Source organism: Thermoplasmata archaeon, from assembly GCA_038874435.1.
Lineage (GTDB): Archaea > Thermoplasmatota > Thermoplasmata > Lutacidiplasmatales > SKW197 > SKW197.
Genome location: JAVZCK010000009.1, coordinates 1 through 57,671 on the forward strand (window position 1 = coordinate 1; position 57,671 = coordinate 57,671).

Below are 57,671 nucleotides of genomic sequence, written 5' to 3' on the forward strand. Positions count from 1 at the left end.
TTCTATTATCGTCTTGCATTGCCATGCACAAAGCAAGAGTAAAAAACGCACCTTCGGTGCCATTCTTCGCTCCACCACATTCCACCTTTTGTACACCCTAAGCTCTTTTATCAACTGGATAATGGGACTCACATCACATTTCCCTATCTCTTCCATGGAGATTGCCATGCATCCCATCCTCCTTCGTTTTTATTCAGGGAATTCTTAGAAATAAATTAAGGTTTAGGAGTTGTGAATAGAACCATGCTGCTTTATATACTAGCACCCCAAATCTTTATGACCCATGGTAAGGAACGTAGCCCCACAGAAAATCTTTATATCATACCTTCGTTTGGATGTCGATGCAGGATAAGGATTTTATCGGAAAGGACATAGTGTCCATCAGGGAGCTGAGCAACGAAGAAATTGATCACATTCTTCTGACCGCAAAGAAAATGGTTGAAATTGCAAAAGGCAAAAAGGTTGTGAAACCACTTGATGGTAAAATTCTGGGTACAGCGTTCTTTGAACCAAGCACAAGAACGCGACTTTCTTTTGAATCAGCGATGCTCCGTCTCGGTGGAAAATGCCTTGGTTTTTCCGAGGCAACTACAACTTCAGTGGCTAAGGGAGAAACCCTTGCCGACACAGTGCGAATGCTTGCCAGTTACAGCGATGTAATCGTGATAAGGCACAAATATGAGGGCGCGGCACGGCTTGCAGCTGAATTCTCTGATAAGCCAGTGATTAATGCAGGCGATGGCGCAGGGCAGCATCCCACGCAGACACTCCTTGACCTTTTCACGATAAAGGAGAAACTTGGCAAGCTAGAAGGTATAAATGTGGCCCTCATTGGCGATTTGAAGTATGGAAGGACCGTGCATTCTCTCGCCCATGCCCTCGCAAAATTCAATGCTAACCTGTACTTTGTTGCACCAGAATCACTGCAGATGCCAGACCACATCATAGAACCGCTCGTGGAGATGGGTGCCAAAACCCAGAAATTTAATGCACTCGAGGATGTGATTGAAACCTGCGATGTGTTTTACATGACCAGAATTCAGAGGGAGCGTTTTCCAGACATCCAGGAATACAACAAGGTTGCGGGCATCTTTCGTCTAAACGCAAAGATGCTGGAGCGAGCAAAGAAACACGCAATTGTGATGCATCCACTGCCCAGAGTAAACGAAATTTCACCAGATGTGGATGCAACAAAGCATGCAATGTACTTTGAGCAGGCATTTAATGGTGTTCCTGTAAGAATGGCTTTGTTGTTGCTTCTGCTCGGAGGTGAGATTGATGCGTGAGCTGAAGATTACACCGATTGTAAAAGGTACGGTTATAGACCACATCCCAGCGGGTATGGGACTGAAGGTGCTGAAAGTACTTGGTCTGGATGTCCAAGAAATAAAGTACACTGTAAGCTTGGGAATTCATGTTCGCTCCAACAAGCTTGGCTGGAAAGATATTTTGAAAATTGAGGAAAGAGAGTTGAAAAAGTCAGAGGTGGATAAGATTGCGTTGATTGCCCCAGGTGCCACAATTAGCATCATTGAAAAAGGAGAAGTGAAAGAGAAGATTAAAGCGAGTTTGCCTAAGAGGGCAAAAGGCATCATTAAATGCCCAAATCCAAATTGCATAAGCAACACAGGTGAGCCAGTGGAACATGATTTCGTCCTTGTTTCTGAAAAGCCAGTAAAGTACAGATGCAAATACTGTGAGAGAATTCTAGATGATGTGCTGAAGAATATTATTTGATGGTTGCACTCCTATTTGCTTCCCTATGGGCAACAGGAATCAAATCTAGGTATTTTTCCGCAATCTTTCTTGCACTTTCAATGCTCACTCTATGGCCAGGCGAAACATAGTACTTACCGCATCTGTAGCCAACAAGCTCTCTGTTGAGAAAAATTTTCTCGCCTTGCAACTCACCACGAAGCAACGATTTTGCAGCACCTATTGTTGGAATCTCGGCCACAATTCCAGCATGTGTGGCAATTCCCATTTTTCTTGGATGCAAAATCCCATTCCCATCTATCAATAGCAAAGAAGGCCTGTAGTATTCCAGCACCTTCAAAATTAAAGGCAGTTCCCTGTAGGCAAGGTAGGTGGGAATGTAAGGGAAGTTAATTTCTGTTGTAGCCCTGAAGGTGGCAGTCGGTTTACCGCTGGCGTCAAATACAGCCATCGCACAAAAACCCTTTCTGCCTTTATATGCCACATCCAAGACGCCAAAATCCTTGAGTGTGAAATCATCATCAAGCCAGATTTTTTTCGCAAGGTGTTCTTGCTCCTCTCTCAGTTTTTTCAGAGGTTCATCGCCCACAAACTCGCAAAAAACCCTTTGCTCAAAATCCGTAACCCTACCATTTTCTATTTTAACTCCCTCACTTTCAAGCAACGAAACTTTGTCTTGTATACCACCAGCAGAAGTGAAACCGCCAATTTTTCCATCCGCATAGACCACACGATGGCAGGGCACCCGCATTTCTGCATCCACATCCCTGCGTAAAAATGAGTACGGGTTCTCACTCATCATCTGCCCCACTGCCCTTGCACAAATCTCATCTCCCAGAGCTTTTGCCACCATACCGTACGTTGATACCTTTCCAACTGGAATTTGTCGCACAAGCGAATAACATTCCTTATAAAGGTCAGGAATCTTCAGCATAATTCACTTTAGGGTTTTAAGAGCTGCATATGCCTCAATCATTTCCTTTTTCTCAAGATGGCCTCTTACAGTATCGACCTTCAACCTATTCTCAGGTGTCAGATTTTTGTTGAATTCGAGATAGGACTTCAGCTTAGCTTCTACAAATGCTAACCCTTCCTTATTGATTTCCTCAGAAAATTCAATAATCATCTCAAGTGCCTTCATCTTTTCTTCCACTGTTCTAGCACCTGGAACAAGAGATGCATAACTCTTCTCCTTCTCCTCCACATCTATTTCCATCTCTCTCGCCACTCTGAATTTTTGCTCGAGGTCAGCCCTAGCATTGATATATTGGATTTCTACGAACTTTTCAAGGGTTTTCAAAAAAAGGTTCATTTTCACAGCCGCATTCAAGTAGTCCTTGTTTATCCTGCGTTCCTCAACCTTCGCAAGCAAACCCTGTAATTCACTAACATCCCTTCTAATCCTCACAAGTTCATCCACGAAACTCTTACCATATTTGAATTTCTCATCAACAAATTCCCTGAGTTTCTTTTCATTTTCAGAAGACACTCTAGCCACAATTTCGTTTATTTTCTTAAGGCGCATGTGTGCATCTGGCAGCTTCATTCGCTCTATGTCCCTAGCACACAATTTTAGCTCATCCACATCCAACTTGGCACCTAAAATTTCGTTGAGCGCATCAAAGACTCCCATCAATCCTTGAAGCTTGGTCTCAAGGGCTGAAGAAAGAAGATCAGAAAGCACTTTTTTGGCATTGGTGAGAATCTGGTAGGCAGCTGGATAGTTATGCCAGGAGGCATGCATCTCAGCTTGAGAAATCGACTCTGAGATTGTAGTGTGGGGAATTCTATATTCTTCAGCCATCTGGATAAGGACATTGATTTCCCATATTATTGACTGAATGTAATCGTAGAGTTCTTTCCAGGCATCTGGTTCTATATTTCTGCATATCTCAATCGCCTTTGCAACCTCAATTCTAGTTATTGCCTCTGTGAGTTCATGATAGGACTTAAGCGTGTTCTTCATAGGACATCCTATGCTTATTCCCATATCTCCAATCTTTTTTACTGCAAGAATGCGATCAGCAGCAATCGACCCAAGAATCTCAAGCAGCATCTTCCTTGCATTCTCAACTTCTTGGTTTGCCTGGCCAAACTGTCCATAAGATGTTGAGTATTTTGCTCTCTCTATGTAAAAGTAGACCTCATTGGGAATAAACATTCCATTAGTCACAAATTCTTGCACGAGTTTTTCCATCTCCGAAATTTTCGTCTGGATTGCTTTCTGCATTTGGGTGATACATTCTATGTGGGCGCTATTAAGGGCATAATAGGTCTCAATATATTTTTGCTCTTCCATCAATTTTTCCGCCTTTGTAAGTTCCTCATCAACTTTTCTGGTGTCTATTCCCATTGCTACGCAATCTCTCACAAGATTTGCAACCTCTCCAAATCGCTGCTGAATGTACACCTTAATGTAATCTTCTGCTGCAACCCTTGCCTCGGTTGCCTTCTGGACTGCGGAGATAAAGTCAGAGGAATTGAAATAATAAATGCTATCATTAAGTAGTGCCCTGGCAATCTCTAGGTCTACACCACGTTCGGTAAAGTCCTCAATTAATTTTCTAGTGTATTCTATTGTTCTCCTAATCTGCTCACTAATCGCGGTTGTAAACTCAAAATTGGTTCTGTAAGCAACTTTAGTGCACTCTACATATTTTTTCTCTTTGAGGAGCACCAGAGCATGCTCAAGCTGCTTGTAGAATTTCACAAACTCATCTGGGAATATGTTGCTATAGGGTTCTAGGTTCGAAGACAGAATGTGAATTGCTTGAGTTGCTGCGGTCTCTTCCGCTTTAATTAATGCCTCTCTGGCATTATCTAAATTCCATTTCGCTGCATAAAAATTCATCGCTGCAGTTTCCGCCCTGAAGTTCTCAAGAAATCGCTGGGCTTGGGAAGTATCAATGCCTGCACCGTTGCAAAGCTCGATTTCCAACATTAAGTCGTTGTAAACCTTTTCGAACACATTTCGGTTTCTTTCTGCAAGTGCAGATTTTGCCTTTGCAATGCTCAATCTTGCCTCGCCATATCTATGCTCCTCCACCATGACTGCAGCTTCTTTAAGAAGGGTAGAGATTTTTTCGTCTTTTCCTGCCAGTTTCTCCAACTGTTCCAGTGCTTTCGTTGCCTCGTTGATTTCCCAGAGGAATCTATCCCTAAGCACGCCTCTAAGGTAAATCTGCCATTCAATTACTCTCTGAGCAATCTCCCAGAATTTATTTTGCTCAATGCTTTTTTCAAAGGTCTCAATCTCAGTATCAAGATTCTGCACAGCCATTCCCATCTCAGAGAGAATCTGGTTGCTCTCCCTTATCTCTTCAATGTAATCGTAAAATCGCTCTTTTAGTTTGCTATAAACCTCACTAAATTCGTTCAATGTTTTTATCGCTCCAAGCAGATTCCCTGCCTCAAGATAATGCGCAGTTTTTTGTAGGAGCGATGTAAAATGCTCCGCATCCATTACTTCCTTCTCTATTATCGGGAGATTCGCCTTTGCATCCTCGAGCATCTGAATAATCTGGCTTTTCACAGCATCCTGTATTCTTCTATCCAACTCTCCAATTTTCTCGTATGCCTCTCGAACAAGTCCTTGCTCCATTTTCTTTGTAGCATCACCAAGCATCTGATGCTCTGGGTCAAATCTAAAACCAAAGTTTTCATACTCTCGGATTTTTTTGCGATAGTGCTCTATCACCTCTGAAAGTGCCCTTTTGAGCAAGCTATCCAGCTCAGTTCGCAATGAAAAATAGGCAGCATACGCTTTTGCAATATCCTTCTTCGCCATTAAGTCCTGAACATCATTTAACTTGGTCTCAAGAGAGTGAGAATAAAGATTATGCTTTTTAAGGAACTCAATTTCAGGTTTCACATCTTCAAGCCGTTTTAAAATTACATCTTCTAATACCGTAAGAAGAGATGCTTTGGCTTCCAGCACAAGGGTATAACCCTCCTCAATTCTCCCTCTCTCGAGGAGTCGCACGGCATCATCTATCATCATACTCTGGCTCTCGCAGTTTATGCCTCTTTCCCTGCACACTTGAAACTGTCTTTTTATCGTGGAAATCTCGCTGGCTATTCTATCCTTCAATAGTTTCAGTATTTTCTCCCTTACAGTTGCGAGATGTTCTAGCCCGACCACCATGTCTTCTCTGAAAATGGCATCTATTTCAGAAAAATTCACATCCATTTTTTCAAGCTCTAGTTTCTTCCCGAACTCGATTAATTTGCTGACTTCCGCCTTCCGATTCTCATATGCCGTATTGCTTGCCCTTTCCAAGAACTCCCTTGCTTCCTTTATTTGCATGTGGGCATCAAATATTTTGTTTTCATTGATCAAGGACTGGATACCATGAAGCACCGTTTTGTATTCTTGCGGGACGACCTCAAATTTTATGCAGGTTTCCATATATTCCTGAAATTTCGCAAATTCTTCCTTGACCCGTGAACCTGTAAATTCGCCGAGTTTATCCTGAATGTTTGCCAGCAATTGTCTAAGCTTAATGTAATCTCTTTTTGTAAGCAGGATTTTTGCATTTTCCAAATCGACCTTGATTGCAATTGTATCAACATCTAGTTTTGAAAACTCCTTTACTACTTTGTTTGTGTACTCTAGTTCATTCGTAAACTTTTCGTGGAGGTCCTTGTTCATCTCCGCAGTTACACGACTTGCCACGAACCACGCCTCATACAATCTTCCTTTTTCTATTCTTTCATGTGCAAGATTCACCTTAGTATCATATTTCTCCGTGTTGAGACCCAGCTTTACTATTTTTTCTCGGACCTCATCCATCTTTTCGATTTCCTTAAGTGCAATTTCTGCAAGCTTCTTTTCTGCCTCTGTAATCCGTGCATTCAAATTCCCAAGGGAATTCGCAGAATCTAGATTGAACATTTTTCTTCCTAGCATTTCGCTGAGCTTGGAAATCAGGTCAATGTCAATTTCTGTCTTTACCCCCATTCTCTCTGCATTTTCAAGTAATCTCTTAGCGTTTTCTAGCTTTGCAGTCAAAATTTCATGTATTGTATCCTCACAGACACTTACAAAATTCTCAATTTTTTCTCTCGCGAGTGGGTCAGAAGGTGAAATTTCCGGCATCACAAACTTAATCCCGCTCTTCCCAAACTCTGCAATAAGGTCTGAAATTTGTTTTAAACTTTCGCTCACGGACTTTGTCGAAATCTCTCTTGTTTTAAAAATGAGTTCCTTGAGTTTTTCCCATCCTGTATAAAAATCTCCACTTTCTACTGCAGAGCTGACTTCGTCAGCTAGTGTTGCAAGTGCCGTATCACCAGTTGCCCGAATATCTTTCTGTAGAGTAGGCAAGTTTGTTGAGACAGCATCTGCAACCAGTGCTTGCACAGTAGTATTAAGTTCATGGAGGGTTTGTTCAGCATACTTAAATTGATAACTTTCAAGGAAACTCCGTGTTTTGAGAAGAAGTGCGTTTGCTCCAGAGACATTAAGACCATTCTGTTGGAGGTCTCGCAACAAATTTTCAAGAGCAATCAACTCATTCTCTATTGGTTCAATTTGGTTTTTAATTTCATTATCAACAATCTGTTTGATTTCAAATACTTGTTTCAGGGCCTCGTGAACATTTCCTGCAAGGGCCTCTTCAATCTTCTTAAGTTGCTGGAAGCTCACACTCTGAACTACCTTTGCTTTTCCAAGTTCTCTCAATGATTTCAAAATGTTTCTTACAACTTCTCCTGCACCTTTTTCCGCTGATTCTTGTGCCAGACGTGCTGTTAAAATTGCTTTTCCGTATTCTCCTCTTGATTTATAATTAACGGACTCTGTTGTCCTCTCCTCTACCTCTTTGAGCACAATTCCATGCTCGCTTAGTGTTTGTGAAATCGCCTGGATTCTGCTCATGATTCTACCGAAATCTCTTTCAAATACTGGTGTTGTCTCTTGCCTAACATTTGAGATTATTCTCAATGCAGCTTCCGTGTTTCTCTTTGCAAGTTCTTTCTCACAGTCCTCCAGGTGTGGTAAATAACCACCCAGGGTTTTTATTTCTGTTAATAGAATCTTCAGGTCCGCGACCTGGGCTTTTAAGCTGTTGATATCCACACGGGTTATGCTGCTCCATGCACTAGCAAGCGAGCCAAAGGCATTATAGTAATCCATCTTCTCAAATTCTATCTTACTTTTCTCAATAATTTCTTTCAAACCTGGAACGATGCTCTCAAGCTGTTCTACCTTTCTAACCTCTTCATTGAACTTAATAGCTAGTTTCTCATCACAGTTCTTTCTGACCTCGACAAGGGTTTCTAAACACTCTTCAACTCGCCCATGCACCAAGGATTCCTCTGCCTTTGCAAGGGATTCCCGTTCATTGGTGATGTCAATTTTGTGCGTGGCAGTATAATCTATCAACTCTTTCGTTCTTCTGACTTCCTCGATTGCTTTCTTCAGATTTACAATTTTGTTTTCCAAGCTGTCCTTTACTTCATTCCATACCTTCTTTGCCACACCCAGTTGCTCATCATTCAAAAGTTGTATAACTTTTTCGCATTCTTCGCAGGGAATGTTGTGTGCATTCAAAAAACCTAGAACTTCGTTCACCCTCTGTTTAAATTCACTTATCTCTCTTTCCTTATTTTCTCGTAATTTGTCCATTAGCATTGCAATCTTCTCGGCGGTGTCACTGTAGTTTCCTTCCTCTATCTGCTCTTCTATAGCCTCGAATTCATTCCAAATTTCATCTGGAACCTCCACCCCCATTTTTTCATGAAGTTCCATCTCCCGCCTGCATTCCTCTATCAGATCGGTAAATTTATCGCTGTCCTTCTTTTTTTTCTTACTTTTTCGGGATTTTGTCTTCCGTTCATTCAACTTATCGTCATTTTCCATTCTTGCCCTCGGTTGTAGGAATATGCAAGAGGTAATTAAAGGTAATTCTTAGCAGGGCAGAGGAGGAAACAAAAATATGCAACACATTTATAAGGAGATTGTATTTACCGCAGCATGGTATGGCCCTGGTGCGAGAATAAGCCCAGAGAGAACTTCCAAAAGGTATAAATCTAAAATCTCTATGGGTTAAAGAGGTGTAAACCATGAGCGAAATCGAAGACATAAAAATTCGAAAAATTCTGGACAGCAGAGGAAATCCGACAGTTGAGGTAGAAATCTTCACATTTGATGGTGGTTATGGTAGGAGTGCAGCTCCGAGTGGTGCTAGCACGGGGAAGCACGAGGTTTGTGCCTATCCCGCAAAAGGTGTTGATTTTGCAATCGAACAGTTCAGAAAAAAATACATTCCCAAGCTTCTGGGAATGGAGGCAACAGCTCAGGAAGAACTAGATGAAATGCTCCATGCATTGGATGGTACAGATAACTTCTCAAACATGGGAGGAAATGTGGCAACTGCAACCTCTCTGGCCAATGCATTTGCTGCCGCTTCAGAATATGGGATGCCACTCTACCGCTATTTGGGCGGCACCTTTGCCAGAACTTTGCCTTTACCATTTGGAAATGTCCTTAATGGAGGTAAACATGCAGTTGGTTCTACAGATATCCAAGAGTATCTTGTCGTCTCTCAGGGAGAGAAATTCTCTGATTCAGTGTTTGCAAACGCAATGGTGCACAAGAAAGTTAAAGAGAAAATTTCAAAGAAATATCCTGATGTTGCCCTTGGTAAGGGTGATGAATGCGGCTGGGTCGCAAAATTAGGGAATATAGAAGCACTGGAAATTTTAGTTGAAGCATGCAATGATGTGAGGGATGCTCTGAAAATTGAAGTGCATCCTGCACTTGACTTGGCAGCATCTGAATTCTATGAAAAAGGAAAGTATCACTATAAGGAGCAAACTCTAGACCAGGAAGGACAGATTGACTTTGTCGCAAAGCTTGTGGAGAAATACGAACTTTATTCTGTGGAAGACCCACTAGACGAGGAAGATTACGAGGGCTATGTAAAATTGACAGAGCGAATAGGGGACAAGTGCCTGATCATCGGTGATGACATTTATGTTACCAACTACGAGAGAATCGAAAAAGGAATAAATATGGGTGCCGCAAATGCAGTGCTAATCAAGGTAAACCAGATAGGCACTCTCACCGATGCACTGGATGCTGTCTCACTTGCCCATGACAATGGGTACTCAACTGTTATCTCGCACAGAAGCGGAGAGACCACAGATGCAGCTATTGCGCATCTGTCAGTTGCTTTTGGGTGCCTGGGTATAAAGACAGGTGTTGTAGGTGGAGAACGAATTGCAAAGCTCAATGAACTTATCAGAATAGAGGAAGAACTCTATGGGGTGTAACCATGGCTGAAGAAGTGAAGAAGAAGAATTTGCTGATTGATGAGGAAATGTATCTGACATCCGGTGTTCACATTGGGACACAGGCAAAAAGTGCAAATATGAAGCGGTTTATCTACAAAGTGAGAACTGATGGGCTATATGTGATGGATGTGCAGCACACTGACGAGAGAATTCGCATAGCCGCTAAATTTCTGGCAAATTACGAGCCAGACAAAATTCTGGCAGTTGCTGCAAGACAGTATGGACAGAAGCCAGTTAAGTTGTTTGCCGATACCATCGGAGCAAAATGCTTCCCAGGACGTTACATTCCAGGCACAATGACAAACTACAACATTCCTACATTCTTTGAGCCTGATGTTGTGCTTCTGACAGACCCTGCTGTTGATGTCCAGGCACTGAAGGAGGCCGTGAGCATTGGCGTGCCTGTGGTGGCTCTATGCGATGCAAACAATGAAACCCGCTATGTTGACATTGTAATTCCAACAAACAACAAGGGTAGAAGGGCACTTGCACTCATTTACTGGCTGCTCACTAGGGAAACCCTCAAGGCAATGAACAAAATTACCTCTGATGCAGAGTACAAATTAACCATTGAGGACTTTGAGGCACCTCTGTAGAGATGAAACAACAAACTCCATGTGGTAAACCAATCCTATATTGTGATGGGAAAAGTTGCCCAATTACAGACCTCTGGTTTGATAAAAAATGGGATTGTCCTGCCTATACTACTCCTGTTAAAAGGGTTGAAAAGGAAAGTCATGACATAGATTTATTCTGGTACCTTTAATCTCTTTTCTAGCTCCCTCTTTGCCTCTTCTTCCGTGACATGCTCCACAAATACAATCTTGCCATCAAAGAGAATTGTGGGCACATGCGTAATCCCCACTTCCTCTGCCCTTTTTCTGTTTTCCTTCACATTAATTTCAAAGTATTCTATCTCAGGATGCTCTGATAGCAGCTTCCTGAAAATTCTTTTTGCAGGGGGACAATCAGGGCAGGTGGGTGAATAAAAAAGTTCCACCTTCATAGCATCACCTCAACTCTTCCACAACTCTGCGCAGCTTCTCGACACTGAATTCTTCTTCCTCAAACGGACGCTTCCTCATTCTGTGTGGAAGTGCAAATTCTGCGGCTTTGAGAATATCTTCAAGTTCAACTTTCAGTCGCCCGTTCCAGGCCGCTAGTGCCTTTGCTGTGCGTTCAATGATTATGTCGGCTCTGTGCCCATCAACACCGAAACTGAGTGAAATTTTTGCAATCAGTTCCAGTTGTTCAATTGTTATTGAAACATCTTTCAAAATCTCTCTTGCCCTTTCAATTTTCTTTCTTAATTCTTCTTGCTGGCTCTTGTATTTCTCTCTGAATGCGGCTGGATTTGCGTTAAACTCCTCTCTTCGCTTCACAATTTCCATTCTTCCGAAAATGTCCTCAACACCCTTTACTTTCACCTGCAGTGCGATTCTATCCAAAAGTTGTGGTCTCAGCGCACCTTCCTCAGGGTTCATGCTACCCACTATTATAAACTTGCCTGGGTAGGAGACACTTACTGCCTCTCTTTCCACAGTTACCACTCCCATCGCTGCAGCATCCAGCAAAACATCAACGATGTAATCATCAAGCAAATTAATCTCATCAATATATAAAATTCCTCTGTTCGCCTCTGCAAGAATGCCTGGCTCAAATGCCTTCAAACCCTGAGTGAGAATTTTCTCGATGTCAATGGTTCCTACTACTCTGTCTTCTGTTGCATTCAATGGGAGCTCTACCACCTTTATAGGCCTTTTTGAGACTGGAATTTCAACATCGCCTTTACCATATTTCTCCTTGCATTCCCAACACCACTTCTCCTTGTCCTTTGGGTCACATGAATATAGACAACCAGAAATAACTTCTATTTCTGGGAGGAGTTCTGCAAGTCCTCGCACCGAAATTGACTTGCCTGTACCTTTCTGCCCCTGAATCAGAACACCACCTATCTCTGGGTCAATTGCATTGAGAATCAGTGCGAGCTTCATGTCCTCCTGACCAACAATAGCGGTAAATGGATAAAGTTCTCTCTGAATCTTCATTTCTTGCTTGAACGCCGCAAGTAGCGCTCTATCCACGGGCTGGGCTGCCTGCGCAGGTGCGGATTGTGCTGCCTGAGAGACTGCCGCGGTAGCCGCAGGGGTTCCAGCAGAAATAACATCCATGGGCTCTTCCCTTTCAAGGGGCGAGCCAATCTTCACGCTCTCAATCTTTATGACGGTTTCTGTAGGTACTGGCGTAGCACTTACAGCTACAGGGGCCGCAGCCACAGCCACAGGAGTTGCACCAGCAGGGAGGGTAATCTGGGGCTGTGCCATTATTTCGGCTTTGAGCTTCACCCCTTCCTTCAACATTGTTCCACAGTTGGGACATACAATATCTTTTAATGTGACTGCAGTGCCACAGTTCGTGCATCTAAATGAATCAGTAGCAAATTCTGTACCACATCTAGGACATTTTGTCTCAGAAATTCCTACAATTTCGCCACATTTGGGACAGATTGATTCATCTTCAATTAATGAGTGCCCACATGCAGGACAAAATATTGCATCACTTTCCACAATCTCTCCGCAAAAACCACATCTGCTTTCAGGTGCAAACTCTGCACCACAATGCTCACATCTTTCTGCAAAAGCGCTTACTGTCCCATAACAAACTGGACAGACCGCTTCATCACCAGCATACTTTTCTTCCCCAAGCTCCTCGTCCACAATGCTTTCAACTGCGTCAATGTTCTCAATCTGGGCTTTTTCATCGCTTATCAACGATTCCATTTCCGCCACTGCTTCATCACTCTCTGCAGGTGTCACATCTTCCTTTGGTGCTTCCCCCTCCACCAATTGCTCAAGTTCCTCCAACTCTGCAAGTCCTGTGATATCCTTCTTTTCCTCCTGCTTAAACTCTAGCCCACAAACAGGGCATTTCAAGGCATTTTCGTCTACATCACTTTCACATACAGGACATTTAAAAGTTGCCATGGTTTCACTTCTCCTTGCTCCTGTGCATCGTCTCTACAGCCCACTTCACAAGTTCACTCTCATTTCTGTGCGAGACCGGATAATAAACTCTTTTTCTGTTGATGTATCTAACAGCGATGATAATCAATCCCAGAATTAATACAACAACAAGTGTTGAGGTACCGTAAACCACTGTTGGTTGTTCCCATATTGACTGGGTTTGGGTGTAGGGTACAACATCTATGTATGAGATAGTTGCGTTGGATAGGCCATATTCTTTCTCGAAGCAAACAATCCTCACAGTGTAATTTCCGAGTTTCAGCGGGAGATTAATCAAAATGCTAAATTTTCCATTCGCATCAGTGGTCGTGTTCCAAAACTCACCAGTTTCCACAATTGTTATTTGCAAGCTTCCATTAGCAACAACTTCTGGGCCATGATTATACAACACGGTTCCAGTTACAGTAATTGTTTCGTTTATGTGTCCTGTTGTTGGTAGATTTGGTTGAATTTGTATCTCAAATGGAGGCACAATTGGATGCACAAAATGGGCTACGAGAGTTTTGCTGGTAGTGAGAGCAATGCTCAGATTAAGTGCAAGCTCGTTGTAAATTACACTAAGTCGGTAGTTGCCCACAAATATTACAGAAGAGCCAGTTATCTTACTGCTCAGCAGCGGAAATGTAACTTTTCCATCCACACCAGTCGTGCCATTTGCCACTTCTGCGAGAGCCGAGCCCTCGTATCGGTAGACCTTTACTGTAGCATTGGCTACACTTCTATTGTTCCCGTTTGTGGCATGGACTTCTAGGAAATTGTAAATTTCTAAGAGCGTGTCTGTGTAAATTCGGGTATAGGTCAGATTGTAGACAGTGAGTTGATCGTTAGAGTGAAATTCAATAGAATTAGTTGATACATTCACGAAATTGAATTTGTCTGGTTTTGCAATGGTGAACGAGGTATTTTTAACTCTCAGTACTGCATTCTCAAAACTCACACTTGCATTTTCGCTTGTAGCCACTTCTATATTATCACCTTGAACCTCAGAATTATGCGCAAGGATGTTTGTGTTCAGGGTATAAATGCTGCCATCCACTCTTGTGCCTTCCATCGTCAGATTGCCCTTCAATCCTACAATTGCCTGGATACTCGCTGTGCTTTCCTGCAAAACTACAGATGCTCTATCCTGAATGTATATCGTAGTAGAGGAAATGAGTGTTGAGTTATCTATAATAAGCATGCTGCTGTCTTTCAGAGAAATTATGCGGGAGAAGAACAAGACACTAGAATTTGTAATGTGAAGGGAAGCATTGTTTTCAAGCAATATATTCCCCTCCAGTTTGAAGCCGATTTCAGAGTTATTCTCAATTATCAACGTCTGGTTTCCTACGAGATGAAGGTCTAATGGCGACGATGAAAGAATACGGTCGCCCATAACAATCTCCTCAAAGGTTACTTCAATTGTTTTTCCAGCTCCAGAACTCATTTCGTATGGTTCAAAGCTAATTGATGCAGAAGCGTTAATGTTGCCGAACGATGCCGTTATCAGGTAGTTACCAAAGAAGTGAGAGCCCTCATATGTTGCAGCATCATATGTTTCTGTTAAAAGTGAGAGATTACAATTCCCATTCTCATCTGTTTTTCCATGGGCTACCAAGGTACTGGTGTCTCCCTCCAAATTTCTGTAGGCATCTAGATTTGCATTTGGAATCTCCTGCTTAATTTTATCTTTTACACTCACCCATAATGTGCGGTAAATCTCAGCCCTTCCATCATTAGTTACGGAAAAATTGGGAATCATGGAATCATAGAGCTTTGTAAGTCCTGATGTGACAATCGCTTCGTTGATGGTGCTATCTTCGATTAGAACAGTACTTCCCTCTAAAATCGTGAAGCTAGACAAAATCGTCGTATTTTTTATTGTGAGACCGACACCGCCAAAGGTTGCGTTCAGACCACACAAACTAGAATTCAAAATCTGAGAGTAAGTGTTCTGAGATATATGTGTGAGGTTCCCGCTGTAACTTAACTTTGATGAGTCCAATAGAAGGGTGGAATTCCCTTTCACAACTATGTTTAATCTGGCATTTGAGGAGATTGTGGAATAAAGCACAAACAATCTTCCGTTACCCTCTACTGTTACAGAATATTGGTGGTCGTGTGCTTGGAGGATTGTAAATTTCGAATAGGAAATTATAAGCACACCATTATCTTTTATGTGAATGTTGCCAGTAAGCACATAATCCGAATTTATCTGAACTGTCGTGCTATTCTCTACTATTAAGTCCAATTCTGTTTGTGGAGAGCCCGAGGAGGCAGGGATAAAAAGGACTGAAATAACTAGAACTGCTGCAGTTAGCAATGTAAAGTATCCTGCCCTGATGTTCACGCTGTATGTAATGGCTTTAATAATATATTTACCTTTCGGTCAGACCTGATGAAGGTGTAGAAAGTAATATATGCCCAACTGATTTCTGAATTCACATGGAACCAATAAGAAAAGTGCTCTGCATTTCCTCATTGGATACCTCGGGATTTTCGGGAATTGGAGCTGATATTAATTCAATTTCATCCACTGGTGTGCAGCCCTTGCCCGTAGTCGTGAACTACGCAATCGAAACCACAGAGGCAGTAGTGGATGTGATTCCTGTAGCTGCAGAGACGGTTGAAAAGGCAGTTAAGGTCGGGTTAAGTGAGCAGCCATCCTCTGTAAAACTCGGGATGCTCGGGCAAAACACTGAGATTGTAGCAAATTTACTGCCTCCAAACCTGCCTATTATTGCAGACCCTGTGTTCCTCTCTACTTCTGGCCATCTTTTTGCGACAAAACAAGAAATTGAGTGCTTTGCAAAAAAGATTGCACCGAAGGCATTGCTCATCACCCCTAATGTAGCAGAGGCAGAGCTTTTGCTGGGTGTAAAGATAAGGACTGAGGATGATGCGAGAATTGCTTGTCTTGAACTGCACAAAAAACTTGGTTCTGGGGTTTTGCTCAAAGGCGGGCATCTGAACGCAACTGACTTTCTTGCATGGAAGGGAGAACTCCATGTATTCAGGGCAGAGAAAAAAGATAAAGCACTTAGAGGCACAGGTTGTATGCTCTCTAGCTTGATTGCAGCAAATTTAGCAAAGGGCTATGATTTGGTTGACACTGTAAGAAAAAGCAAGGAAATGATGACAATGCTCATTGAACATGCAGAATTTGCAGGTAGAAAGTACTGGCTGAATCCTGCAGGGCTGTTAAGCAAAGATGCGGAGAGATGGCAGACCTATATCTCACTCTCTGAAAGACTTCCAGAGTTTCTGAGTGTGTTGAAGAACGAATACATTCCAGAGGTCGGCATAAACATTGGTTTTGCCCTGCCAGAGGCAAGGACAAAGCAGGATGTGTGTGCAATTGACGGGAGAATTGTGAAAACCACTGAGGGCCCGAGGGTTCGCAGGAGCGTGAAATTTGGTGCTGGAGACCATGTGCCCCGCATAATTCTCACCTTGATGAAGTTTGATAAAGAAAAAAGATGTGCAATGAATCTGCGGTATGCTCCTGAGACCGTTGCAAAGGCAAAACATCTTGGTTTTGTTGTGAGCAGTTTTTCCAGAAGTACTGGAGAGCCGGGACAAGGCACAATGGAATGGGGCACTGAGATGGCTGTGAAAAATGCAGGCAGAGTGCCTGACTTGATTTACGATACTGGAGATGTGGGTAAGGAGCCGATGATACGCTTGATTGCTGAGAACCCAGAAAAGTTGCTTGAAAAAGTGAGAAAACTGGTGGGCTGAATGCGAATTGCAATGTTCACAGAGACCTATCCACCCACAACAGATGGAGTTGCCACCTATGTGGCTTCGCTCAAAAAAACACTGGAAAAACTTGGAAATGAAGTAATTGTGTTCACAGCAAGTCAAGGAGGGGCTGAGAAAGGGGTGCACAGGCATCGCTCAGTGACAGTGCCCTTCTATCGCCAGTATAAAATGGCTGTTTTTCCCTACTATCATGCTTTTACTATGCTGAAAAAATTCAGGCCAGATGTTGTCCATATTCATACCCCATTTGCGGTTGGCTCTGCAGGATTTCTGGCGGCAAGGGCTCTGAGGGTGCCGACAGTGGGAAGCTTTCACACAAACATAAAGGACATGAGCAAGAGCGTGAAAAGTTTCCTTGCAAACAGGGCTTTTGTGGCAATGGGCTGGCGATACTCGTTAGGGATTTACTGGCGTTGCAATGCTCTTACCGTGCCGAGCAGGGTTGTGAGGGATTTCATTCATGGCTCTGCAATCAAGCCATTCAAGACGAATATTCGTGTAGTGTGGACATTGCCAGATTTGGAAAAACTTACTGGCAAGATTGGTAGTTTTGATGCTCGGAAAGAGTTGGGACTGAAGGACAGTTTTGTGGTCACATTTTTGAGCCGTTTAACCAAGGACAAGGGAATTTACACATTCCTTGAGTGCGCAGAGCGGTGCAGAGATGCGGTGTTTCTTATTGGTGGCACAGGGCCTGAGGAAAAGAATGTGAAAGATTATATAGCCAGAAAAAAACTTACAAATGTGAGATTTCTGGGTTTTGTGGAGGAGGAAAAAAAGCCAGGCCTACTTGCAGCAACCGATGTTTTTGTTTTGCCATCATTTGCTGACACTTTTGGAATCGTGCTCATTGAGGCAATGGCCTGCGGTGCTGTGGCTGTAGGCACGGATGCGGGTGGCATAACCGAATTCTTGAAGCATCGAGAGAATGGAATGGTGTTTCATGCAGGTGATGCAGAGCAACTTGCAAGTGTTGTAAGAGAACTGCAGAAAGATGCTGGCTTAAGGGAGAGATTGAAGGAGAATGGCAGAAAATTTGCGATGGAGCAGGGGTGCATTGAAAGAAGTGCAAGGGAAATGCTGAAAATCTACGAGGAAGTTATTGCAGCTGGCTGGAAAAAGTATGTTTAGGGCTTCATTTCCTCAAGTTTTACAAGTTTCTCCAGAATCAAATCAAGCTTTTGATTGTGTTCATCCAGTTTTGCATTGAAATTCCTGAATTCCTGCACAAAGCCAATAAGGGTTTCACTCAACACCCATTGTTTCGCCGCTATCCTGTCAAACCGCTCGTTCATGTCTGTATGCATGGAATCTATTTTCTCAGCCAGCATTTTGTTGCCAGCGTCTAATTTCTGCTTTCAATTCCTGTCTCCCGAGCACAATCATCTTAATGTTTTCAAGCAATTCCTCCATTGCAGGCTCCACTTTGTAATCATAAATTATTTTGAAACCCTTATACTCTGGTGGTGTGCCAAAGCCCTCAGAACCTTCATCAAACTCTATGATGCTTTCTACAATTATCCCAAAGCTCCTGGTTTGCTCTGATTGCAGAATTGCCTTAAATTTCTCGATCTTCTCCTGCTCCCCCTCTATGTAAATCTCCACAGTTCCATCCTCAAGGTTGCGGGCACAACCTTTTAATTTCATTTTGAGTGCTAGCATTTTTGCATATGTCTTTAAACCAACACCCTGAACCTCGCCATCCAGAACAAGCCTTTTCCGCACTTTCATAAATCAGAATAGCACATTGAAGTCCATGCAACAGTAGCTCACCCAGTTATGTAAATGTAACACACCTTGTTGTTTGCAAATCGCCTGCCATAGTCCGTAGCTCCATTGCTATCTTGAGCATCCACTTCAATTTTGTAGAGCCCTGCTGGCCATGAATGGGCGACATCGTAAAGCACGAAAATCTTGTAATTGGTGCCTGTCGTTTCCGGGTTTATCAAGGTCTGGTTTTCAAGAACCACAGCACCTGAAGTGTCGTTGATTACTCTTATAATTGCTGCTTTAACTTCAGATACATTGTAGCCAGGCACGACAGAGATGTTAGCAACAATGTAGAGAGAGTCAGAGGCGGTAAAGGTGGTAATGTAGCTGTTGCTAAGTACTCCGTTCTTCTTCACCTTTACCCACTCTGTTTCGGCCATGCCAGCGCCACCGGGCATGAAGGTGTAGCCTGAGCATCTCTCAACAGAGTCATAGTAAACTCTCACACTGGCATGCCCTGTCGGGGAAGTAACATTGATAGTCATGTTTATAGCAACACCTGCTTCCACAGTTTGTGGATTTGTGATATTGGCTGTGCCATTCCACCATCCAGTTCTTCCCACCCTTCCAAGATTCCAGTAACCAATCTCCACATTTGCATTGCTGTTTACATCATAAAACCACCAGGTAACATTGACATATGGCAAGCCCCTGGCTATGTAGAGGTAAACCCTGCCACAATTTGTGCCATGGTCGTCCCAGAGCGGGGCACCGCAGAGAACTTCGTTGTACCATTCTCCAGTTGTGTTGTTTGTGATGTGGATTACTCTGCCATAGACAGAGTATCCGTACATATCGCCAGTATTCTCACCCTCAAATGTGATGTCTGCATAGGTAGCATAGAGATGGGTCTGGAAGGTCCAACTTGGTGAACCATAGAAGGCATAGATGTTTCCACGATTATTAGCTGCATAAGGTGCACCCAGCAAAATGTCCCTGTAACCATCGTTATCAAAATCTCCGCCTCCTGAAACAGAGAAGCCAAAGCCCTCAAGCGACACATTGCCTGTGATAATCACCCCCATTCTGGAACGGTTAAAGGAGAAGGTGATGTTGTAGAGGGTAGGGGTGTAGGCAGCATGGGATGTGCCCAATTCAATCCTGTATCTGAAGATTTTGTTTTCAGGCTCGTTGTTTGTGAACCAGTATGTTGAGTTGTTTGAGACCAGAGCCCATGTATTTCCATTGTCTCTGGATACTGACACATTTATGTAGGTGTATGCTGGCTTTGTGGCATTCCAGTATGTGAACACATTGTAAATGTAGTCAGGACCAGAAATTTCCTGAGAGTAGAGTACCCCATTAGTTTTGTAACTATAAACATTTATTGAATCCACATAACCTATGCAGGTTGTAGTATCCCATGTTTCTATTGAAAGTGTGTCCAACGCACCATAGTCATTAAAGTATGTTATGTTTTCGCCGATTAAAACCCCATTTTTATATACATTGTAGGTGTCCGTATCAGAATTGAATATAATCTTGAGATTCCACCATGTGTTCAGGGTATATGAGTCCATGTCAACCCAACCATAGCCGTTGTATGCTGAAATCCAGCCGTAGAGCACAATTTCAATAACAGGGTATGTGGGGTTGTAGCCAGAGGCAAACATAAAGAGGTATATCTGTCCACTTGTGTGATTCACCCAGAGGTCAACCACACCCTGTTTTAAGGGGGAAAATGTTTTGTACATGCACACACCCTGGTCTGAACCGGGTTTGTTAGTAGTAAGATTATCATAAATTGCCACACTGTTTCCACCAGAGGGATAGGATGTATTGGAGACCACGAAAATGTTCTCATTTGGCGGGTTTTCTGTGAGCGTCCAACCAGTAGGATTTCCACCTGGTGTATCTGAATCGAACTCATCGTTTATTGCATCTGTCTTGAGGAGTGAAATGTTGCCACCTGTAAGTTCCAGGTCTGTATAGTTTTCAGCAGATGTAAAATCGCCAAGTTCATCATGGAAAATCCGGGTCTCATTTGATAGATAATTGCCATAGTACAAGTAGGTATTGCCTGCAGAGTTGTATCGGATTCTGAAGTAAGAGATGTTCAGATAGTTCTTAACAGTATCCCCACTGGTCTCGCTATCCGTAAATCTCACTCTGACAAGCCCATAATTCCATTCCTCGAAAAGTAAAGTGTAGGTATAGACAGTGTAGATTCCTGGCGTCTTGTAAAGGGTGACTCTTTTGTTCCAGGCACTTCCATTATAGATGTAGAGATAGAAGTCCTCCCCGCTTGCTGTGTAGTTAATTTCAAGATAAAAGTCAGAGGAGGGACGTACATCACTCGTAGTAAATTCTATGTCCAGAACATGCGTTGGATTAAAAGTGAGATTAAGGAAGATGTTGTCATAGTTGACACGTTGATAGATTGCACGATTTGATGCGGCCAAGCTTAAATATGTAGTAATCCTCAGTGTATATGTACCCACTTCCTGAAAGAAGGAAAGAGAGGAAATTGTCTGGCTAATTTTAACCCATGACGCATCAGTTCCTGTGATTGTGGTGCTTTGATAAATCACAAGCTCTGTACTGTTGGGTGCCACCACACTCACTTTGAAATATCTTGGTCCAGTACCTGCTGCACCCCATTGGGAAACCCTTTTGGAAAACTCCAAGGTTGCGGTTAACGGTTGTCCAAGATAGTGATTAAACTGTGCCTCCCAGATGCCGATTCCGTTTGTCTCAAAATTAGTCCACCTTCGCTCTAAGCGAGTATATATTGCACCAGCAGGATTACCGTATGTGGAGTCATAGGCATTTGTGATTGCTACATCATCGCCCCCACTCCTTGCGCTAGTCCAGCCATCTGCACTCGTATTGAATTCGTGATTTGAGGGAAAACTCGACTGTGATACAAACTGTTCTGCGAGCGTTGCATTGTCTGCATCGTCATCAGTAGCATTGAGAAAACCTGTAATGGTACCTGCAATGGTAAAATTGGAAGTTACATACTTGTAGTCAATTGCTGGTGGGCCAGGCGCACCGACTATTACATCACCATTGGAATCTCCGTTGAAGTCAGTAAAGCCACTTGTTGAAAAACCAAATTTTGTATTTGGGTCACCAATCAGAGGGGTTTTTCCTGTGTCCACATTTGCATTGTAAGAAATGTTAATCCAATGAAGAATTGCTGAGTCGTTTCTTGAAAGATTTTGCGACCAGAATTCCAACCTATACTTGATTTTGTTCTGAACACTCTCTGTGCCTGTAAAGTAAAATTCCACTCCGTTCTGGACCTCATACCATGTGGTTCCGTTGTCCCGTGAGAGCGAGACCCTCAGGTTTTTTGGCAGGGTGAAATTGAAGCCCAGGTCATATTGGAATGTAAGAACCACACCGGTTTTATTTGATTCACAGCCAGAATACACAAACTGGTAAGGTGCAACCGTTGGGTAATTATCATCTCCTACGGCCCTTGCAATCACACCGTTATCTCCACTCCACCTTATTTCAATCAACAGATTGCTCACATTATCATAGCAGAATATGTCGTCCAAGTCGATTGCCTGCCAGGTTCCATCCTCCTTGAAAGAGAAGGACTGGGCAGAAAACACGAGCATTGGTGTATTCCCACCGTAATTATCTTCAAACACGCTTGAAACTGCAGTTGGCGACCTTTTCGTATGACAAAGATATACCTTGAAGTTATTTAACGATGCAATCACTCCGTCACCATCAGAATCTGTAGCGTCTGCATGGAACCAGATTTTGTCCACTATTCCGTAAGAGAGAAGGTCCGACTGTGGAATAATGAGCTGCATTCTCATTGCATTGTAATTCAGACCCCCAAATGGTCTCTGCATTATGTAATCGCCCTGAGTAATTATGGTTCTATTAAAGTAGCGGATACCGAGAGCATTAGAGTCACTCCATGTTGCCATAGCGCTCAAAATTGGGTTCGTCGTGGTTGCTGGCGATTTTTGGGTGAGTACTCCATAATCTGCGAACCTTGCGCTTGCGGAATTTACATCAATCCCGAAAAAGTCAATCCAGAGCCAGCAATCTGCAGTATCGCTTGAAACATTCCAGTTGCGGATTCTCACATACAGATTTCCATTTGTGATGTTCTGGTAAATCCAGGTATTCGTAGAGAGGTAAGTAGCATTCACAAAACCATCATTCCAGAAAGCACTAATGCCCGTGTCGTTTATCCATCTCTTCTGGGTTTCATTCCATATTTCGAATGAGATTCCGTCATCTGTCTCCATTGAAGACAGGTTCCCTCGATAACCTGTGAAGTTCAATCTCATGGAAGTGTATGATGCTGTTAAACCACTGAATTTAAACACAACTGAAAACATGGGGGTGATTGTGGCATTGATGTACATGTGGTCGATGTAAAGTGTGTCTGCATTGTTGTTGCCAACAGTCCTATCTGTATCCTTTACTCCTACCCATATATACTCTCTACTGTAACTGCCAATGCTGAAGCTCTGGTAGAGTCCATCATCTGAGGTCTTGGTCACCGTAACCATCTGGGTCCAACCACTACTCCCTACCTCTCCTTCTCCTGTTGGGGAATAATAGAACACAAAATTGTCATTCTCTGAATTTGAGGTTTTATACGCCTTAACATAGAAAGTAAGTGTCCTTGTTGAAACTCCACCAGTGTTCAATGAGAAATTCCACTTGTGCTCCAATCTGCTTCCCGGCTTCAAAGAAAGGCTCGGTGCAAGCATAAATGCTTCTGTGGGGTTCGAATACTGACTTAATGATGTGCTGTGGGTCTTTCTCCAGGTCCATGCCGAACCATCCCATGTCCAGGTGTTCAGGTACCAATCTGTTTCGCATTCTGCATAAAATATGAGTCCGTTTGCATCACACCTGAGTTGCGACCAAAATGTGTCACCTGCAGGCAAGTTTGGAAGGTTTACAGGTGAACTCCAGCTTGTTCCGTCCCAGTGCTTGTAAACCGTGTTGGTACTATCCCCATATACCAATATTATATGGCCAGCATGTCCTGACTGCGTCTCAAACACTGCGTCTGCACACCTCCCAGCATTGGTTTCTACACTGGCATCATGTTCTGTGTCCAGTGTCCAGCTACTCCCACTCCACCGCACCGTGTTCAAATCAGTCAAACCATCCACGCTCACAACCACCAATCTGTTGCTCAACGGGTCTGCCTTTATGGAAAACCAGTTGCATGTGCCCCCGACATTCACAGCTGTTAAAGGCGCCTCCCAGGAACCATTCAACCATCTTCTCGAATTCATGTTTGTGCCCACGCCCCAAACAAACATGGCGTATCCTGAAATTGATTCATAGACCACATCATGGCATTGCTCAGTCGCTATTGAAAGTGTTTGTGTGAGTAACTGCTCACTCCAGAAATTCGTGCCATTCCAGATTATTCCTGCTGCATCACTGTTTGAGTCCGCAACCAGAAGAGCAATCTCATCAGTGTAAGGGTCTGAGGCAGCTTCTATCCAGTAAATATTCCCGGTAATTGTGGATAATGTATAAGAGTTTGGTTCACTCCAGGCAGTGCCATTCCATATCTGGTAGTAAATTGTTGGTCCTGGCCCGCCAGAGTAGAAAATAATTGCATCCCCACTCAGGGTTTCAAACGCTATATCGTGTTGTCTGTAGGCAGGTACGTAATAAGCATAGTCAGTTACTATTCTTGGAGTGTACCATGTGTTCGTGGTTCCGTTCCAGACATTCACCCAGATTTCAGATGGTGCTGTGTTGTCTCCAGCCACTGCACTCACCACAATTTCGTTCCTCGCCGGGTTTGATTTTGCACGCACATTTTCTATTGTGGCTGCAAATGTGCCATCCGGTGTTTCAGAACCCCAACCACTGCCATCCCATACAGAATAGTCAAGAGGAGTATATGTGTATTCCCCATATGTGATAAGAGTATCAGTGATTCCTGAGTTTATCTGAAGTTCTGTTAACTGCTCGTAGGTATTGTCTGAGGAAAAAGTGGCGGCATAGTCGTTCGTTCTAACACCTGTTTTTGTTTTTTCACTGCTTGCGAAAAATGTTTTCGTGCCTGCCTCGGTCACATTCCAGCCCACACCATCAACTACCTGCGTGTCAAGATAACTGCCTGAAGTTGTGATTTCATCAACTACATCCACACTCCCATTAACACTGGCTAACCCAATATGGGTGTGTGTCCCGTGTCCCACATCTGCAAGTATTACATCACCATCGCTTGAGTCAATGGTTGTGACATTCACATTATACTTGAACTGAGCGTTGAAATCCACCACAGTAGTGTGATTGTAACTCCCTGTCTGTGGGTCCCTGATGCCAGGGTCGCCGTTATACACATAGGCCTTGTTCCTTCCAGGTGCACCGACAACAAAGTCGTTCCAGGCATCGCCATTCGTATTCCCTATTCCTGCTACAGAATATCCAAACAACTCATTCGCCTTGATTTCGCCCTTCAGTGTGAGGTTTGCATTGGTTGCTGAGATTGGCACTGTTGGAGACCAGATGGAAACGCCATCGCCGAGAAACACATAGGCCTTGCCTGCATTTGCTGCGTAGCCGACAGTAGCATTTGGTGCACCAACCACAAAATCACCGTAGTTTCCTGTGCCATTCACATCCCCACAGCCAGCCACACTCCAGCCAAATTTATCTCCCGGGCTCTCGCCAACAAATGTGCCGTTGCTGTCCCTCCAGGCCTCATAAAAGTGCTGGGCTGTTGAGTTTCTGTCCCAGGTTGTGTTTCCAAAGAAAACATAGACACTTCCTTTGCTTGAAGAATTATCTGGAGCACCAACTATGAGGTCATAGACCCCATCACCGTTCAAATCGCTCCCGTTTGCCACACTCCAGCCAAAGTGGTCGCCTGCAGTTGCTCCCCAGATTGTAACTGTGGCATTCACCGTGTCATTCCACACATCAAAGTATGGCTTGCCAAGGAAGATGAAAACTGCACCGCATCCGGGCTTACTTCCATCACTGGAATTGTTGTAAGGTGCCCCTATCACCACATCATCGTAGCCATCGTTGTTCAAATCCACGACTGCAACACTGAAACCTGCCTGACTGCTTGAAGTGCCATTAATCTTTGCACTACCCACATCTCCACTGAAATTCAAAATCCCATGCTGAAGCCCCCGAGTGTCAGGTACTGCCCCAAACAAACCCTCGAGTTCAAGCCTTGGCTCAAGGTAAAGCCTTGTATAGATGTTGTCCACATAGCGTGACTGATTCAGCGGAGGATACATTTCCCAGGTCTTATTTGCTCCTGCCTTTATGCTCTCATAGTAAGTTGCGGGCTTATCTCCAATCGTGTCATTTACAATGAGCCGTGGGCTTTCTGTGGTGTTGTCATGCAGGAACATTGTTCTTGGAGTTTCTGCCTTCGTTACATTTGTCTTGTAATCCATGGGAGCACTTGCATATTGCTTTCCCTGGCTCTCAAAGTAAATGTAGGAAACGGGAAGAAGCAGAAGCACGAGCAAAAAAGCAATAATTTTCCTCATGTCTCACTCTCCGTGAAGAACTTAATTGTGCCAGTGTAGTCCTTTGTCTCCACGCCAGTGGGCACAATCAAAACAATCTCAATCCAGACAAAGTTTGCATAGCCCCAGGTTGCAGTGTCATTTATCATGTGTTGTGAGCTTGAATTGAACACCCAGAGCTTGTTGTTGTCATCCCAGGTAGCATTGTTGTATGGCCATTTGCCACCAGCATAGGAAGTGTTGTTATCGTAGCCAAGATAACTTCCCACATAGCCAGTCCCATTCGCTAATTTCCAGTAACTCTGCCCCCCAGTTCTTCCACCACCATCTCCATTATAAAGCAGTGAGAAGTTCTGGTTCTGCTCGCAAATAATATCTGGTGGAAGCACGGAACTGTCAACGGGAATTGTGGGGTTCGCATGGGCATAGATTCTCAGCCAGTTTGCTGCCTCCCCAGAAACCTCTGCAGAAGTCACTCTAATCGGATATGGCTCCACATTCACAATTGCAAACGCAGTAACCCATGTCCTCTTTGTACCGCCCATCCAGTTTCCGAGATGCAGTGTGTAAGTGCCTGAGGAATTGTTTAGCACATACTGAGTTGTAGAATAATCAAATTCGTCTATGTCTCTTGCAATAAACTGAATCATGGAATCCTTTGTTGAGATTGTCGTATTTGTATTTGCACCAGGTGATTTTCCATACTGAATGCTCATAACTCCTGCGGTGAGCGAGAGCATCAATAACACCACAAGCACCGTCTTGATCTTCCACTTCATTTCTACATATAATGGGAGTTTGGGTATATATGGCTTTCCCCTTCGCCAAAAAGTGTCGGGGACGGGATTTGAACCCGTGACCCCCGGATTTCTCCGGGAGTTTTTTATCTGAAAGAAACTACCCTATGAGTCCGATGCTCCACCAGGCTGAGCCACCCCGACACTTTACTCTTTCTTCTCTTCAACTATCTCTTCCTCTATCGGTTCCTTCTTTTCTGGCTCGGCTGGAGGAAGAGCAGATTTCTTTAACACAACGCTTTTCCTTATCTCAATTTTCTTGAGTGGGTAAACTGTTTTGCAGGATTTAGCCAAAATATTGCTCAATTCACCGGAAACTATATCTTTCACAACTTCACTCAGCGTTTTCTCGCTCACAACCTTCTTCAGCGTTTCTTCAATTTTATGTCTTATGGTTGCCTCCTGTCTTGACTGCAGATGCTTCTCTGCAATACTTACTGGTTTGATTGCTATCAACACATTATCTTTGGTAGTTAGACGATAGGAACCCTCAATTTTGGTTCTTCTTCGTCTCGTGAGTCTTCTGATGTAGTCAGAAGTCATGTCATGGCCCACAAACTCAGTATGGGCATCAAACCCCTTTACTTCATTAACTTTGAAAAACAGCTTGATATGCGATTTCGCAATGTTTCCAGTCAGGTCTTGAGCAGAGACCTCCTGTGTTCTGCCTATCATTTTGGCCGGCTCATCCGCGACACTTCTACCAATTTCGATTCCTCCGAACATTTCTGGTGCAAGGATTCTGTATTCTTGCTTCGCTTTCCATTTATCCTTTACCTTTTTAGGAACTGATTTCTTTGCCTGCGTCTGCGTTTCTTCTTTAGGCATGGTAATCCTCCATCCTGTGTCACAAAAATCAGCCAATATTTAAAGTTTCTTGGTAGCAGTTCTTGCGATTCCCGACAGCAAAGAATATATCTCAGGAGGACTTTAGAGAACTGGTGATATAATGAAACATGTGAACAGAAGCATCTACCAGGGAAAAGGTTTTGTGAATGGACACAAAGCCGTGCTCCATGCAGAAAAACCTCAGGGAATAGACATTGTCACGCTGGTCACACTGGGGGCTATTTTACTTCTAATCGTAGCAATGTTTACTTATACTTTGCTTAATGGAGGTTCTTTCTCAGGCAGCCACCAGTCACAGTCAACCACCAAGGGCACTACTTCCAACTCACAGAACATTCTGGCTTCCGGTGCTGTTGATGTGCATCCAGTTTACGCAGCTCTCGACGAAAACATACCCTTTGCAATAAGGTTCACATTCACGGGCAACGCCTCCACCACCTACAGAGTGGGAGCATGGATATATGGAGGCGTCACGAATGTCAACTACTCTCAAGTGTGGACTAACGGCAACTTTTCAAACACAAGTGCTCCCTGGGGCTGGCACAACCAGAGTTATTACACATACTTTGTCACAAATGAAACAGGTAAATTCAGCCACTGGCTTGTAATGCGTTCTACGGGCATGGTACCTCTCTCCACCTATGACTATGTCCTCCGTGTGCGATTCTACGAGTGGAATGGCACAAACTGGAATACTCTCAACACCGTTGAATACAAAAACTCAACTGGTACATTCAAACTTGTGAATGTCACACAGGCGGGAAGTGGTTCCATTGAAACGGGCGGCTGGATTTGGGGCTATGTGAACTCAAGTACAAAAGCCCCACTTGACAACAGAGTTGTCGTAGTTAAGGACACCAGCGGGACCGTGCTTGGCACCACATTTACAGAAATTAATGGCGTGGACGAGGGTTACGATGGTTTCGGAAGCGGATATTACAAGGTTGCAGTGAAGGAAGGAAGCAACTACAATGTTGAGGTCTGGTATGATACGGAATTGCGTGGCTCAATAAGCGGTGTGTCTGTGAGCGGGACTCAAGGTACCCATGTTGACATTATTGCTGATGCAACACCAGAAGGTGTCTCAGCAATCGCAGTATTCGCTGGGCTGATGTCGGTGGCTCTCCTCTCAGCCATACGAACAACGAAAAAATTCTAAACCTTTTTTATTTCATATTCAGCATTTCATAAATGCTTTTGATGTGGCTAATTGTAGCATTCGTTCTAAACCCATTTGGGGAAATGTGGGTTCGCACAGTTCTGTAGCCGAGCATTCTAAGTGCTGAAATCAGTTTCTCAAGAGGTGGTGGTGAAAGATGAAAAATTTTGCCAAGTTCGTTAGTATCATAGAAAAATGGCTCTGCCGCGCATTCTTCACTCCAGATTTCCAGCATTCTATTGAATCGTCTCGAGGTGTTAAAATTTTCTCTGACAACCATTTTTCTCAGGGCATCATTATCAAACAAGTTTCCAAGCCAGAGTGGTCCGAGTGCCTCCCGTTCAGGTGATAGCAAAGTTCTTACCTCGCCTGTTTTTTCATTAACAGAGAGGTAGCCCATATTCGCAAGACACGCATCAGCTCTCCCAGCACCATTTTCCACTTGAACAAAGGTACGGAAGTAATGGTCTGCATAGAAGCACACAAGCGGTTTAATTGCTCTGTCGAATTTTGCAGCTGTTCTTGCCACATAACCCAGAAAAATTCTGAGACCGATTTCATGGCACATGTAATTATTTCTGCTCTTAGCCATATATCTTCTCACGCACACTTTCGGGGCTGTGCCGCAGAGCACAGAAGTATCTGTTGTAGAAACGCCAATAATTCCACGCCTCTTTATGCTCTGAAAGGCAAGGTCAAGGTATTCCACTGGACTACCAAAAGGGTCCACATCAATATAATCATAAGCACTGGTTGCAAGAATTTCGTTTAGATTTTTATTTTCAACCTCGGCCTCCAATTTATTCAGCTCCAAATTCTTTTTTATCAATTTAACTGCAAGCGGATTTATGTCGTTGAGTGTCACCTCAAAGCGCTTTGAAACCTCGTTTTTTATTCTTATCCCTCTAATTCCCGTAGCAGCCATTCCATCGAGAACTTTTAGCTTCCTTCTTTTGTCCAGCAATCCGGAAAGCAAACTAATGGTCACATCCCTCGCAAATTCCATGTTGGGATTGTAGAACACTGGCATCTTTGAACTTCCAGGACCTTTCACTCTCTGGTATGCAGGGACAAGGCATACAGTGTTTCCTTCAGTAATTTCTTCAAGATAGAGTCCTCTCACAATGTCTCTCCCTTCAATAACTTCATTATTCTGAATGGTAGAAAATTTTTGTTGATTGGCGTAACCTCCAGAATCCTTATATCGTCTCTCCTTCGTATATCCTGAAGTAAGGGATTTCTAGATTTTTTGTGTAATGTAATTATCACTGGCTTTTCAGAATCCAAAATCTCTTTCACAATATCAATAAACTCCTTGCTGCTCTCGACCTCCATTTTTCCAATCTCATCAATTACAATCACATCTGCCTTTTCCAACGCCATTTTAAGGGACTCAACACCGAGTGTCTGAAGCACGGTGATGTCCACACCATACCTTCCCACTTTTATCTTGGACTCTTTTTTTATGTGAGCAAAAATTTGACGCTCTTTGGTAAGCCAATTCACGATGTAAAATCCGATTCTTTTATTTTTCTCGAGGATTGGTTCAGTAATCATACCCCCAACAACCAATCCCTCATTTTCAAGGCTCTCAATCAACTTCAGAAGAGTGGATGTCTTACCAGCGCCTGGGAGCCCTGTAATTCCAATCTTTAGATTCTGCATAGTCCTCTTGGGAGGGTATACTATCGTAGAATATCTATTTTACGGCATTTTTAGAGTGAACCTATATATACCTCACTGCATTTTTCCTGTTGATGTTCCGAGGAAGTTTGAAAAAACCTAGTGTCGGCGGGCTGATACTATTTGTACTACTGCTACCGCTTCTTAACTCTCAGGGAGCAATGGCGGAGGAAGGAGCAATAACTGTGTCTGCGGATTTTGAAGTCCTGCAGTATGCTGAAGGAGGCGGGCACATCACATGGCGACTGGAGGGCGATGCAGCCACTGAATACAGACATGCCCTTCTGGTGCATCTCTATGGAGAAAATGCCACAACTGCAAGCATTTCAGCAAGAGACCTATTCAACAGATACTTTGTTGGCTATGGAAGTGTGGAAAATTGCCTGGAAGGAGTTCAGGGCTACAAAAAAATCAGGGTATGGGGTGTGGAAATTCGTCGCTCTGAGCCATTGAGCAAAGGGGACTATGGCTCAGGTGAAGCAGCGCTTGAGGTAGACACCACAGGGCTTCTTGGCACAACATGGAACTCCCAGGAAAGCATTGAAATCAAATACCTGCTTGGGTGCAGAATGTATGAAGAAACAGAAAAATCTAACCCAGTGCTGGCACATTTTGCTCTTGTGAAAGTGCTGTACGCGCCATTCTACTATGCAATTAACAACACCACAAAGCTTGAAGATATCCATGTAGGAATAGATGTGGTTAACCAAAGCGGCAACTGGTCCCTTGCACCATCTGCCTCTGATAAATACCCAGTAACATTCCACACTGTGGCGTATACAGTAGGTGCACTCTCATGCTCAGAATTTTCAGGAGTGAATCCTCTTGTGATAAGGACACCTGCGGGCTACATAATTAAACTGGATGCTACATACGACACTTGGCAACCTGCATCTTTCACATTTTCCACACTTGACCCGATAGAATCACCAGCGATACTTTTCGTAGTTTTGGTTATCTTCATTGTGCTTCTCCGATATTTTCCAAATACATTTTTCATGAGATATAGGCAGAAATTACCCAGGGAATTGAGAGCGAATGTCAAGAAAATTAGATGGTGGCATTACACAGTGCTTCTGCTCTGCATTCTCTACATTCTGGTTTATTTCTTTGCAGCGGTCTACTTCGGTGGTATTGCAATGATTGTAATGGGTGTCCTGCTTGTTGTACCAGATGCTCTCGCCTCCTACTACCTCTACAAGAAAAAATTTGAAAAGATAAAGGTGATGCCAATAAAGAGAGAAGCGCCTCCTATGCCAATGCCCCAGCCACCTGTGGTCGCAGGCATTGACAAAACAATTCAATGCAGCCAATGTGGCACCAGTTTTACAATTAAGTATGCTGGTGCACCTATGGAGGTGGAATGCCCCAAATGCCATGCAAGGGGAGTATTCAAAGGTGAAGAGAAAAAAACAATGAAGATAGAGCATGGGATGAACAATCTCTTGATAACAAGCGACATTGCTGGCTTTTACAAGCAGATAAACGAAATTTCAAAGCAACACCCTGTACTCTGCCTCTCTACCCAGTATCCAGATAAGCTTAAACAGGTTTATGGACTTGAAAATGCAAAATTTGAATGGATTTCCTCAATGAGCACGAAGGAGGGCACAAAACCCCTTGACCCCAAACGCCTTGAATTTGAAATTATGCTCACAATAAGCTCGTTCATGCGGAACAATCAGAAGGCAGTAGTGGTGATTGATGGACTGGAGATGCTCATCGTGGAAAATGGCTTTGATAAGGTGCTCAAGTTTGTGAAGAAGGTAGTTGATATTGCCAACACAACCCAATCAATGATTTATGTGCCCTTGAGTCCCGGGACACTAACTCCAGACCAGGAGGCAATGTTGAGTAAGGCATTTGATAAAGTGTGGAAGGACTGATGTGAGCATTAGTAAGCATTAAGGAGTTTGGCAATCCATGGCAGAGTGGTTTATTGACAGAGAGGTAGAAATCGCAGAACTTTCTGATGCACTGAAGATTGTGGATGAACGCGGCGCCATGTACTTTATCACAGGGCCAACAGGAATGGGCAAGACCGCTCTCTGCACCCATCTGAGCAGGATTGCAGAAGAAAAAGGTTTTATGGTTTTGATTGGGAGATGTATCTATGAAAACACAGTACCATATTTCCCAATTTATGAGATGTTTAGTCGTATTGCAAACACCGAGAAGAAGGAAATATACATTCCACTTGGTTTAAGCCTGCCCGAGAGTGAGGAAAAAACTCCAAGGAGTGGTTGGAAAAACCCTAACCAGGAAAAATTGATGGTGCTTGAGAATCTTATCCGAAAGTTCAATACAATTGCGAAAGAGAAGCCGGTGCTTCTGATACTTGAAGACATTCAATGGGCAGATTCAGGCACTCTAGCCCTTATACATTATCTTTCAAGAACGATTCAAAATATGCGAATGGTTGCCCTTGTAACCTACAATTCCGAAGGTCTAGCTACCAGAAAAAATGAAATTTTTGCAGAGACAGTTAAAAATATCAACATAGAGAGAGGTTGTAAAACCCTTGAGCTTAAGGCATTCAATACAGACCAAACGGTGCACCTCCTCACAAAGATTCTCGGCACATGGAAGATGCCAGAAGAGCTTATTTCAAAAATATACACCCTTTCCGAAGGTAATCCCTTCTTTGTGGAGGAATTGGGTAGAACAATACTGGAAGAAAAAATTTTTGACAGGGCAAGTCGCAAATTAAACGCCAGCATGAGTGAGATAGACCTGCCCCAGAGCATCAGGAGTGTTGTCCAGCATAGAATCGCCAGATTGAGCGAGATTGAAAGAAAGGTATTGCTGATAGCAGCAGTTATTGGAAGAAGATTTGAGTACCCAGTACTTAGAGGTCTCGCAGACATGAAGGAAGATGAGTTGCTGAATGTCATTGATAGGTTGAGGGAGTTAGGAATAATTCAAGAGATTCAAGAGGGTGAGGAATGCTATGAATTCAGCTCAAACTTGGTCTGGGAGGCCGTCTATAAATCCATTACTGGCCAACGAAAAAAATTGCTTCACAGAAACGCAGCAATAGAAATTGAGAAGCATCACCAGAACGAAAGCAGATATTGGGGGGAGATAGGGAGGCATTACCTCCTTGGTGGAAACTTTGAAAATGGTGTAAAGTACCTGATTCTTGCAGCAAAACATGCAGCTGCCAGTTATGGAATTGAAGAGTGTTTCCGCAACATCTGTGAGGCAGAGAAGGGCTTGAAACAAATTCAGGAGGTAGAGGTAAGAGGGCAGTATGCAAATGAGGTCTACAGATTGCTTGGAGATTGTTATATCGTAAAAGGAGATTACTCTCGGGCAATAGAAAGTTATAATGCTGCACTGCAGCACTGTATGGACACACTGCAAAGGGTAAAAGTGTTAATAAAATTGACAGAACCATACCTTAGAAAAGGAGACCTCACCAATGCTCTTGGTGTGCTGGAGAAGGCATTAGCAGAAGTGAAAAAAGAGGATTATCTCACCACCACAGAGATTTTCAGAAACATGGGCTGGGTGCATGAAAAGATGGGAAATTACAGGCGGGCTGTGGAATATTATGAAAAAAGTGTGGAACTCTGCAAAAAACATGGGGATGAAATTGAACTGGGTGAGTGCTGTCATCGGCTGGGAACTGGCTTGTTTTACCTCGGAGATTTTAAAAGAGCGAAGGAATGTTTAGAGAAAGGACTGGAAATAAGAGTAAAGTATGGAATGAAAAAGGAGATTGCGATTTCTTACAATAACCTTGGAATTGTGCTGAACAACATGGGAGAACATGAATTAGCCCTTGATTATTTTATGAGGGCAAAGAAAATCTGGGAGGACATGGGCGACTTGCTGGGTGTGGCTGCAGTCACAAACAACATTGCATTGATTTACGGTTTGAAGGGAGAACGGCTTGAGGAGATTGAGTTTTACAAAAAAGTAGTTGAAATTGTAAGGCGAATCGGTGAGAAGGAGACAGAAATGATTGTGCTGACAAATATTGGACTTGCATATGAGGACATTGGAGATTACAAAACAGCAATAGAGTGTTATCTTGCATCTATAGAACTTTCAAGGGAAATGGGTGAGAAGCGAATGCAGTCAAATACAATGGGAAGCATGGCAACTGCTTATGCATACCTCGGACGGATTGAGGAGGCAATAGAGTATGCCCATTACGCAATTGGACTGGCTGAGGAAACTGGGAGCATGGAATTTATTGGAAGTGCAAATGCAAGCATGGGCGAAGTCCTGCGAGTTGCGAAAAGATTTGAGATGGCAGAGGAGTATTTTATGAAAGCGTATGAAATTTACAAAAAAATTGGCCTGGATGATGGTGTCAACACAATAAAATTTTATCTGGCAAAATTGTACATTGAGACTGGAAGATTAGAGGAAGCAAAGAAAAATTTGGCTGAGGTGATGGCGTTTTACACCAGAACTGGAAACAAATCTATGTTGAGGAAGATTCAGAACGAGCTTGAAAAAGTGCACTCAAACATCGAAACAACCTGATGTCTTTCTCCGATAAAATTAAGATTGGCTATGCCTTTGCCTGTTGCATGAAAGTGACAATGATGGCATTGGAGTATCCTCCAAACATTTATGGGGGCGTTGGCATCCATCTGAAGTATCTAACAAGAGCCCTGCTGAAATTCATGGATGTGGAGGTGCGAACGATTGGAAATGAAAAGCCAAAGAATATGGATAGAGTTGCTGTGAAATATTTTGTTCCTTGGAAGGAGATGAGCGAAATAAAGGAGAGACATGGAAAAGTGCTGGAAACCCTCTCACTTTGCCTTTCCTTTGTGGCTGAGCCCATCGATGGAGATATTGTTCATACACACACCTGGTACACGAATCTTGCTGGCTTTTACGCAAAAAAGCTTTATGGAAAAAAAGTTTTAGCGACTGTGCATTCACTTGAACCATTGCGACCATGGAAGGCAGAGCAGCTCGGCAGTGGTTACAATTTGAGTGTATGGATGGAGAAGACAGGGCTGGAGGAGTGCGACAGAATAATTGCTGTTTCTGGAGAAATGAAAAAAGACATCCAGAAGGTCTATGGGATTCCTGAAAACAGAATAGTTGTGATTCACAACGGAATTGACATTGAAAAATACAGGAAAAGAGAGAATGAGGCGCTGCTTTCAAATTTAGGTGTAAAGAAACCCTACATTCTTTTTGTGGGGCGGCTTACAAGACAGAAAGGGATTTTCGAGCTTGTGGAAGCAATGAAGAAAGTCAAAGATACACTGGTGCTGGTTACAGGAAAGCCAGATACTGCTGAAATAGAGGCGGAACTTGCTGCAAAACTCAAGGGAATGGAGAACATTATTTGGCTTAACCGAATGCTTTCTGAAGAAGAAATAATTGCTCTTTATTCCAGTGCCCAACTTTTCGTCTGTCCTTCAATTTACGAGCCATTTGGCATCATCAATCTTGAGGCAATGGCCTGCGGTGCCCCAGTTGTGGCCTCAGCAGTAGGTGGAATAAAAGAGGTTATTCAGGAGGGAAAGAACGGTGTGCTTGTCGAGCCAGGAAATGTAGAATCACTGGTAGAGGGAATTGAGAAGGTTTTGAGAGATGATGAATTCAGGGCAAGATTGGTTGCCGAGGGAAGAAAACGGGCAGAGGAATTTGCCTGGGAGCGTATTGCAGAGAAAACTTTTTCGCTATACAGGGAGGTTGTAGGAGAATGATTTCAAATAAGGAACTTGAAATTTTTATAAATGGGGAGTTACGAAAGCAAAGATGGTTTGGACAGAAACTTGAAAAAATTAGTGTGGGGATTGAGGACAGAATCCCTGCCTATACCACAGAAAATCTAGGAGTTGAATTTTTTATTTTAAAAACGAAGCCGGGCAATAAAAGATATTTTGTGCCAATTGCATTTGCAAAAAGTGCCTTCCAGATTTTTGAGGCAGGGGCATCTGTGCATACATTGAAAAAAGGCAATGGAAACATTCATGTGTTTGAGGCAGAATATCTGGATGTTTTTCCCTCAATCATTTACAGAATGTTTGAAGATGGAGAAAGATTTGCGGGTAAAAAATCGGAAATCAGTTTTGTGCTGAGACAGAACATAAGGGGATTGAAGGTGCGAAAAGGAGAGGTGATTGGCGGAGATACTACAAACTTCAACTTGAAGCTTCTAACATCAGAAAGAACCATGGTGCTTAAAACCTATAGGACCTTTGATGCTGATAACCCTGAGGTAGAAATGCTGCTCCAGCTTTCTAACTTTAAAAATGTGCCCCATGTTCTTGGTTATGCCGAGGTTTCAATCGGTGGTAAAGTTGCAAATGGCTTCCTGCTGATGGAATTTTTAGAATGTGCAGGCGATGGAATAAAAGCATTCATGAAGGATTTGAATTTCCTCCTTAATAGCGATAGGCCAGAAGGGAAAAACGCAGTGATGCAACATTCTGAGGGGCTTGCAGCTAAACTTGGAAAAACCACTGCGGAGATGCATGTTCATTTAATTGGAGAGGATGAGAAGTTTCAGCCAGAAATCATAACGGAAGAGGACATTGAGCGATGGAAAAGCAGAATTCTCTCAAATCTGAACTACTGCCTTGAAAAAATTCAGAAGTTACCTGCAGCTCACAGCCATAGCACTGCAATCCAGAAAATGGCAGAAGAAATTGAGAAGGAGATGGTTGCAAAGCACCTTGAAGAGGCAGGCGAATTTGCGGGCTTGCAAAAGATAAGAACCCATCAGGACTACCATCTGGGGCAGGTGCTATATGGAAAGGAGGAAAACTTTTATGTCCTGGATTTTGAGGGGGAGCCGGGAAGAAAGGGTGCTGAGCGGAGAGAGAAACTGCCACCGTTGCGGGATGTGGCGACAATGCTCCGTTCCTTTGCCTATCTCAAACACCTTGCTTTCAGAAACTATCTTGAAGAACGGCTTTCCATAACTGGCGAAAGAGAAAAACTCTGCTGGGCACCCCTTGTTCTTACGGGGATAGATGTTGATTTGTGGATAGATGAAAAAGTGGCAGAAATGCTGAATTTGTATGAAGAAAAAACTGGAAATGCCTTTGTAAAAAACTACATACAGAAAATGCGAGAACTTAATTCCTCACTTGTGCCTGAGATTGAACTAAGCAAAAAAATGCTGAAATTCTGGAAAATCGAAAAAGCGATTTATGAGCTAAAATATGAACTTGAATACAGAGTGGAGTATGCAGGAATACCAATTGCAGGGATTCTGGAAGAGCTAAGAGATTAACTTTTACTTTAGCTTTTCTGATGTAATTTACTGCACAAACTTTATCTCTGTCTTTTCGTATTCTGGCTTTGTGTAATCTGGAAGAATGTCAATCACTTTCTTTGGGCAAACTTCCACGCACATTGCACACTGGATACACCTGAAGGGTTCAAGCGTGTTTGTCTTGCTTGCCTTATCCACCTTGATTGCATTTGCCGGGCAGTTTCGCATGCACAGACCACAAAAAACGCAGTCCTTCATCCTTGCAAACACAATATGGCCCCTTGCTGTGGGAAATGGTGCCCTTTTCTCAAACGGGTATTTCCTGGTTACTGGCTTTGAAAGCAGGTTTCTCAAAATGAGTGAAATCATGCCTGGCATTTTTTCACCTCTCTGTGCAGGAAATGCACGGGTCAATTGAAAGCACAACCACCGGCACATTTGCAAACTCACAGCCCTTGCTGAGCATTGTGATTGTGGGCCAGATATTTGCAAATGTGGGCGTTCGCACCTTCACCCGCTCCAGATTCTTTGTTCCGTTGCCCTTGAGATAGTAGAAAAGCTCGCCTCTGGGCGGCTCAACACGAATAACGCATTCCCCCTTTGGCAACGCTGTGGACTTGGTAATTATATCCCCTGGCGGCATCTTAGATAGCGATTCTCTTATTAACTCAATTGACTGGAACATTTCCTTCCATCTCACAACTGCCCTGCCATAGCTGTCACAGGTGTCTACAACAACTGGCTTAAAATCAAGATCGCCATAGGCATCGTAGCCAAGCATCCTCATGTCATATGGCACATTAGATGCTCTTGCGGTGGGTCCCACAGCCCCATCCCGTTTTGCCTCCTTTTCTGTAAGCACACCTACACCTTTAGTGCGTTTCACGAGTGTGTAGTCCTTGAGCACATCCGCCACACTCTTCAGTGCTTCCTCCAGAAAGTCCATTACTTTGTTTACCTCTTTTGCCTGCTCTTCACTAATGTCTCTTCGCACGCCCCCAATCGCATTCATAGAATAAGTCACCCGATTCCCTGTTATTTTCTCCAGCACATCCATCAGCTTTTCCCTGTAGTTCCAGACCTGCATGAAGTAACTCTCAAATCCAATCGCATCTCCAAGCAATCCAAACCAGAGCATATGGGAATGCAACCTGTTCATTTCATTGATAATCACTCTGATGTATCTTGCCCTCGCTGGTGCCTCAATTCCCATCAATCGCTCCACGCCTAGTACATACGCAGTGCTGTGCGGGGACTGGCAAATACCACAAATTCTTTCAGCCAAAAAAATGTTTTTCTTAAGTTCGTTCAGCTCAAATGCCTTCTCAATACCTCTGTGAACATACCCAATCACAGGTTCTGCACCCACTACAAATTCATCCTCAACTTTGAGTTTGAACTGGATTGGTTCTGGAAAAACCACATGTTGAGGCCCGAATGTGAGCACTGTCTTTGCCATCTATTTCACCCCCTTCTTTTCCTCTTTCTTCTTTCGCAATGGCGCCTTCGGAGAATCAGGTGCCAGCAGCATTCCATGTGGAATCCCCTTAATTTTTGCCTCAAACATATCAACAATTTCGCATTCTATAAGGGTAGCGCAGGGATAAATACTGCTTATAGAAGGAATCTCCTCATCTGGAGAGAACTGCAGCCTCAGATTTACCAGATTTGGCTTTTCCCCGAGTGTGTCAAAATGATAAATTATTTCCAGTTTTTCCCCCAAGTCCACACAGGTAGCAATTACAAATCTGGCATCATTTTCTGCAAGTTTCTTTACCTCATCCAGCAAATTTTCCTTTGTAACAACAGTATCATTTTCCATAATTATTCCTCCTCCTTCTTTTCCTCTTTTTCTTTCTTCTTTTCTTCTTTGCCTTTCTTCTTCTCAACCCACTTACCCTCCTGAATTGCCTTCAGTTTCTCAAGTGCCTTCACCACACCATCAATTATTGCTTCTGGTTTAGGGGGACACCCCGGCACATAGACATCCACTGGTATCACCTTATCAACACCGCCCAGCACATTGTAGCAGTTGTGGAAGACGCCACCTGTTGAACCGCATGCACCTACAACAATCACAACCTTGGGTGGTGGAATCTGGTCATAGAGATTCTTCAAAACCACCTTGTTTCTGTGGTTCACGCTGCCAGTTACCATCAGAACATCTGCATGCTTTGGATTTCCCTTGTTCAAAATCCCAAAACGCTCAATATCGTAATAGGGAGTCAAGCATGCCAGAATTTCAATATCACAGCCATTGCAACTTGAACAGTCATAGTGCAGAATCCATGGCGATTTCAACCTTGAAAGCTTTGTGAGGGCTCCATCCTCATCAGGCATTTTATGCACCTCCTGCTGTCACTGCTACATATATCATGTTGATTATTATTAAACCTATTCCAATCGGCAATGCCACCTTTGGTAACGAATCCCATGTCAATCTCGTGGTGATGTTGTCAATTATCATCACTACCAGGTAAACAACTGCAATTAGCAAAACCATAGCCACAATTGAAAGCAGGAAATTGCCAGGCACAATCACGAAAAGCCCAAGCACACCAAGAATTACAAAGAGTTCATACCAGTGCGTGAGCTTTAGAATTCCAAGGTAGGTGCCAGAATATTCTACCATTGTGCCTGAAATTATTTCTGTGTGCGCTGTAGAAATGTCAAAAGGCGATTTCTGCATCTTTATCATCAACACAATCACCATTGCCACCAGTGCAAGTGGAAGCTTGAGAATAAGAGGCTCGTAAATTGCTGTAATCTCAAAGCTCTTCACCGTGTAGCCAATCCCGAATATCACGAGCAGGAAAATTGGCTCATATGCGAGCATCTGGACTAACTCTCGGTTTGCACCAATCGCACTGAAGGCGGAGCGTGTGCTATAAGCACCAAGTACCATGAAAACTGCACCCGCATTCAGTAGGAAGAAGACCACGAGCAAATCGCTTCGAAGGCAGAAGAAGACTGTAGCTAGCATGACCATTCCAAAGAATGCAATCGCAAAAATTACCTGGGCTTTGTTCACTATTCTATCCTCCTTCCCGAAGAGTTTCACAACATCGTAGAGGGGCTGGAGCACAGGAGGACCTATTCTATTCTGCATTCTTGCAGTAATCTTTCTGTCAAGCCCAATCACGAGCATCCCAATGAAAGGTGCCAGCAGGAAAAACACGATTCCAAGAATTGTTGTGTAGTCAACCATTACTTCCACCATCTACCACACCCCCGTTATTGTGATTGCCAGAATTCCAAGTGCAAGCAGTGTTATCATCAATCCAATGCCCAAGCTGTTTACATACAGGTTCATCTTTTCCTCTCCAATCTGTTTTTCAAAGTATGTGCCACCAAGCACAGTTGGATATTCCACACCGCAAGAGTAAACCTTTGTGAGGTCTTTCTTCTCAACCCTGCTTAATGCAGGTACGAGCAGAACCACCGCAAGGAAAATTGCGATGAACACTGGAGAGAAATAACCCCAGGGAGTTGTGAGAGTTGTAGCATAGGTCACTGCATGAAGCGGTACTTGAGTGTTCAGCAGAACCTTAACTGCTGGATTTATGAAGCTTTCAACAATGGGAGAAATCATCACTGAAAGAATCACTGCTAAGCTAAGCATAATTACTAACGGAGCGGAGAAAAGCACACTCATTCTTTCTGGTGTGATTTCTTCCTCTGTCTCCATGTTTATCATTCTTCCAATCCACTTCAGATAATAAACCACTGTAGCTGCACTCCCTACAGCCAGGAAAAATACGATAATCGGCATCTCAAGACCTGCTTGAACAGCAAAGTATTTGCCAAGGAACATACCAAAAGGTGGAATTATCATTGTTAGAATGCCCATCAACAGCACCGTAGTTATGAACGGCTTGCGAACAATTAACCCATCCATCTTCTCGATTTCCTTTGAGTGTGTCTCATGCTGGACTACACCAACACCCAGGAACAGGAGGGCTTTAGAAATCGCATGGAACACCGTAAGCACGATTGCAGCAGCCACCGCAAATGGAGAGTGCAACGCTGCAAGCATTATTATCAATCCGAGGTTACCAATGGTTGAGTAGGCAAGCACTTTTTTCGCATTGTTCTGAGAAATTGCAAGAATTGCAGTTATCATAAAGGAGAAGCCACCAATAATCGCAATCAGGTAGCCAAGTGACTGAATGTGGGCGAAAACCGGAGAAAGACGCACAAAGAGATAGACACCGAGCTTGACCATCGTGCTTGAATGCAGAAGTGCTGAAACAGGTGTTGGAGCGACCATTGCACCCAGCAGCCAGCTCTGGAACGGCACCTGTGCAGATTTGGTTAAGCCGGCAAGTGCCACAAATGCGAGTGAGAAAATGAGAAGCCCTGGGATTGCTCCTGCACTGTCACTTGCTTTGCTTATAATTTCAGAGAAAGTGGTGATTGCAGGCGACATCGTGCCAAGGATTACAATTCCAAAAGCCATTGCTGTGCCTCCACCCAGGGTAACCTCCAGTGCCCATGTTGCGTTTTTCAGGGCTTCCTCTGTCTCCTCATGCTTGATGAGCATGTAGCAAGCAAGTGTTGTCACCTCCCAGAAGAAGAAGAACCAGAGAAGGTTATCTGCAAACACAGCCGCATTCATTGCACCTAAGAACCCAATCACATAGGCAAAAAATCTGTTCTGGTTTTTCTGACCCTCCATGTATTTTACAGCATAAATTGCAATCAACGAACCGATAATTGAGATTATCAGACACATTATGCCTGACCAATAATCTATTCTTATTGGGGCCAGATGTTCGGTTTCGTGTAGAGGCATATAATAGAATTCATACCAGGCAAGAGGAATTAGCTGGAGAAATGCAAAGAGCCCTGCCCAGAAACTCTTTCGTTCCAGGGCAATTATGAGAAAGCCAATAAGAAGGGCGAAATCCAATGCTGCAATTAACTCAAAAAGCGAGATGCTCTTTCCCAGCAAACTTATTCTATCTATCTCCAGGGTTATTTCACCATTGACTCCAGTTAGATAGAGGAAGAGCCATATGCTTCCTATAATTGCGCTCAATGTTCCTATGCCTACAATCAAATTTCTCACATGTTTGTTCGGAAGCAAATAGCAGAGCACGCCCAGCAGCAGAGGAATCGCTGTGGTCAGAGCAAGAGGATAAATTACTATGTCTATTTCTCCAGACATAATTATCGGCAAGGAATATGCCTCTTTGATATAAAGGTTTTTAAAGGATTTGTGTATTGCAGAACCATGAACCTCATAATGCTTGGTGCACCAGGTGCAGGTAAAGGAACGCAAGCCCAGAAACTTGCTACTAAGTTGGGAATACCACAAATCTCTACTGGAGACATGCTTAGACAAGCAGTGGCTGAAAAAACGGGACTTGGGATGGAAGCTAAGAAATACATGGATGCAGGAAAGCTTGTGCCTGATGAGATTGTTGTTGGAATTGTGAAGGAACGCCTTCAAAAGTCAGACTGTAAAAGCGGGTTTATTTTGGATGGGTTTCCAAGAACACTTGAGCAGGCAAAAGCCCTTGATAAAATTGCGGTGATTGACTATGTGGTAAACATTGATGTGCCAGAGGAAATTCTGGTGGAACGGATTACTGGGAGACGGTCCTGCAAAAAGTGTGGTGCTGTTTACCATGTCAAATACAATCCCCCTAAGGTTCTGAATAAATGCGACAGTTGTGGAGAACCTCTTTACCAGAGAGATGACGACAAAGAGGAGACAGTTCGGAAGAGGCTAGAGACCTATCGAAGCCAAACGAAAGTGCTTATAGATTATTATGCTGGCCAAAACAAACTTGTAAACATTGATGGTCACAGAGAAATTGAAGCAATATTCAGAGATATTCTAACAAAACTCGGAGTGGAGTGAAAAATGGGTATCCAAGCGGTTCTCTTCGATTGCGATGGAACAATCTTAGACAGTAGGAACACTATCAGGCGTTGCGTGAATGCCACTGTGAAAGCATTTGGATTCCCAGAATTCTCAGATGATGAATTTAAAACATTCTATGGGTGCACATTGCATGAGATTTTGAGAAAACGGACAGAGAAGATAGATGAGATGGTTGAACACTACAGAAACCTGATGCTTTCTACCTTTGCACAGGACACGCGGGTTTTTCCCCAAATCCTCCCAGTGCTCAACTACCTGAAAGGTGCAGGTGTTCCAATGGGCGTCCTTACGATGCGCAGCTCAGAAATCACAGAAAAAATTCTCTCCCACTTTGGACTCCTGCTCTACTTTCAGGCGGTTTATGGCTGTGATAACACAAAAAATCCAAAACCATCTCCTGATGCAGTTGTGGAGTTTGCAAGCCAGGTTAATGTGCCGGTCTGGCAGGTCGGAATTGTTGGCGATACCAAGTTCGACATTCTCACAGCCAAAAATGCAGGTGCAATAGGAATTGGAGTGCTGTGGGGCTCTGGGAGTATGGCGGACCTTTTGGCTGCGGGTGCAGATTATCTGGTACCTGATGGCAATGCCCTGATTGAGGTCATAAAGACGGAGATTGGTAGGAAGAGCGATACTCTGCCTTCTATCGTATAAAATATAAAAACAGTATCTCCGAAAGATACTGGCTAAAATTCAAAAATTGATGCCAGTATGCAAAGCTCCTGATACATCTTTCTTATAAATTTTCAAACGGGTCTTTCAAAATTCCACCGAGGCATAGAAAGTGTTAAATATTTAAGATATCTTATAGATATCTCATGAAACGAATACCTATAACACCCGCAACTGAACTGACTATCAGGAACATACGGGGATTCTATATTCGTAAGGTGACGCCTTTCGGCACCAGCGCCAAGTGGGCAGATCTATATAGAGAAGGAGGTGAGATTCAAGGAATTTCTTCTCGCTCTCTATGAAGTAAGAGAGTGAAATGAAAATACACTAGGAAAGGGTTGATGGCCACTTCTATGGCACAGGAGCCATAGGGGTGTAGGCCGGGAAAAAATCAGTAGGTTTCCCGGTAGTATGTCCACATCAATTCCCTTTCTAATGGTTTTTTGGGTAGTAGTGAGTATCTAGCTTTTCCAACTTCTTCGGAGATACTGAAAAAGAAGAAAAATTAATTAAGAAGGGTTGCAATCAGTTTCCCATGGTTGAAAAAGTGAGGTGCCCATACTGTAACCTTCAGGTTGAACCAGGCATCGCAAAATGTCCCAGTTGTGGATATACTCTAAGTGTTGTGGAGAAAAAAGAGGAAAAAAGAGAGGAGGAAAAAAAGGAAATTAGAGACCCGTGGAAGGAAGTGGAGGAACTTTATAAAAAGTATGGGAAAAAAGAAAAGAAGATTGACCCGGAAACAAAAAAGGCATGGGAAGCTCTGGAGGAAATTGCAAGGCAGAAAGCACTTGAGAAAGCTGCAAAATCGGAAAGCCAGAAACCAGTTGTTACTGAACAACCGGCACAACCAAGAAGATGGGAAACACTGGAAAAGGAAATTAAAAAAGCACCACCAGAGCATCAAAAAATTCCTGAACGACAAGAGAGACACCAAGCACCTCGTCCAATGATGAGAGAAAAAATGAAAACGAATGGGCTCACAACCAGAAGTTACGATGGAAAAAAGCGGCGTCAGATTGTCAAGAAACTCCAGAAAAAGCTGTTTTTTGTTCCAATTCTCTTTTCTGCCATTCTCATTCTTTCAACAATTTTCTTTCTCTATAACATTCTTACTGAAAAAAAGGTGAGAATGCTCGTGGATGGGGACTTTGATGACTGGGATAGCATTGGTAAATTCAGCTTCTATGAGCAAGCAGGCACTGTGAATCCAAACATCAACATTACTTCTGCAGCAATTTGCGAGGATAAAAACACAGTATTTGTTTACATAAAGGTGGAAGGTAACGCTCTATATGGCAACAACATTAACCGTACCGACGAATTCTTCCTGTTCTTTGATACTGACAGAACTACAACCACTGGCTATTTAGTAAATGGCATCGGTGCAGATTTTATGATTAGGGTCACTGGTATCTCCAATAAAGTGCTTTCAACAGGACTCTATTCTTACAATGGATCAACATTTGGACTACAGCACAACTGGAACGCCTGGCAGTGTGTTGGGAGTTGTGTTGCCGCAGTTCACGGCTCTGAAATTGAGGTGGGTGTGAGCAAGGCCAAGATTGGCTATGCAAATGCTCCTGTGCAGATTGTTGCAAACAGTTTTACTGGTGACACTGACGAAATTCCATATCCCCTTGTTTCTGGAAATGCAGTACTTGTGACTGAGGTCTATGAACTCCCTGCAGTAATTTCTCAAAGCGAGGTAAAGGTGGAGACAGCATTTCTGAAGGTGATTGGAAAACCTGAGGTCGGAAGCATCTTCGTAAACGCCTCGTCTTCTCTCATAACAGCCAGTATAGAATACAATGGGAATAGACACATCATGCTTAGGGCTGAGAACAATCTGCTTCATGCAACTATTGGCACCACATTTGCAGATGGGGACCGTTTTTCAATTTACGCAACAACTTCTCTCAAAACTGGAGATGTCTTTGGATTAACACTTCATTCCATTGAAGTTAACAATGGCTATTTCTGGAAAAAAAGCACAGGGACTAACAACAAGAGCTATGTTCAGAGTCCGCCTTCAAGCGTTCAAATTGATGGGGCATTTGGAGAATGGATGCCAGCAACCTTCACTTATGACTATGATGACACTAAAAACCCGAGCATCGATTTGAGGCAGATTGGAAAAAATGTCAGTGGAAATGAGCTATTTTTCTATATCCAGATGGCAGGAACCGCATTTGCTGGTAGAGCTGTACCCGAGCAAACACCTGATTATTCAAGTATTGCGATGGAAACCGACTCTGACAGAGATACAATTCCAGACTCCATGGACCCTCTGCCATTTGATTTCAACAACGATGGTAACCCAGATGCAAATACAAACAATGATGTAGATGGCGATGGTATCAGAGATTATCCCTATGGAAACGATTATTATTTGAACACCACAATCCCAGACGAACCAAGATTTCCATCAGAATTCAGGGGAAAATTTATATCGGTGTATATAGGGCCCATAAGCCAGACCGGTGAAATGCTTGCTGGCCTGGACTATTTGAGGGTTTATGTAGATGCAGATGGTAATTCCAGTACTGGTTTTGGTGTTAGTGTAGGAACTGGAGCAGAAATGCTGCTGGAAATCAGTGGGAGAGAGGGAAAGATCACTGATGCAAGTTTTTATGAATGGCATGGGAAATGGGATAAAACAGGGAATTTTGCGGCAGAACAATTCGGAAAACAGATTGAATTTGGCGGAGTGAAACTACCAAATCCTGGCATCGCAAGGTATTACATAATTTCTACAGACTGGCTCGGGGAAACTGACGCTACAGAATTGAGAACCTGGATGAGAGCGGGTGAAGATGTGAAAGAAAGGGTGTTCGATGCTAACACTCGTGTGAATACAAACACAAATGGCTGGCAAATTTGGCCAGACATGGCATACAGCAACGATGGGACAATCTATGCCATCTGGCAGAGCAACGAAACTGGATATTATGCAATCTATCTCTCAAAGTCCTACGATGGGGGGCTTACCTGGACAAACGCCGTAAAAATTCCTTACTCAGATAACGGCTCAGACCCAGCAATTGCTGTGCACGGCAGCGGTGGGAGTGCAATAATACATGTGGCGTTTGTCGGTAGTGCCCTGGGTGGCGGTGGCTCCTATCCAGACCTATATTATGCAAGAAGTACAGATGGTGGAGAAACCTTCACCACCATGGTGCTGGATGATAGTTATTACTCTGAAAAACCAGACATTTGCGTTGACTCAGAAGGGTATGTGTACATTGTTTACACCAATTGGTTCCTTGGATTTGATGCAGATGTCAAGCTAAGGGTTTCAACAAACATGGGGCAGTCATTTGGAAGTGCTGTGTCTATAGCAAGTACGGGCTATAACGAATACTTGCCTGCTGTAGCAGTTCAGGGTTCTGGTGCATCCTCAATTCTTCATGTGGAATACACCTATGAGCATTACAATGAAAATGGAAACCAGAGATATGATTTAGATGTGATTTATAAAAAAGTAACAAATGCCGGGATTTCTCCATCTGTTGGAAATGCAGTTACTGTGGGAGGTGTAGCAAACTACTCGGAATACTCGCTCCCAAATTCAATTATGGTTGATTCCACAGCAAACATCCATCTTGTCTATACCTACAACTACACATATTATAACTACGATGTTTACTACGCGAGAAGTACAGATGGAGGAAACTCTTTCACGATAACAAATTTAGTGGGCTACAGTCCTTACGATGAGTACCAGCCACGAATTGCATTGGACGATTTGAACAATCCCCATATTGTCTGGCAGGATAACAGGAGTGGAAACTATGACATTTGGTACACAAATTCAAGCAACAACGGCCAAACCTTTTTGCCATACAACAACCACATAAAGGTGAACAAAGACGCAACAACCCAGAGCCAGGCATGTGCAACAATTCTCTTCGTAAACGCACCAAACGCCAGAAAAGAACTTTGTGTTGCCTGGGCTGACAAGAGAAGTGGGGACTATGACATTTACTTTGCCAATGGTACCAACCGCGTCTATCTAAGTGTGAACTCCCAGTATGGAACACCTTCTGGCATCGGATGGTACAATGCAGGAAGTACTGCATCTGCTTCTGTCCAGGGAATAGTTTATGATTCTGCTACTGCAAGACATGTGTGTACTGGCTTCACAGGTACAGGCTCCGCACCTTCCAGCGGTGCAACTAACTTCACAAGCTTTACAATTTACAAACCCTCAAGCATTACCTTTACCTGGAGAAACCAGTATTATTGCCAGATAACCTTCACGGGCACAGATGCTCAGCACACTGTGAATGGCTCCTATGTGGAAAATGGCACGCTTCGTAACATTGCAGGCCTTACTGGAAACTGGGCAGGCTGGTGCGATGAGAACACCTTACTTTACTTCCATGATGTCACTTCACCCCAACAAAACTACACAACAGACACACACTCCTGGGTGGTAACTGGGCCAATAACTGCGGTGATACACTATAGCTCCCCAGCTGACGAAATTTCTGCTATCCCGATGCTTACGGCTCTCGTTGCCATTCTGTTATTCTTTGCCTTCTCAAAACAGCCCCAACCCAGCCGCAACATCTCCGCCTATGCCAGACATGTTAAGCCAGATAGGAACAAGAATCACGGCAAGGCAACTCATCCTTCTGGAATGGAAAAGCACTGGAATTAAGCCAATCCCTGTTGAAACCAGATAGATTATAAGTCCCTGCCAGCTTAACATGAAGAACACAATGAGGGTCACACAAATCAGGGCAATGAGGGAGAGGGTTTGATACCGTACTTTCTGAATGAGTTTCAAAACGCCTCTGGACATCAAAAGGATAAGCACGAGAGCAAACGCAGCACAGAATGCAATTCCTCCAAGCACGAGGAAAAGCTCTGCTTGTGTTTCTGGTGTGTAGAAAAGATTCATTCCAATTGTGAGGGCACCTTTACGCATTCCTATGGCAGTGAAGAAGAGCACGATGGCACCTACAAAATAAAGCACTCTGTTTGAGCCCTGAGAAATGATGAAGGTTCGCTCTCCTTTGGCTGCTGTAGCATGACCTGCAAGCAGCGCACCGACACCTGCAGTGACTGCTGGGATGAAGGCAGCAAAGAGTCCACCAAGTGTTCCACCAACACCGCCTCTGAATATTTCCTCTTTCTTTACCTCAACACTTTTTGAAACTGTTTGCTTTGGAATCTCCTTATCTGCGAAAATTGCTACCAGGAGGCTGGAGGCAGCAAACATCCCAATGAAGACAGCACCAAGTGTCTGAAATGCTCTGTCTACTGGCACAATTGTTTTGTTAAAAATAATGATGCCGAGAATGCTAGAAAGCAAGAAGGTAAGATAGCCAGCAAGAATTGTGCTCCAACCAACCCAGAGTTTTTTGAGCCTTGATGTGCCTCTGTCAAAATCCTTTGGAAATTCCGAAAGCAAGATGAACATCACAACCGCACCTACAATCCAGAACATGTGGGGTTTAACTATTTCCCGCAAAAGTTTGAGTTGCTGCATGAACAGAGGGATTGCAATCAACATTATGAGGACGCCCACAATTGCACCCAATGTAGTAAGAAGCACGGCCTCGTGCCCTCTGCCCTGCATCAGGTATTTCTGGCTTGGATACATTATCCATACAGTAGAGTCATCTGGAGCACTAAGATAGATTGTGGGAATCGTGAATAGGATTGAATAGCCAACAACCAGACCCACAAGAAACATGATAAAATACATGTGGTCATGAATGTCGTTGAGAAATGCAAAGTAAATCAGGAAGGCAAAACCCATCACATTGTAAACATGAAGACCTGGGACAAGGCAGAGAACTGCGGAGACCAAAACACCCAGAAGTGCAAATCCAATGTAAAACAGTGCAATGCCAATGTCAATCAAGCAATCACCTCCATTATGTAATCACTGAAATTGTCGCCCACCTTAAGTTCATAAATGCTCCCATACTGGACGAACTTACCCTGCACCACAACAATCGCACCCTCTTTGATATCTCCCCAGTAACTAATTGAGGTTGTGGAATATACCATCAAAGAATAATTTCCATCGCTCACAGTAAGATTGTACTGGCCAACAGAAACCACTGTCACATTCTCAAGGCGGAAAAGTTTGTTGAGGTTACTTGTGGGATTGGAGAGAAGGTCGGAGATTGCCGTGGAATTATATTTCTCCACTGCAGTATTTAAAATCTTTATGTCGAGCCAGGTTGTTGGCAGCAACTCCCAGTAATTCCTCTGTGCATACCATTTCAATGCCCCTTTTACCGTAAGATTTGCACCCTTCAGTTCGTAAAAATTCTGGGGAAACACCATTGCAAAGGTCTTCTGGAAGAACACATTTACCTCTCCATTGCCATCTGTTACATTGAAACTGTAGGCGAAACCAAGATTGGAAAAGGATTTTACTTTTCCAGTCACCTTCACTAACTTGCCTTCAGAAGCCACGCTATTGAGTAATGAGAGGTCCGTAAGTTCTTCGTAATCCTCCTCCTTTGTCAAGATTTTCAGAAACTGAGGGTTTATTACTGTCAGCGATTTGGAATACTCAGATACACTAAGCTTGCCTTCCACCTCTACCGTCTGTCCATAACCAGGCACATTCCCAGTTTTAAGTAGCACATCAGTAACAGTATCAGCAAGTTTCACAGAAATTGTGCCAGTACCATCATTCAGTGGAAATCTTATTGTGGAGCGTAGTTCATACTTGTCTGTGGTGTAAGAAGGGAAATCGCTCACTTTTCCAACTATTTTGATGTGAGAAAAGCTCATGTCCTCTGTAATCTCTCCGACTTTTGTTACTGGTGTTTCCGAGGAGTAGGCCAGCCCAATGAAAATGCCGCCGATGAGCAAAAGCACAGCACAAACAATCAGAATATGAGTTTCAGACGCTCTTGGTAAATTCCCGTTCATGCCAGCACCTCTATTTCCCATGATGCAGATGGAATTATTTCCCATTTCCATGTATTTCCCGATTTATAGTATTTAAGTGCACCTGCCACCCGAATCTCATTCTTTTCCTTTATTTCCGGCAATGCCCCCGTGAGATTGCCAAGGGATTTTGGTACAAACACATCTATTTTGTAGCCCTGAAAATCCTGGATAACATAATCATAGGCAAAGGAATACTCTCTGATACTTGTTACATTGCCTCTTACCATCACCCTTGTACCCTCATTTTCCTGTGTGTAAGAAAGAATTTCTTTTATAGTAACTTCCGCAGGTTCTCCGCGGGTTATCTTTATCTGGTTCACATGATTCACAATCAAATAAAAATCGTTGCTGCGATACTGCAAACTGCCTGAAATCTCCACACGGTCACCAAATGCTGGGATCAGGGGTTTTCCTCTAGAGTTGAGCGCAAGCATGTCTCGCACTACATCGTCATAGACCTTTATCGGCATAATTCCAGTGCCGTCATCAACTGAGAAATAAAATGCTTTGCCTGTGGGGTTATCATAGAAAGAAGGGGTATCTGGAACAATACCCTTCACCTTTATCACAGCGTTGTTATAGCCGGGATAGATATCCTTTACCTTTATTAGCGGTGTTTCAAGCGATGCTGCCCAGGGTATGAGAAGAAGTGTGCCGACTACAGCAATTGCAAGGGCAGAATATTTGAGATAAATTGTACTCTTCTTTTTGGGAACATCGGCACCGCAGAATGGACATTCTTCAAGTGGACCTACAAATCTCTTGCACTTCGGACAATGAGTGAAGTCAATTCCGTCTTTACTTCCTTCCATGTTATACCTCCAGAACATTCAATTTCGTTTAGCGTTATCAAAATAACTGCATCTGTAGAATAATTTCTCACCTGAATTTCATATGTGGAATTATAGAGTTTGAAAACTCCTTTTATTTTCACAGCCTGCCCGACTGAGAGCGTTGCTGGAGAAGTGGCATTCTTCTGCACATAAATTGTGAGTTTCTGACTCGTAGAATTGTCAGTTACATTAAAGAGATAGTAGTTCGCTGTAATCTCTGTAATTACTGCATAATCTAGCGTCACATTCTGGGAGAGATAGATTGATGGATTTGAAAGAAGCGCGGAAATTGTTACTGCCTGATATGCAAAAACCGCAATTACCATATCATCTGTGTAGTTTCGTATGTAGATTTCCCAGTAACCGCCAGTTGCATACCACTCGAACACACCATAAACATCAACATAATAGCCAGTGTAGATTGATTGAGCTTTAGCATTTTTTGAAACATAGATAGTCAGATTAGTAAGGTCGCTAGGAGAGTCCCTTATATTGAAGTTGTATGTGGTTTTTGCCCAGTCAACATAGGCATTCTTTATACACACCTCAGTATTGTTGTACTGGTTTGGATTTGCAAGCAGAGTGGCAACTGACACCTGGGTGTAGGGAGATTGGCTGCCCACTTCCACACTATCAGTGGTTGCATTTCTGATTACAATCTCCCAGTAAGCACCGGTGGAATACCATGTAAACCAGCCAGAGACATTTACGCTCATTCCCGCACTTACCGAGGGAATGTTTGCACCGTATTCGCCATACACCGTTATGTTCGTGCTTGTGCTTGTATCCCTTATTGTGAACCTGTATGATGCATACACATAATCTACAACCATGTTCTCAAGCCGCACAAACGAATTGTTGGCTGTTGTTGTAGAACCAAGCAGAGTATTGATATCTGAATAGCTCTGGTAATTGTTGTTTCCACCTGTGCCTGTTTTGTCAATCAAGTCAGGTGTTGTGGACTTGCCAACATAAATTTCATACGCATTGTTGTAAAGCTCAAATTTGCCCTTGATGTGCAGCAAATCACCATAATACACAACGGAAGGTCTTGTCGCATCATATGTAGCGTACACATTTACCCCTCTTATTCCAGAATTGTCAATAGCATAGAAACTGACATAATCGCTGATATTACTGGCATTCCAATGGACCTTATAAGCATAGACCACATTGTTTAACTCCACATTCTTATTCAGGTAATTGTTTGGATTTGCAAGCAATTCATTCACTGTAACCGTTGTGTAGTTCTGGGACTGGCCGTAAACTTCTACACTATCAGTGGTTGCATTTCTGATTACAATCTCCCAGTAAGCACCGGTGGAATACCATGTAAACCAGCCAGAGACATTTACGCTCATTCCCGCACTTACCGAGGGAATGTTTGCACCGTATTCGCCATACACCGTTATGTTCGTGCTTGTGCTTGTATCCCTTATTGTGAATCTGTATGATGCATACACATAATCTACAACCATGTTCTCAAGCCGCACAAACGAATTGTTGGCTGTTGTTGTAGAACCAAGCAGAGTATTGATATCTGAATAGCTCTGGTAATTGTTGTTTCCACCTGTGCCTGTTTTGTCAATCAAGTCAGGTGTTGTGGACTTGCCAACATAAATTTCATACGCATTGTTGTAAAGCTCAAATTTGCCCTTGATGTGCAGCAAATCACCATAATACACAACGGAAGGTCTTGTCGCATCATATGTAGCGTACACATTTACCCCTCTTATTCCAGAATTGTCAATAGCATAGAAACTGACATAATCGCTGATATTACTGGCATTCCAATGGACCTTATAAGCATAGACCACATTGTTTAACTCCACATTCTTATTCAGGTAATTGTTTGGATTTGCAAGCAATTCATTCACTGTGACCGCTGTGTAGTTCTGGGACTGGCCGTAAACTTCTACACTATCAGTGGTTGCATTTCTGATTACAATCTCCCAGTAAGCACCGGTGGAATACCAGGTAAACCAGCCAGAGACATTTACGCTCATTCCCGCACTTACCGAGGGAATGTTAGCTCCGTATTCGCCATACACCGTTATGTTCGTGCTTGTGCTTGTATCCCTTATTGTGAATCTGTATGATGCATACACATAATCTACAACCATGTTCTCAAGCCGCACAAACGAATTGTTGGCTGTTGTTGTAGAACCAAGCAGTGTATTGATGTCCGAGTAACTCTGGTAATTGTTGCTTCCACCTGTGCCTGTCTTGTCAATCAAGTCAGGTGTTGTGGACTTGCCAACATAAATTTCATACGCATTGTTGTAAAGCTCAAATTTGCCCTTGATGTGCAGCAAATCACCATAATACACAACGGAAGGTCTTGTCGCATCGTATGTAGCGTACACATTTACCCCTCTTATTCCAGAATTGTCAATAGCATAGAAACTGACATAATCGCTGATATTACTGGCATTCCAATGGACCTTATAAGCATAGACCACATTGTTTAACTCCACATTCTTATTCAGGTAATTGTTTGGATTTGCAAGCAATTCATTCACTGTGACCGCTGTGTAGTTCTGGGACTGGCCGTAAACTTCTACACTATCAGTGGTTGCATTTCTGATTACAATCTCCCAGTAAGCACCGGTGGAATACCAGGTAAACCAGCCAGAGACATTAACAGTCATTCCCGCACTTACCGATGGAATGTTAGCTCCGTATTCGCCATACACCGTTATGTTCGTGCTTGTGCTTGTATCCCTTATTGTGAATCTGTATGATGCATACACATAATCTACAACCATGTTCTCAAGCCGCACAAACGAATTGTTGGCTGTTGTTGTAGAACCAAGCAGAGTATTGATGTCCGAGTAACTCTGGTAATTGTTGTTTCCACCTGTGCCTGTCTTGTCAATCAAGTCAGGTGTTGTGGACTTGCTAACATAAATTTCATACGCATTGTTGTAAAGCTCAAATTTGCCCTTGATGTGCAGCAAATCACCATAATGCACAACGGAAGGTCTTGTCGCATTGTAGGTGCCGAAAACATTCACGCCCCTTATTCCAGTATTGTCAACAACATAGAAACTCACATAATCACTGACATTGCTGGCATTCCAGTGCACCTTGTAGGCATAGACCACATTGCTCAATTCCACACTCTTGTTCAGGTAACTGGCAGGGTTTGCGAGTAACTCATTCACGGTAACTGAAATGTATGTAACTCCCTGAAGTTCAACCTTATCATCTGTTCCGTTTCTTATTGTGATTTCCCAGACCCCTTCCTTAGAATAGTACTTAAACCAGCCCTGCACAGAAACATTTGCACCTGCAGAAACACTTGGATTATTGGAACCAAATTCGCAGTAAACAGTAATGTTTTCACTGGTGCCTTCATCTCGAATTGTGTACTTGTAGGATTTATTGACCCAGTCCACAATTGCATTTTCTATTTTTACAAATGAGTAGTTTGCAGCGGGTGCATTTGCAAGCAGCGAAGCCACAGTATAGGTCGAATAAGCATTGTTTCCAAAAGTTCCAGTTGTCTCTACGGCGTCTGGTGTGCCAGCACTCACCTTGAGTTCGAATGCCTCCTTGTATGTGGTGAATGTGCCTTTGATAACCAGCTTTTCATTGTAACTTATTGAGACAGGCCTTGTAGCATTTGCTTCTGTGTAAATGTTTAACCCTCTTGTGCCACCATCATCTACCACATAAAATGTTGTACTGTTTGTAAGATTTGAGGAATAGTAGCCCTTATCCGCAACAATACAACCATTCAAACGCACTTTCTTCTCAAGGTAATTCTGGCTGTTGGTAAGAAGTTCGTTTACAGTCACATTCTGATATTCATCAAAGACCTCCTGTGTGACACTCAATGTCTTGCTAACGCTGTTCTGTGCACCCTTCTCGTCTTCTACCGTAAGTGTTACTGTGTAAACACCTGGCTGAGAATAGGCATGCACTGTATTCCGTAAATTTCCTGTCTTGTTGGAACCATCCCCAAATTCCCAGAGATGTTTCACTATGGTTTCGTTGCCATCTGGATCATAGGATGTAGAAGTGAATGTTACTGGCTCATTGATTTTTGCACTTGTTTTGTCCATTGTAAAATTTGCCACTGGCGGACGATTTTCTTCAGGTTTTGGTTTGGACATCATCAAAACAATCGCGACAGCACTTATCAGCACCACAACGATAAGCACGGCAGCTATTATCTGTATCTTCTTAAGCGCCAATTCTACCACCGAAGGCATAATTCACTCGGGATTAATATAGGTTTCTAATCAGCGGTGCTGAGTTTCGCCCTTTAGATCCCGCGAAATCTGGAGTCCACCATTCTCACGCACCATCTTTCTGTATCCCCATACCACAATTATAATTGAAACCACAACTATGTTCAGGATGACAGAGAAAAGACCGCCCCAGGTGGTTGCCATTGCTGGGATTATAAAATGCGAAAGGTTTCCCATCGTGTGGAAAAACAGTGCCGCAAGAATACTCCCTCCCGTATTGTTGTAAATCCATGTAAACAGAATTGAGAGAAACACAGTGCCGAGAATGAAACCCCATATTGGAACATTCCTGTATATATCCTGATTCTCCATGAAGAACAACGGAAGGTGCCATACTCCCCAAATCAGTCCAATAATTATACCGGAAACAAGAGCATTGAAGCGGCTCTGTAATCTGTCCAATGCATAACCTCGCCAACCAAATTCCTCACACAGTGGCCCACCCAGGAAAAAGATGTAAAAGAAGGCAATCGGAATTATCCATGGCTGGGCTAAAACAGTGAATTCTGGCACTTGGTCTCCTGCTAACACCGCAAGAACAAGGGAAAGCCCGATAATGCAGGGCATAAGGAAGAAGATTGGGATTAGCCAGATTTTCTTGAATTTGAGGTCAACTCCTCTCTTGAGCAATTTTTTTGCACCTGCACTCCCCTCATTCACCAGTGTAAGCACAAATGCAGCGATTGTTGGGCCAAAGGGAGCAAGAAATAACGACACTTTCATGAAAATTTCAACTGCCCAGAGCGACCAGGAAATCACAAAGGTTATCACAAAAAACAGTAACAAATTTATTCTCTCATCTTTAATTTGGCTCATAATACTTCACATTTTCCTTGGGTAAAATCGCATTTGAACAACAAGCTGAAATACCCAATTCATAATCTTGCTAACCAAAAAAGATATATATACTTATCGCATGACTTTGGTGAATCTGGAATTCGAATAATTACGAAATGCTGGATGGGGAAACTCTGAAAACAGACAAGAGAGACATAGTATATTTTGGATAGTGCTTACGGCAATTATATAATTATAAATATGTAAGATAGAAAAGTTATTTATTTACTATAAAAATTTACTAAAAGTTAAAATATTCAACTGAACCTATCTTTCTCAAATTCCCATATATTTCATTTTCTACTGCAATGTTTCTGAACCTTTTTTCAATCTTTTTTCGCAGAGTCCTTTTCACTCTTTCAGTTACAATAAAATCAAAGTCATAGCGGACATCCATGAGAATAAGATAATCTGGAGGTGCTAGTGGAAAGTCAATGGTCGTTTTCCCTTCCAGTGCATCCACAATCTGGGTCGTTCTAACCCTGCCATGGAACACTTCTCCCACTGCCCCAATAATCTTTCTCACCATCCCCCAGAGAAAACTAGAGCCGTAAATATCCAC

Annotated in this window: 38 protein-coding genes and 1 tRNA gene (1 of these 39 running past the window's edge); 14 read left to right on the forward strand and 25 right to left on the reverse strand. The window is 43.2% G+C overall.

Annotated features, from left to right (window positions below; genetic code table 11):
• The first annotated feature begins 335 nt into the window (after nt 1-335).
• On the forward strand, nt 336-1,286 hold the full coding sequence (pyrB, locus tag QXD64_04815; GenBank protein MEM3396634.1) for an aspartate carbamoyltransferase: 951 nt from the start codon (nt 336-338) through the stop codon (nt 1,284-1,286).
• A complete protein-coding gene (gene pyrI, locus QXD64_04820; GenBank protein ID MEM3396635.1) occupies nt 1,279-1,737 on the forward strand; it encodes an aspartate carbamoyltransferase regulatory subunit in 459 nt (152 codons plus the stop codon). Before pyrB ends, pyrI begins: the two co-directional genes overlap by 8 nt.
• On the opposite strand, the gene QXD64_04825 is transcribed toward pyrI, so the two are convergent.
• Nucleotides 1,730-2,650, reverse strand: a complete 921-nt coding sequence (locus QXD64_04825) for an endonuclease V (protein MEM3396636.1) — start codon at nt 2,648-2,650, stop codon at nt 1,730-1,732. The two genes, pyrI and QXD64_04825, sit on opposite strands and share 8 nt — an antisense overlap.
• 3 nt (nt 2,651-2,653) lie before the next feature.
• Entirely contained in the window at nt 2,654-8,578 is a 5,925-nt protein-coding gene (locus QXD64_04830; protein MEM3396637.1) for a hypothetical protein, read from the reverse strand.
• Between the two features lie 203 nt (nt 8,579-8,781).
• Here QXD64_04830 and eno point away from each other — a divergent pair, with 203 nt between their 5' ends.
• Nucleotides 8,782-9,993: a phosphopyruvate hydratase gene (eno, locus tag QXD64_04835; GenBank protein MEM3396638.1), complete on the forward strand. Its 1,212-nt coding sequence runs from the start codon at nt 8,782-8,784 to the stop codon at nt 9,991-9,993.
• Between the two features lie 2 nt (nt 9,994-9,995).
• The gene (gene rpsB / locus QXD64_04840; protein ID MEM3396639.1) at nt 9,996-10,610 is read left to right on the forward strand and encodes a 30S ribosomal protein S2; all 615 of its coding nucleotides are present in this window, start codon (nt 9,996-9,998) and stop codon (nt 10,608-10,610) included.
• Nucleotides 10,611-10,762: 152 nt separating this feature from the next.
• On the opposite strand, the gene QXD64_04845 is transcribed toward rpsB, so the two are convergent.
• From QXD64_04845 to QXD64_04855, 3 genes are read right to left on the reverse strand one after another with little or no spacing between them, the layout of a single operon-like run.
• A complete protein-coding gene (locus QXD64_04845; GenBank protein ID MEM3396640.1) occupies nt 10,763-11,020 on the reverse strand; it encodes a glutaredoxin domain-containing protein in 258 nt (85 codons plus the stop codon).
• 4 nt (nt 11,021-11,024) lie between these two features.
• Entirely contained in the window at nt 11,025-12,998 is a 1,974-nt protein-coding gene (locus QXD64_04850; GenBank protein MEM3396641.1) for a zinc ribbon domain-containing protein, read from the reverse strand.
• Nucleotides 12,999-13,002: 4 nt separating this feature from the next.
• Nucleotides 13,003-15,366, reverse strand: a complete 2,364-nt coding sequence (locus QXD64_04855; GenBank protein MEM3396642.1) for a hypothetical protein — start codon at nt 15,364-15,366, stop codon at nt 13,003-13,005.
• 95 nt (nt 15,367-15,461) lie between these two features.
• Here QXD64_04855 and QXD64_04860 point away from each other — a divergent pair, with 95 nt between their 5' ends.
• Nucleotides 15,462-16,757: a thiamine-phosphate synthase family protein gene (locus QXD64_04860; GenBank protein ID MEM3396643.1), complete on the forward strand. Its 1,296-nt coding sequence runs from the start codon at nt 15,462-15,464 to the stop codon at nt 16,755-16,757.
• A complete protein-coding gene (locus QXD64_04865) occupies nt 16,758-17,912 on the forward strand; it encodes a glycosyltransferase (protein MEM3396644.1) in 1,155 nt (384 codons plus the stop codon).
• Here the strand turns inward: QXD64_04865 and QXD64_04870 are convergent.
• The 6 genes from QXD64_04870 to QXD64_04895 form a co-directional block, all read right to left on the reverse strand.
• A complete protein-coding gene (locus tag QXD64_04870; GenBank protein MEM3396645.1) occupies nt 17,909-18,112 on the reverse strand; it encodes a hypothetical protein in 204 nt (67 codons plus the stop codon). The two genes, QXD64_04865 and QXD64_04870, sit on opposite strands and share 4 nt — an antisense overlap.
• Nucleotides 18,102-18,512 (reverse strand): acylphosphatase, encoded by a 411-nt coding sequence (locus QXD64_04875; protein ID MEM3396646.1) that lies wholly within the window; start codon nt 18,510-18,512, stop codon nt 18,102-18,104. Before QXD64_04875 ends, QXD64_04870 begins: the two co-directional genes overlap by 11 nt.
• A 38-nt stretch (nt 18,513-18,550) precedes the next feature.
• Nucleotides 18,551-26,014: a hypothetical protein gene (locus QXD64_04880; protein MEM3396647.1), complete on the reverse strand. Its 7,464-nt coding sequence runs from the start codon at nt 26,012-26,014 to the stop codon at nt 18,551-18,553.
• The gene (locus tag QXD64_04885; GenBank protein ID MEM3396648.1) at nt 26,011-26,772 is read right to left on the reverse strand and encodes a hypothetical protein; all 762 of its coding nucleotides are present in this window, start codon (nt 26,770-26,772) and stop codon (nt 26,011-26,013) included. Before QXD64_04885 ends, QXD64_04880 begins: the two co-directional genes overlap by 4 nt.
• Before the next feature lie 53 nt (nt 26,773-26,825).
• Nucleotides 26,826-26,934: transfer RNA gene (locus QXD64_04890), tRNA-Met, on the reverse strand.
• A 3-nt stretch (nt 26,935-26,937) separates the two neighbouring features.
• On the reverse strand, nt 26,938-27,618 hold the full coding sequence (locus QXD64_04895; protein ID MEM3396649.1) for a 30S ribosomal protein S3ae: 681 nt from the start codon (nt 27,616-27,618) through the stop codon (nt 26,938-26,940).
• A gap of 121 nt (nt 27,619-27,739) precedes the next feature.
• On the opposite strand from QXD64_04895, the gene QXD64_04900 reads away from it, so the two are divergent.
• Nucleotides 27,740-28,798, forward strand: coding sequence for a hypothetical protein (locus tag QXD64_04900; GenBank protein ID MEM3396650.1), 1,059 nt, complete (start codon nt 27,740-27,742; stop codon nt 28,796-28,798).
• A 7-nt stretch (nt 28,799-28,805) separates the two neighbouring features.
• Here the strand turns inward: QXD64_04900 and QXD64_04905 are convergent, their stop codons facing one another.
• Complete coding sequence (locus QXD64_04905) at nt 28,806-29,921, reverse strand: tRNA (guanine(10)-N(2))-dimethyltransferase (protein MEM3396651.1); 1,116 nt, start codon at nt 29,919-29,921, stop codon at nt 28,806-28,808.
• A complete protein-coding gene (locus QXD64_04910; protein MEM3396652.1) occupies nt 29,918-30,463 on the reverse strand; it encodes an NTPase in 546 nt (181 codons plus the stop codon). Before QXD64_04910 ends, QXD64_04905 begins: the two co-directional genes overlap by 4 nt.
• A 92-nt stretch (nt 30,464-30,555) precedes the next feature.
• Here QXD64_04910 and QXD64_04915 point away from each other — a divergent pair, with 92 nt between their 5' ends.
• The 4 genes from QXD64_04915 to QXD64_04930 are packed head-to-tail and all read left to right on the forward strand — an operon-like array spanning nt 30,556 to nt 37,703.
• Nucleotides 30,556-32,367, forward strand: a complete 1,812-nt coding sequence (locus tag QXD64_04915; protein ID MEM3396653.1) for a DUF835 domain-containing protein — start codon at nt 30,556-30,558, stop codon at nt 32,365-32,367.
• A 37-nt stretch (nt 32,368-32,404) separates the two neighbouring features.
• Nucleotides 32,405-34,981: a tetratricopeptide repeat protein gene (locus QXD64_04920; protein MEM3396654.1), complete on the forward strand. Its 2,577-nt coding sequence runs from the start codon at nt 32,405-32,407 to the stop codon at nt 34,979-34,981.
• Nucleotides 34,981-36,168 (forward strand): glycogen synthase, encoded by a 1,188-nt coding sequence (gene glgA, locus QXD64_04925; protein MEM3396655.1) that lies wholly within the window; start codon nt 34,981-34,983, stop codon nt 36,166-36,168. The genes QXD64_04920 and glgA overlap by 1 nt, the downstream gene beginning before the upstream one ends.
• A complete protein-coding gene (locus QXD64_04930; protein MEM3396656.1) occupies nt 36,165-37,703 on the forward strand; it encodes a phosphotransferase in 1,539 nt (512 codons plus the stop codon). Before glgA ends, QXD64_04930 begins: the two co-directional genes overlap by 4 nt.
• A gap of 27 nt (nt 37,704-37,730) precedes the next feature.
• On the opposite strand, the gene QXD64_04935 is transcribed toward QXD64_04930, so the two are convergent.
• The 6 genes from QXD64_04935 to QXD64_04960 are packed head-to-tail and all read right to left on the reverse strand — an operon-like array spanning nt 37,731 to nt 42,855.
• Nucleotides 37,731-38,063 carry a 4Fe-4S dicluster domain-containing protein gene (locus QXD64_04935; GenBank protein ID MEM3396657.1) on the reverse strand — a complete coding sequence of 111 codons (333 nt, stop codon included), beginning with the start codon at nt 38,061-38,063 and terminating at the stop codon, nt 37,731-37,733.
• A 4-nt stretch (nt 38,064-38,067) separates the two neighbouring features.
• Nucleotides 38,068-39,144: a nickel-dependent hydrogenase large subunit gene (locus QXD64_04940; protein ID MEM3396658.1), complete on the reverse strand. Its 1,077-nt coding sequence runs from the start codon at nt 39,142-39,144 to the stop codon at nt 38,068-38,070.
• Entirely contained in the window at nt 39,145-39,507 is a 363-nt protein-coding gene (locus QXD64_04945) for an NADH-quinone oxidoreductase subunit C (GenBank protein ID MEM3396659.1), read from the reverse strand.
• 2 nt (nt 39,508-39,509) lie between these two features.
• Nucleotides 39,510-40,025, reverse strand: a complete 516-nt coding sequence (locus QXD64_04950; protein MEM3396660.1) for an NADH-quinone oxidoreductase subunit B family protein — start codon at nt 40,023-40,025, stop codon at nt 39,510-39,512.
• A gap of 1 nt (nt 40,026) precedes the next feature.
• Entirely contained in the window at nt 40,027-40,905 is an 879-nt protein-coding gene (locus tag QXD64_04955; GenBank protein ID MEM3396661.1) for an NADH-quinone oxidoreductase subunit H, read from the reverse strand.
• Nucleotides 40,906-42,855, reverse strand: coding sequence for a proton-conducting transporter membrane subunit (locus QXD64_04960; GenBank protein MEM3396662.1), 1,950 nt, complete (start codon nt 42,853-42,855; stop codon nt 40,906-40,908). It lies immediately after the preceding gene.
• 66 nt (nt 42,856-42,921) lie between these two features.
• Here QXD64_04960 and QXD64_04965 point away from each other — a divergent pair, with 66 nt between their 5' ends.
• From QXD64_04965 to QXD64_04975, 3 genes are all read left to right on the forward strand, one after another.
• Nucleotides 42,922-43,554 carry an adenylate kinase gene (locus QXD64_04965; protein ID MEM3396663.1) on the forward strand — a complete coding sequence of 211 codons (633 nt, stop codon included), beginning with the start codon at nt 42,922-42,924 and terminating at the stop codon, nt 43,552-43,554.
• 3 nt (nt 43,555-43,557) lie between these two features.
• A complete protein-coding gene (locus QXD64_04970) occupies nt 43,558-44,232 on the forward strand; it encodes an HAD family hydrolase (protein MEM3396664.1) in 675 nt (224 codons plus the stop codon).
• Between the two features lie 556 nt (nt 44,233-44,788).
• On the forward strand, nt 44,789-48,919 hold the full coding sequence (locus QXD64_04975) for a sialidase family protein (GenBank protein ID MEM3396665.1): 4,131 nt from the start codon (nt 44,789-44,791) through the stop codon (nt 48,917-48,919).
• Here the strand turns inward: QXD64_04975 and QXD64_04980 are convergent.
• From QXD64_04980 to truA, 6 genes are all read right to left on the reverse strand, one after another.
• The gene (locus QXD64_04980; GenBank protein MEM3396666.1) at nt 48,800-50,131 is read right to left on the reverse strand and encodes a tripartite tricarboxylate transporter permease; all 1,332 of its coding nucleotides are present in this window, start codon (nt 50,129-50,131) and stop codon (nt 48,800-48,802) included. The genes QXD64_04975 and QXD64_04980 overlap by 120 nt on opposite strands.
• Nucleotides 50,128-51,159, reverse strand: coding sequence for a hypothetical protein (locus tag QXD64_04985; GenBank protein ID MEM3396667.1), 1,032 nt, complete (start codon nt 51,157-51,159; stop codon nt 50,128-50,130). The genes QXD64_04980 and QXD64_04985 overlap by 4 nt, the downstream gene beginning before the upstream one ends.
• Entirely contained in the window at nt 51,156-51,992 is an 837-nt protein-coding gene (locus tag QXD64_04990) for an OB-fold nucleic acid binding domain-containing protein (GenBank protein MEM3396668.1), read from the reverse strand. Before QXD64_04990 ends, QXD64_04985 begins: the two co-directional genes overlap by 4 nt.
• Nucleotides 51,932-56,224 carry a PKD domain-containing protein gene (locus QXD64_04995; protein ID MEM3396669.1) on the reverse strand — a complete coding sequence of 1,431 codons (4,293 nt, stop codon included), beginning with the start codon at nt 56,222-56,224 and terminating at the stop codon, nt 51,932-51,934. The genes QXD64_04990 and QXD64_04995 overlap by 61 nt, the downstream gene beginning before the upstream one ends.
• Before the next feature lie 39 nt (nt 56,225-56,263).
• Nucleotides 56,264-57,088, reverse strand: a complete 825-nt coding sequence (locus QXD64_05000; GenBank protein MEM3396670.1) for a type II CAAX endopeptidase family protein — start codon at nt 57,086-57,088, stop codon at nt 56,264-56,266.
• A 262-nt stretch (nt 57,089-57,350) separates the two neighbouring features.
• A protein-coding gene (gene truA / locus QXD64_05005) for a tRNA pseudouridine(38-40) synthase TruA (GenBank protein ID MEM3396671.1) crosses the window boundary here: on the reverse strand, nt 57,351-57,671 show its 3' portion. The gene runs 489 nt beyond the window's last position; 321 of the gene's 810 nt are visible here — the last part of the coding sequence; the start codon falls outside the window, past its right edge; the stop codon is at nt 57,351-57,353.

Coding starts and splice junctions, on each gene's coding strand:
- QXD64_04975 (MEM3396665.1), top strand. CDS start 44,789: ATGGTTGAAAAAGTGAGGTGCCCATACTGTAACCTTCAGGTTGAACCA.
- rpsB (MEM3396639.1), top strand. CDS start 9,996: ATGGCTGAAGAAGTGAAGAAGAAGAATTTGCTGATTGATGAGGAAATG.
- QXD64_05000 (MEM3396670.1), bottom strand. CDS start 57,088: ATGAGCCAAATTAAAGATGAGAGAATAAATTTGTTACTGTTTTTTGTG.
- QXD64_04850 (MEM3396641.1), bottom strand. CDS start 12,998: ATGGCAACTTTTAAATGTCCTGTATGTGAAAGTGATGTAGACGAAAAT.
- QXD64_04885 (MEM3396648.1), bottom strand. CDS start 26,772: ATGAAGTGGAAGATCAAGACGGTGCTTGTGGTGTTATTGATGCTCTCG.
- QXD64_04955 (MEM3396661.1), bottom strand. CDS start 40,905: ATGGTGGAAGTAATGGTTGACTACACAACAATTCTTGGAATCGTGTTT.
- QXD64_04845 (MEM3396640.1), bottom strand. CDS start 11,020: ATGAAGGTGGAACTTTTTTATTCACCCACCTGCCCTGATTGTCCCCCT.
- QXD64_04880 (MEM3396647.1), bottom strand. CDS start 26,014: ATGAGGAAAATTATTGCTTTTTTGCTCGTGCTTCTGCTTCTTCCCGTT.
- QXD64_04945 (MEM3396659.1), bottom strand. CDS start 39,507: ATGGAAAATGATACTGTTGTTACAAAGGAAAATTTGCTGGATGAGGTA.
- QXD64_04910 (MEM3396652.1), bottom strand. CDS start 30,463: ATGCAGAATCTAAAGATTGGAATTACAGGGCTCCCAGGCGCTGGTAAG.
- QXD64_04930 (MEM3396656.1), top strand. CDS start 36,165: ATGATTTCAAATAAGGAACTTGAAATTTTTATAAATGGGGAGTTACGA.
- QXD64_04860 (MEM3396643.1), top strand. CDS start 15,462: ATGGAACCAATAAGAAAAGTGCTCTGCATTTCCTCATTGGATACCTCG.
- QXD64_04825 (MEM3396636.1), bottom strand. CDS start 2,650: ATGCTGAAGATTCCTGACCTTTATAAGGAATGTTATTCGCTTGTGCGA.
- QXD64_04960 (MEM3396662.1), bottom strand. CDS start 42,855: ATGTCTGGAGAAATAGACATAGTAATTTATCCTCTTGCTCTGACCACA.
- QXD64_04900 (MEM3396650.1), top strand. CDS start 27,740: ATGAAACATGTGAACAGAAGCATCTACCAGGGAAAAGGTTTTGTGAAT.
- QXD64_04870 (MEM3396645.1), bottom strand. CDS start 18,112: ATGCTGGCTGAGAAAATAGATTCCATGCATACAGACATGAACGAGCGG.
- QXD64_04915 (MEM3396653.1), top strand. CDS start 30,556: ATGTTCCGAGGAAGTTTGAAAAAACCTAGTGTCGGCGGGCTGATACTA.
- pyrB (MEM3396634.1), top strand. CDS start 336: ATGTCGATGCAGGATAAGGATTTTATCGGAAAGGACATAGTGTCCATC.
- glgA (MEM3396655.1), top strand. CDS start 34,981: ATGTCTTTCTCCGATAAAATTAAGATTGGCTATGCCTTTGCCTGTTGC.
- QXD64_04940 (MEM3396658.1), bottom strand. CDS start 39,144: ATGGCAAAGACAGTGCTCACATTCGGGCCTCAACATGTGGTTTTTCCA.
- QXD64_04965 (MEM3396663.1), top strand. CDS start 42,922: ATGAACCTCATAATGCTTGGTGCACCAGGTGCAGGTAAAGGAACGCAA.
- QXD64_04990 (MEM3396668.1), bottom strand. CDS start 51,992: ATGGAAGGAAGTAAAGACGGAATTGACTTCACTCATTGTCCGAAGTGC.
- QXD64_04895 (MEM3396649.1), bottom strand. CDS start 27,618: ATGCCTAAAGAAGAAACGCAGACGCAGGCAAAGAAATCAGTTCCTAAA.
- QXD64_04985 (MEM3396667.1), bottom strand. CDS start 51,159: ATGAACGGGAATTTACCAAGAGCGTCTGAAACTCATATTCTGATTGTT.
- eno (MEM3396638.1), top strand. CDS start 8,782: ATGAGCGAAATCGAAGACATAAAAATTCGAAAAATTCTGGACAGCAGA.
- QXD64_04920 (MEM3396654.1), top strand. CDS start 32,405: ATGGCAGAGTGGTTTATTGACAGAGAGGTAGAAATCGCAGAACTTTCT.
- QXD64_04875 (MEM3396646.1), bottom strand. CDS start 18,512: ATGAAAGTGCGGAAAAGGCTTGTTCTGGATGGCGAGGTTCAGGGTGTT.
- QXD64_04935 (MEM3396657.1), bottom strand. CDS start 38,063: ATGCCAGGCATGATTTCACTCATTTTGAGAAACCTGCTTTCAAAGCCA.
- QXD64_04865 (MEM3396644.1), top strand. CDS start 16,758: ATGCGAATTGCAATGTTCACAGAGACCTATCCACCCACAACAGATGGA.
- QXD64_04970 (MEM3396664.1), top strand. CDS start 43,558: ATGGGTATCCAAGCGGTTCTCTTCGATTGCGATGGAACAATCTTAGAC.
- QXD64_04830 (MEM3396637.1), bottom strand. CDS start 8,578: ATGGAAAATGACGATAAGTTGAATGAACGGAAGACAAAATCCCGAAAA.
- pyrI (MEM3396635.1), top strand. CDS start 1,279: ATGCGTGAGCTGAAGATTACACCGATTGTAAAAGGTACGGTTATAGAC.
- QXD64_04950 (MEM3396660.1), bottom strand. CDS start 40,025: ATGCCTGATGAGGATGGAGCCCTCACAAAGCTTTCAAGGTTGAAATCG.